Genomic DNA, 57,671 nt, shown 5'->3' with positions numbered 1-57,671 from the left:
ACTGCCGATGAGGTCATGATCACCGAATTCCGGGGTATGATCGAAAAATATATCAAGAGCCTGAAGGGGTTGAACGAGGGGCTCCGATCGACCGTCGTCGAGGTCGACACCATCGTCAGGAATCTGACCGAGGTCAACGACGCGTTCACGGATCAGATCCACACCGACCGGCGTGCCTACAACGAGCAGGTCAAACACAGCCGTGAACTCGAGGACCAGCTCAGGGAACTGATCCCCATCCACGAATCCATGTCCCTGATCGACGATCGCTTTGCCGAGGTCGAAAAGGTGAGGGACCACATTGAAATGGCCCTGAGGGAGAGTCAGGGAATGGAGCTGAAGTACAAAACCAACATCGACATGGGGGTGAAGTATCAGAACGCCTTGAAAAGCTACCGGAAGCTCATCAACGACTTCAAGGAACGGGGCGATCTTCACGTTAACATGGTCGACAAGTTCGCCGCCGGTGCCGAGCATATGAAAGTGGCCGTTGAAAACGTGTCTCAGATATGTTCAGGTGTTGCCCGGGTCACCCAGTCGATGGTCATGATCGTTGACAGTATCGAAGACGGAAACAAGGTTCTGGGCCGATACGCCTCCCTCGTGGGAGACCAGATGACCGCCGGCCCTCAATGGGAAATGGAATACAATGCGTTGAAGGATGCCGAAGACGTCTACCGTCGGAATGACCAACTGAGACTTGAACAAATCAAGGACAACCGCGAAGAAATCGAGAGACTGATCAACAAAAACAGCTGACGAGACTGTTGACGCCGTCATCTCTCCCCCACTCCAGGATACCGAATGGAAGAGGTCACCCTCCAGGACATCGTCGATGCCGTTCAAGGGATCGATGTCAAAAACTTTCTTGCCGAAGTGGATACGTTTGTCGCCGCGCCGGAACATCTGCATTTGCCAATCGGACTTTCGGCGCACCGCCAGGCCGCCTCCTGCGGAAAACAACACGAAACCTTTCAGAACATACTTCGCGAGGCGGCCCGTCTTCAGACCTGTTCGACCCTTGCCGTCAGTCGTATCGCTAATTTCCATTTTTGCGTGAACGGCCGGGCGATGCGGACACCGTCAGTTGCCGACAAGACACCGCTGTACTTCAGAATGCTGAGAAAACATCAGATCGAACTGCTTCTCAGTATCGAAAACGAAATCGGATTGATCCGGGAAAGCCTGAGGCAGTCCCTTAAGATACATCAGGTTTTTCGCGAGAATGTCCCCCCCGTGGTCCAGGCAGGTCGTTTTATGGCCGTCGTCCGGGAGCGGATAGCGGCGCGCCCGACAACCCTGCTCAAATTGAACGGCACAGACAAAAAAATCGAACAGCTCAACGATACCTTTTCAGACATCCACCGGTATGAGGACGCCTGCCACCGGGAAATTCGTCACGATGCAGAATCCAATCCCATCTCCGATGCCGTTGCAATCCTATCCGATCTGACCACGGCCACGATTCACGACATGGAATATCGTAAACATCGCTTGAATGCCGACACCAGGGAGCTTGCCAAAGGTCGAAAGCTCCTGGTCAAACTGGCGACAAAAGGCTATTCCCCTTTCATGAAAAAAAGCCTCGACATCCTGGTCGCAAACCACGGGGAACGCATCCGCAGATTGAACGCCGCCGTGCGCGAATCCCGACAGCAGTATTATATCGAAGTACTGCCGTGAAGCCCCTGTTCTCCAGCGGCAAGTCCGCCAACAAACAGAGCCCTGAAAATCTATCGGTCTGTTCTATTTGATCAAAAGGCGTCCCGCATGATGAAACCCGACAAAAAATATCAAAAAATCAGCGGCGAACTGGCACGCGCCGTCCAGGCCGAACTGAATTACAGAATCGGCAGCACACCGAAATCGATAGATCTCGCGGAACTCGGTGATATATTCGAGCATCGCAATCGACAGATTGTCACCGCCCATCAGAACGACGCCGTCGCCGACATTCTATATCCGATATTTGTCACTTATCTTCAGTCCAGGGAAGGCGGAAAGCTTCATCTTTTTCCCGACAGCGTTTCGCCGGAAATCTTTTCAGAGTACATCAAGAAAAAGGAACGCTTCGAGACCTTATTCACGGCAGCGATCATGGGGCTCAAGGACAGGGAACTGTTAGACATCATCAACGGCGTTCGGGCGATTTTCGAGGAACAGCACCAGAAATTAAAAGGGATCAACCGCCTGGCGGATACGGTGCGGCATATCCGACGGACGGTTGCAGACATTGCCGAAAAACCTTCGGGGAGCGAAAAACATGCCATCGAATTCCTGATGCAGCTCGCCCCCCTCAACGCAGATCTCAGGGCTATTGAATCCGGTTGCGTCGAATTCAGGGAAAGCCCCTGTCTCAAAGCGGCGATCCAACACCTGGAAAACGAACTCCGGAACGCTGACAGGGTCATCGCGGAAAAAGGACGGAAGGCTTCCAAACTTCTCATCGACAATGCCGGCGCGATATTCCATACCTATACCGTGACGCCCGTGAGCTTGTCCAACACCGAATCCTTTATTGCGCAGAAAGCCGCCATAGTGCGATACGCCAAAATCTTTGGCAGTATCGGCGACACGGAGCGACGGGAAACGCTCGAAAAATTCATTTCCGCCATTGACGTCACGCTTCAAAAACTCCGGCAGGAGATCGAAAAACAAAAGGAAGGCGAGGCCCTGCTGGCCGAAAAACACCAGCAGGAAATCAACGATGCCTATGAACGCTTCCTCGAAATCAAGAATCTCTTTGCCGACGGCCGTCTGACATTAGAAAGCCAGCAGAAAAACGCCGCCGAAAAGTTGCGGAAATGCCGCGACATCCTTATTGCCAACGGCCAACGGGTCATGGCGAGGGATATCGATCGATTCATCAATTCGGCGGGCATCGGAAAATCCGCACCGTCGTCAAATCCGGATGCCGGTACGGACGACGCTTTTGATTACAGGAAAGGATTCCTGATTCTGCTGCCCATCTCGGTGATGCTTTTTTTTGCAGTGCTCCTTTTTCTGATCCTTTAAGGCCGGACAGACCCACTGCCGAAGTCCGGATCAGGTACAGACCCCGCACAGACGGCAGGCGTCCGCCATTGGGCACGGCGGGGACGCTTTTCCTTTGAGGGCCAGATGGTATTCATTTTCCAGAAAAGACCTGGAAATGCCGTGATCGATGAAATCCCACGGCAGTATTTCATCTGTTTTTCGCGCCCTGAGAACGAAAAAATCCGCGTTCACGGGAGACGATTTGAGGGTCTTGACCCAGTTCCCTCCGTTTCGGAGCACCCCCATCAAAATCGATGCCACTCGTCGATCACCTCGGGAAAGCAGCGCCTGTATGTAGGCATGTCGCGGGACATCATGATGGAGCCTCATATTGGGAATCCGTTTCAGACCGTCCTTTATCCGCTTGATCTTCCGTTTCAACATCTCCGGATCGTCCATGGGCGCCCATTGAAAGGGGGTCATGGGTTTGGGCACGAACGAGTTGAGGCTGACGGTAATCTCCCCCATCCGCCCCCGGGTGCGACTCGACGCGAGAAAGCGATGTTTGATGCGCTTACAGAGCGTCACCACCGCATCCACATCCGCGGGCGTCTCGGTGGGCAGCCCCACCATGAAATAGAGCTTGAGATTGGGAATCCCTTCGGCCACAAGGGTTTCTGCGGCCGAAAGCACCGCCGCCTCGTCAACACCCTTGTTGATGACCTGTCTCATCCGCTCGGATCCCGCATCAGGGGCAATAGTCGCCGTTTTCACCCGACTCTGCCGGAGGGTTTCCAACAGCTCCGGCGAGAGGGCGTCGGCCCTCAGGGAACTGAATGAGATGCGAATATCGGCGTCACGATAGGCTGCACAAAGGGATGAGATTCCCGGAACATCCGAAACCGCGGCCCCCACGAGCCCAATCTTATCCGTCAACGCCACGCCCGCGGCCATGGCGGCCTTCAGATGCTCCAGGGACTGAAATCGCGGCGGCCTGTAAACATACCCGGCCGCACAGAAACGGCATCCATGGGGGCATCCCCGCCCCACCTCGATAAGATAAGTCCGATCAAAGGTTGTATGGGGCGATAGTATCGCGGTGCAGCTTACCGCACTGGAGAGATCCCGGGCATATCCCCTTTCAATGGCGGCCGGAACCGATTCCACGGGGGTGAAGGACCGGAGCGTGCCGTCCTCATGGTATTGAACCTCATAAAACATGGGGACATAGACGCCCGGAACCTCCCGCGCCAGGACTTTCAACATCTCCCGTCGATCCCTCTCCGGATCGAATCGGTCGAAAAACGGATCGATCAGCGCTTCTCCCTCCCCAATGAAAAAGCAATCGATAAATGCCGCGAGCGGCTCCGGATTCAGCATGCAGGCGACCCCACCGGCCGCCACCAGGGGATCGTCCGCCGACCGTTCACGGGAGGTCAATGGAACAGCGGATGTTTGAAGGATCTCCAGAAGATGGGAATAATCGCTCTCAAAGGAGATCGAGAAAGCGATGATGTCGAAATCCCTGAGGGGACGTCCGGACTCGATCGATCGGGGGAAGACCTGGGTTGCCGATCGATCCGGCAGGAAAACTCTTTCGCAGACCACATTTTCACGCTGGTTGATCAACCGGTATACCGTCTGATAACCCAGATTCGACATGCCCACCGAATAGGTATTGGGATAGACCAATGCCACGCGGAGTCGACCGGTCCAGTTTTTCAGAATCGTGCCGGTTTCGCCGGCAATGATGTCCACAACCGTTTTTCTCGATCTTCTTGTCATAGAATTTCGAATTCAACAAACCTTTGCCGAAACATCGGAACAAAAACGGCATCCTGCCGAGATATTGTTCGCAAGGTCACTGGAAAACATCTCCGTATCGGTACGAACGATTATCCGACAAATAAAAAACCAGGTTTTCCGCGGTAAAAAAAACCTGGTTTTGTCCGTCTCGGCCGCCACTATCGCCGTCAGTCGGCTTTACGTCTCAAAAAGGTCGGAATATCAAGATCGTCGATATCCATCTCCTTATCGTCGAACGCCTCATATCCCGTGTCCCGAACAGAATCTTTGTCGGTTTTCTTTTGGCGCAGAAACGCAGGCTCCTCGTAATCGACGGCATGGGGATAATCCGCATATCCCCGCTCCTTGGGGGCGGAGCGATAAGGTTGCCGTTTGAATTCCTCTTTTTTAGCGGAACGAGAGACGCTTCTGGCACTCTGATAATTCTTGGGGTTGCGCCGACGATTGCTCATCGACGAAGGCTCTTCACCGATGCCGGTGGCAATCACCGTCACCCGCATCTCATCACCCAGAGACTCGTCGACAACGGTTCCCCAGATGATTTCGGCATCCTCTCCAACCTCGCTGTAGATTCTCTCGGACGCCTCGGTCATCTCTTCCATGGTGAGGTCGCTGGTGCTCGTTATGTTCATGAGAACGCCCTTTGCGCCGGAGATGGAAAGATCTTCCAGCAACGGATGGGAAATGGCCCTCTCGGCGGCCTCGATGGCGCGGTTCTCACCCGATGCAACCCCGATGCCCATGATGGCCATGCCGGCTTTCTCCATGGTAGTCTTCACATCGGCAAAATCGAGGTTGACCAATCCCGGCATCAGGATCAGGTCGGTGATGCCCTTGACGGAGTGGAGAAGAACCTCATCAGCTCTTCGAAACATCTCGATCATGGTGGCGTTCTTGGAGGCTAAACCTCTCAGACGGTCGTTGGGAATCGTGATCACCGTATCGGCGACCTCCCGGATGAAATCGAGTCCCTCCTCGGCCTGGTGCAGCCTCTTTCGGCCTTCAAAGGAAAACGGTTTTGAAACCACGGCGACCGTCAGTGCGCCCAATTCCTTGCAGATCTCGGCGATCACCGGCGCAGCACCGGTTCCCGTTCCGCCGCCGAAACCGGCGGTAATAAATACCATATGACTGTCTTTCAAGGCATTTCGGATGGCTTCGGCGTTTTCCAATGCAGCTTCGCGGCCGATCTGAGGGTTGGCGCCGGCGCCCAGGCCTTCCGTCAGTTTATCGCCGATCTGGATTTTAAGCGGCGCTTTGGAAAGATCCAGGGCCTGAAGATCGGTATTGGCCACGATAAAATTGACACCGCGAAGGTCGGAATCGATCATGTTGTTGACCGCGTTACCACCCGCTCCCCCAACACCGATTACCTTGATTTTTGCTGTTTTTTCGTCGTTTTCGACATAATTGAACATCGGCTCCTACCTCCTAAGGTATATGAACTCTTGTTAAATAAACTGCAGCATGGTCTCGTTTGGATCAAATGATGTCTTTAAACCATTTCTTCATCCGCTGCATAACGCGGTTGAAAATGTTGCTGTCCCTGATTCTGAATTTGTTGGCCCCCCGGTTCTTGGCGCCGAAAAGCACCAAACCGACCCCCGTAGCATACATCGGATTGTTGACGACATCGACAAGCCCCCCGATATTTTTGGGCTTTCCAAGGCGAACGGGAAGATCGAACACAGACTCGGCGACCTCGGCCATGCCTTCCAGCATGGAAGACCCTCCGGTCAACACAATACCGGAATTGATGTAATGTTCCGCCCGGGCGCGATAGATCTCCTGGAGTATAAGGTTAAATATTTCCTCCGCCCGAGGCTCCAGAATCTCCGCCAGTATCTGCTTCGAGAGCTTTCGCGGCCTTCGTCCCCCCATGCCCGGCACTTCGATGATGTCATCCCGTCGAATACCCCGGGTAGAGCATGTGCCGAATTTCTTCTTTATTTTCTCCGCTTCGGCAAGCGGAGCCCTGAGCCCGATGGCGATATCATTGGTCAGGTTGTTCCCTCCCAGGGAGAGAACGAAGGTGTGCTTGATGTTTTTACCCTGAAAAATAGCCAGATCCGTTGTCCCACCCCCCATGTCCAGGATGGCGCTGCCCAACTCCTTCTCGTCCTCGGTCAGGACCGCCTCGCTGGACGCCAGGGATTCCAGCACGATGTCGCTGACATCGAGCCCCGCCCGGTTGGCACACTTGACAATGTTGTGCGCGGAGGTGACGGCGCCGGTGACGATATGAATTTTGGCCTCCAGGCGTGCGGCCGACATACCTACCGGATTCATAATACCCGCCTGATCGTCCACGATGAATTCCTGCGGCAGAACGTGAATCACTTCGCGGTCCATAGGAATCGCCACGGCCCGCGCAGCGTCGATCACGCGATCCACATCCTGCTGCGTAATCTCCGTGGAGCCTTTGATGGCGATGATTCCACGACTGTTGAACCCGTTGATGTGCCCTCCCGCAATACCGGCATACACCGAGGATATTTCACAGCCCGCCATCAGTTCGGCATCTTCGACCGCTTTTTTTATGGACTCTACGGTGGATTCGATATTGACGACGACCCCCTTCCGCAAACCGATCGATGGATGATTGCCGATGCCAATGATATTAATATCGTTTCCAGAGACTTCGCCAACCACCGCACAAATTTTCGTTGTTCCGATATCCAACCCGACGACAATCTCTTCCTGGGTCTGCACCTCAAACCTCCTCTTTATCATCCTCGTTCACATCATCTTCGTCCAGGGATTCATCATATTCAGGGGCGATGACAATACGGTCCGGATCGTTAAGGTTCACGGAATGAACCGTTATGCCGTTCCGCTGATTTTCAAAATAGCTCAACAGATTTCGAAGTCGTTCGTACTTACCGGCGTAATCTTCGTAGCCTATGTATATTTCTTTGATATTTAAAAGTTTTTCGCTTGGGTCGATGAAAAGCGTAAGACCAAGCTCCCTGTCTACGACAACCCGTTGAACCCTTTCATTCGGAATGACACAATCGCTTGTTTTTCCGGACAGTAACACATTCATCACCGTATTGAAAGGAATACTGTGTAACGTGCCGGAAATTCCAAGATCTGAAAACTTGAGCCCTTCCACCAGTGGGAGACCACTCGGTTCCGTTCCATCCCACACCTTGAAAATTTTTCCGTGAACATTCACGACGTATTTGCGCTCGATCTCAAATAGCGCCAGCGGTTCCTGTTCCTTGATTTGGATGCTGAGGGTGGAAGGCACTCGCCATTCCACCTGCGCCTCCTCAATCCAGGGGTGTGCCAACAGCCTTTTCCGCACCGCTGACAGATTGAGCGCCACCAGGTTGGTTCCTTTTTCGACGCCGGCCTGGATGAGAACCGCCTCTTCCGAAACCCGTTGATTGCCGATAATCCGTATCCGTTGCGTCTCGAAATAATGCCATTCGGTCAGTTCCTTATAAAATAACAGAAAAAGCACACTCAATACGAGGAGGACGAACAGACGTGGAATGATCCGACGGTTGTCATTGCTGCCGCTCATGAAATGTCGCGTACCTTTCGTAGTAGGATCTTGAATCTGCTGATATCGTCACCATCGCAATGGCGGATTGTCGTGGAACGGGGTGTTTGAAGAAGGGTCGGCGGAAGTCAGATTGCCGTATTCGCCTGAAAAATCAGTATTCCCGATTGGCGCGTCGCAATATCCAGACCGAAACTCAGCTGCCGGACGCACTTCTCAGTCTTTCCAGGATTGTTTCGCCGATTCGCCAGACATCCCCTGCGCCAAGGGTCAACAGCACATCCGCCGGCGCCAGCATCTTCATCAGCTTTGCCAGTGCCGCGCCCGTGTCTTCCCCAAGGAAAACCTCCTTGTGACCGTGCATGCGAATACCTTCGAAAAGCGCTCCGGCATCGACACCTTCGATGGGACGTTCGCCTGCGCTGTATATCGGGAGCACCATCAGCAGATCCGACTGGTAGAAAGCGCGGGTGAACTCGTTGAACAGCGCCTGGGTCCGGGTGTACCGATGAGGTTGAAAGACTACGACGAGTCGCCTGTCCGGCCACGCGTCGCGGGCGGCCTGAAGGGTGGTCTTGATCTCGGTAGGGTGATGGCCGTAATCATCCACCACGGTGACGCCGCAGGCCTCTCCCTTGATCTCCAGTCGACGCTGAACCCCTTCAATGCTCTCCAGAGCCGCTTTGATGACACCGAAGGGAATGTTCAGTTCCATTCCCACGGCTACGCTCGCGGTGGCGTTGAGGACATTGTGACGTCCGGGAAGGTTCAGTTGGATTTCCCCCAACAGCCGACCGAGATGGTGAATGGAAAATCGGCTTTTCATCCCTTCGATCACCACATTCCGAGCCTGAAAATCCGCCTGGATAGTCATACCGTAGGTGGTGTAACGCTTCTTGATTCTTGGAAGCAGGTCCTGCACAAACGCGTTGTCGAGACACAGTACCGCGAGTCCGTAAAACGGAATCCGATCGATAAAATTCGCGAAACTGTCCTTGATATCTTCTATATCTTTATAAAAATCGAGATGTTCTCGATCAATATTGGTCACAACGGCAATAGTCGGCGACATCTTCAGGAAAGAGCCGTCACTCTCGTCCGCCTCGGCGACGATAAAGTCTCCCCGCCCCATCCGAGCGTTGGTGCCGATACTCTTGAGCTTCCCGCCGATAACCACCGTGGGATCAAGACCGCCTCCCGCCAGCACCGAAGAAATGATCGAGGTCGTTGTGGTCTTTCCATGGGCGCCGGCGACGGCCACGCTGTATTTCAAGCGCATCAGTTCCGCGAGCATTTCCGCCCTTGGAATTACCGGAATTGCAGATTTGACGGCAGCCCGAACCTCGGGATTGTCCGCACCTACGGCGGAGGAGATCACAACCACGTCGGCCGCCTCGATCTGATGTTCGGCATGTCCTTCATAGATCGATCCGCCGAGAGCCCTGAGGCGGTCCGTGATATCGGACATCTTCTGATCGGATCCCGAAACGCGATATCCAAGATTCAACAATAGTTCGGCAATGCCGCTCATGCCGATACCGCCGATGCCTACAAAATGAATGTGATATTTTTTTCGATACATATCGTTTTTATGTCCGGTCCCCAATGTTCCGAAGAAACGTCATACCCTTTTTTCCAGAAGTTGATAACAGTCGTCAACAATCTCCGCTGCCGCATCGGGCCGCCCCAGGCACCTGGCCCGTTCGGCCATGTCACGAAGATCATCGGGATGTTCGACCAGGCGTCGAATCCGGTTCACAAGGCTTTCGCCGTCAAGATCCTTTTCTAAAATCAGTTCAGCTGCGCCCGCCGCAACCCGTGTTCTTGCGTTCAATTCCTGATGATTGTCCGCTGCATGAGGAAAGGGGATAAAAATGGAGGCCTTCCCTACGGCGCTGATCTCAGCGACGGTGGTGGCGCCGGCCCGGCAGACGATCAGATCAGCCTTCCGGTACTGCTCGGGCATGTCATTGAAAAAGGCCCTGACATCCGAGGAGATACCGTATTTATCATATGCGGCCCGAACCATTTCCGCGTCCTGAATACCGGTTTGGTGAACAATGCGGAGGGGGCCGATATCTCCCATGCGTCCCGCGGCATCCACCATCGCCTGATTGATGCTGTGAGCACCCTGACTGCCGCCCAGAACAAGAAGCCCGAACGGGGGGCTTGAAGAATCGACGCTGAAAATGCCGGGAACTCTGTCATCGTATGAGATCTCTTTCCTGACGGGGTTCCCTGTCCAGATAGCCGGTGCGTGTCCTTCGGTGAAACGGGTCTCCTGAAACGAAACGTAAATCCGATCCACCCATCGGGACAGAAGACGATTGGTGATACCGGGGAGAATATTCTGCTCCTGGAGAACGCAGGCAATCCCACGCCATCGCGCCGCCAGCACCACCGGACCCGAGGAGTAACCGCCCACGCCCACCACCAGATCGGGCGCAAACCTTCGGAGCACGCCAAAAGCGCTCCAAATGCTTCCGGGAATTTTCATCACTGCTCGAAGCTTCCCGAACAGTCCCATACCTTTCAGGCCGGAAACGTTGATCCGCTGATGGGAGAACCCTTCCCGGGTCAGGATTTCCAGCTCCAGCGGTCTTCCTGTGCTGACAAACAAGACGCGGCTTTCGGGATTTCGGGCCATAAACTCCCGGGCAACGGCGATGCCGGGGAAGAGATGGCCCCCGGTGCCGCCGCCTGCTATAATGATGTTAAGCGGTCGGTACATGTTTTTCCCCGGCACTGATATTCATCAATAACCCAATACCCGCCATATTGACCAAAAGGGATGAACCGCCGTAGCTGAGGAGAGGAAGCGTGAGCCCCTTGGTCGGCAACAGCGCAAGAGCCACTCCCATATTGATGATGACCTGCAGCCCCAGGGAGAAGGTGAGTCCTGCAGCCACCAGGGATACAAATCGCCCTCCGGCGTTACGCGCAATATTCATTCCACGCCAGAGGATCACCCCGTAGCAAGTCATCACCGCAAGCACCCCGATCAGCCCCAGCTCTTCACCAATCACCGAAAAAATGAAATCGGTATGGGGCTCGGGCAGATAAAACAATTTCTGGTATCCGCCCCCCACGCCGACACCCCATATGCCGCCCGTGCCGAAGGCCATGAGTGAGTGAATGGCCTGGTATCCTTCGTTGCTCGCATATTGCCAGGGGTCCCAGAAGCTCATGATCCGTTTCCAACGGTATGCCGAATTGACCAGAACCAGGTAGGCGACAGGCAAAACCGCAAGGATCGACAACATCAGATATCTGAGCCGCACACCGCCCATAAACATCAAGCCCCCCGCAATGACACACAGGATGCCTGCCGATCCGAAGTCCGGTTGCAGCATGATAAGCCCTACAAAAACACCAAGAATTATGACATGCGGAACAAAACCCACTGAAAATGTTTTAATCAAATCGCCTTTTTTTTCCATGGAATAGGCCAGGTAAACCACGAGGGCAAGCCGTGCCAGTTCCGACGGCTGAAACGAAAACGCCCCCAGGTAGAGCCATCGCGTCGCTCCCCCTGCGGTAATCCCCAGCCCGGGAATCTGAACCGCCGCAAGGAGGAGAAGTGTCCCAAAAAGAAGGGGATAGACCCCGGCCCGCAAGATCCTGATGGGCATGTGCCTGAAAAGAATCAGAAGCAAACATCCGCCCACGGAGTAGACGAGTTGACGCTTCAAAAAATAATAGTCGGTTCCGAATTTTTTGAGGGCAAGGGTGGAACTGGCGCTGTAAACCATCACGATGCCGATCCCCACCAGAAAAAGTACCGGAAGTGTCAGCCAGACATCGTAGATAGGCCCTTCCCGCCATCCCCGTTCGGGCCTGTCCTTGTATACCGGCAGGTAAGACTGCATCAATCTTCCTCCGCAAGCTTCGCCACCGCGTTTCGGAAGGCTTCTCCGCGGTGAGCGTAGTTCTCGAACATATCGAAGCTCGAACAGGCCGGCGACAGAAGCACCACGTCTCCGGGGGAAGCCCATTCATGGGCGCGGCGAACCGCCGCCGCCATGGACGACTCCTTCGACACCCTGTCGCAGCAATCTCCCAACTCACCGGCGATGGCCTCCTTGGCATCCCCGATCAGAACGAGTCCCTTGACCTTTCTCTTCACCCCATCCTTCAGGACGCCGTATCCACCGCCTTTGTCCCGTCCGCCCATGATGAGCACAACCGGACTGTCAAAGGCATCGAGTGCGCGCAGTACGGCATCCGTATTGGTAGCCTTGGAATCGTCGATATACCTGACGCCGGCAACGCTCCCCACGGACTCGAGTCGATGGGGGAGTCCCTTGAAATCCCTGAGGGCGCTCTCGATACCTCCGACATTCCCGCCGGCGGCCAGAGCAGCCAGGACGGCGGCGGCGATGTTCTCCAGATTATGAGAGCCGAACAGGGAGATCGACGCTAAATTCACGATCTGCGGTGCCCTTCCCCGTATCCGCACCACCAGGGCGTCGTCCTCTATGAAAGCGCCGTCGTCCTCCGGGCTCCTGGGGTTGAAAAACCATTTCCGGGCAACGATTCGACGGGATATTTGGGCGACGGCAGGGTCGGCGCCGTTGAGCACCGCGACATCCGCTGCGCCCTGGTTTTCAAAAATCCGGCCTTTGCTCCGGGCATAAGCCGAAAAATCATCATATCGGTCCAGATGGTCCGGTGTGATATTCAGAATCACCCCTACCGTCGGTCGAAAGCAGGTAATGGTATCGAGTTGAAAACTGCTGATCTCGGCCACCACCCGATCCCGCCTGAGTCCTTCAGCCACGTATTCAATCAGCGGCGTCCCGATATTGCCGCCGACAAAGGTGCTGAGACCGGATGCCTGGATCATCCGGCCGATCAGGGTCGTGGTCGTGGTCTTCCCGTTGGTACCGGTAACGGCGACAACGGGGTCTTGAATGAAACGGAATGCCAATTCGATCTCCCCCAGAATCGGAACGCCCCGCCGCAAGGCGTCGAGAAGGGGGGGGAGCGTATGAGGAACCCCGGGGCTGAGAACGATCAGATCGGCGTCCTCGAAAAGTCTTGCGGGATTTCGGCCCAGCACCACCGAGATTCCTCGGTTGCGCAATTCCGTCGCCGTGGACGCCAAGGCCTTTTCGTCTGCACTGTCCGTGACGGTGACCCGGCCGCCTCGGCCGCTCAAAAAGCGGGCACACGCGACGCCGGACCGGCCCATCCCGACCACCAGGATACGTTTATTGTCGAATGTCTCCATCTTTGTCGATTGCATTGGTCATCTCAATTTCAGGGTGCTCAGAGAAACCAGCGCCAATGCGACCGATATGATCCAGAATCGGACGATCACCTTTGGCTCGGGCCACCCCTTCAATTCGAAATGGTGATGCAAGGGTGCCATCCGAAAGATCCGGCGGCCCTTGGTCAGTTTGAAGAATCCTACCTGAAAGATGACCGACAAGGCTTCGATGACAAACAATCCGCCCACAAGGATCAGCATGATCTCCTGTTTGGTGATGACGGCCACGGTGCCGATCGCGGCACCCAGGGAGAGCGATCCGACATCCCCCATGAATACCTGGGCGGGATAAGCGTTGAACCACAAAAAGCCCAGCCCCGAACCGGCCAGAATGCCGCAAAAAATAGAGATCTCACCGCTGTTCGGTACATAATTGATCTGGAGGTATTCGGCGATCCGGACATGGCCTGTCACATACGCGAAAATCATATAGGTCACGGAAGCGACGATAACCGGTCCGATGGCCAAACCGTCAAGTCCGTCCGTCAGGTTAACGGCGTTGGACGTTCCCGTAATGACCAGCGCGGCAAATAGAATGTAGCCCCATCCGAGATCCGGGGAAACCTTTTTGAAAAACGGCAGGGTGAGTCGGGTGTCAAACCCCGGATACTGATAAAGCATCCATCCCACCGCCAACGCCACGGCAAATTGCAGCATCAGTTTCTGCCGTGCGCTCAGGCCTTTGCTCCGTTTTTTCACCTGCATCAGATAATCGTCGAGAAAACCGATGGTGCCGTTGCCGACGACGGCCATCAGGATTACCCAGACATAAAAATTGAGCAGGTCCATCCAAATCAGTATGGATGCCACCGTCGCTACGAGAATAAGCGTCCCCCCCATGGTGGGGGTTCCCGCCTTTTTCAGGTGGGTCTGAGGACCGTCGTCCCGAACGTATTGCCCCACTTGCATCTCTCTTAACTTCCGGATCATCCATGGCCCCAGGAAGAAACAGATGAGAAACGCCGTCAGGCTCGCGTAAATGGTGCGAAAAGTAATATAACGGAAAACGTTGAATGCCGCCAGTGTCGTATGGAGGGGGTAGAGAAGATGGTAAAGCATTATCGATAAAGCCTATTTTTTCAGGCATCCGCCCAGGTTCTGATGTCGTTTAAAATCGTTTCCATGGCCATTCCCCTGGACCCCTTGACGAGAACCCAGTCGCCCGGACCGACAGACCGCTTCAAATCCTCAACCACTTGAGATTTGGATCCCGAAAAGGTATCCTTAGCCGTCATGCCTTTTTTCAGCGCCCCGTCCAGATATGCCGAGGCGAAATTACCAATCGCATAAAATCGCGTAACGCCGGATTCGGCGACCCATTCACCGACAGACCGGTGGAGAGCTTCCGCCGCCGCCCCCAGTTCGAACATATCCCCCAAAACAACGATCGCACGCCGTCCGCTCCGAAGGATTGCGAGGGCGTCGACGGCAGCCCGCATGGAATGCGGGTTGGCGTTGTAGGTGTCATCGATGAGGAAAACGCCTTTGCGGGTTTGTATCACTCCCAATCGACCGGCGACAGGCTGAAACCTCTCGAGACCGCGGGCAATCTCTTCAGGCGATACCCCGGCGACCCACCCGGCAGCCGCGGCGGCCAGCGCGTTCATGACCATGAATCGGCCTGGAATCCCAAGGTGAACCGGCACCTCGCGTTCGGGAAATCTGAGGGTGAAGGTGACGCCTTTCGGTGAGATTTTCATGCCGCTTGCGGTGATATCGGCGCCGTGGGTCAATCCGAAATGCACCACCGGAAAAGATCGGTTTTTCCCCAGACGCCGACAGAAAGGATCGTCGGCATTCAGTATGGCCGTAGCGCCGGCCTTCATTTCATCCAAAAGCTCTCCCTTGGCCGCCGCAACCCCGTCCACGGAACCGAGATCTTTCAGGTGAGCAGGTCCGATATTGGTGATAATCCCTATATCCGGACGACAAATCCCGGCCAGCCGCCGAATTTCTCCGACATGATTCATCCCCAGTTCCAATACCGCCCACTCATGGGTGGCTTCTATGTTGAAAAGCGTCAACGGCAGCCCGATTTCATTGTTGAAGTTCCCTGCCGTCGCCAGCGTCCGATATCGTCTGCCGATGACGGCGGCTGTCATGCTGCGGGTTGTGGTCTTCCCGTTTGAACCGGTGACGGCGACGACCTTGATGCCGGCCCGGATACGATTGAAAGCCGCCAGGGCGCCCAAAGCCGTCGTGGTGTCGGGTACCGCAACGCAAAAGACGCCCTTCTCCGCCCATCGACGCCAGGGGAGGTTTTCCGTCTCCCTTTCAGCGATCATGATGCCCAGGATTCCCATCTCAGCGACTTCAGCACAGAACCGGTGACCGTCATGCCGTTCGCCTCGAATGGCCACGAAAAGATCACCTGATCTCACCGTTCGGGAATCAATAGATATCCCGGAAAAAAGACAGGTTCCCGTTCCACTGATACGTCTTCCGTCTACCGCAGTCAGTATCTGCGACTCAGTCCACCCGATTGGGCTCATAAACGCTTCAAAGCCTCCACCACCTCGACCCGATCGTCGAAAGCGAGCGTCTTTTCCCCGATGATCTGATAGGTTTCATGCCCCTTTCCAGCAATCAGAAGGACATCACCGGGCCGGGACGCCGTCAGGGCCATGCGGATGGCTCGCCTACGGTCGGGTTCAATGAGAAAACCCTTGTCGTTCACGCCGGCGGCAAGATCCTCCGGACCGTATTCCCGGCCCGCCGCCTGTTTAATACCCGGAAGCATTTGACGGATGATTGCCATTGGATCTTCGGTTCTCGGATTGTCCGATGTCACCACGGCCAGATCCGCCAGGCGCCCCGCGATCTCACCCATCAGGGGTCTTTTTTTTCGGTCCCGGTCGCCACCGCACCCGAATACACAAATGATCTTCCCCGCCGAAAGCGCCGTTACGGCCATGAGCACGTTCTCAAGGGCGTCGGGTGTGTGGGCGTAATCAACAAATATAAACCGGCCGAAAGCATTGGGGACCGACTCCAGGCGACCGGGAACATTCCGGAGAAGGCCGATTCCCGCCTGAATGGCGGCCGGGGGAACACCCGCGGCCAAAGCGGCGCCCGACGCGCAGAGGATGTTTTCGATATTGTGACGGCCCACCAGGGGGGATCGGAAAAGGAAACTGCCGCCGGGCATCGTCAAGCGGCCGGATATCCCGTCAAGGCGGGATTGATCGTCTGTGACCCATACCGTGTTGTCATCGGTGTACCCCACCGTGATGAGCCCGCTCCTGACCATGCTCGCCAGTTCCCGCCCCTCGGGGCTGTTCCGGTTGACAACGGCGACCGCGTGGTCGGCTTTGGGGCCGTCGGCGAGATGTCGGATAAAGAGCCGCTTCTTGCACGCCCAATAGGCAGCCATATCGCCATGATAGTCCAAATGATCCTGACTCAGGTTGGTAAACACGGCCGCATCCATCCAGCATCCGTCGATGCGGTGGAGGTCAACGGCGTGGGACGAGGCTTCCATGACCACATGGGTGACCCCGGCATCACGCATCTGCCCGAGTATTCGCTGGAGGTCCGGAGATTCGGGCGTGGTGACGGGATTGCGGTAATGTTTTCCGCTGAAATGGTAGTCGATGGTGCCGATAACGCCCACAGAAAAGCCGGCTTGTTTCAGGATACTCTCTGTAATGAGACTGGTGGTGGTTTTGCCGTTGGTTCCGGTGATGCCGATCACCGTCATCCGTCTGCTCGGATCTCCGTAAAACCGTGCAGCAATCGGCCCCATGGCGGCCCGGGTATCCGACACCTCCACCACGGCGACGTTCCGCTCGACGGTTTTCTGAACCATGACGGCTGCGGCGCCCCGGGCAAGCGCATCGTCAATGAATTCGTGGCCGTCCGTCCTGAAGCCCGAAACGGCAATGAAAAGCCCTCCCGGTTCGACATCCTGAGAGCGGTAGTGGATGGATCGGATCTCCGGATCCGGCAGGAGGGTGCCGCGGGCATCCTTCTTTCGTCGGTATTGCCGAACCGGAAAAGCGTCAATCAATTCGGAAAGCTTCATCTATCGATGCCGATCCGCCAAGGAGGCCGTGAGGCGTTTCATATTGTTCTCGGGCGGAATGTCCATGTAATTGAGGCTTTCCCTGACAATTTTCTTGAATGCCGGGGCGGCAACCAAGCCGCCGTAATATTTTTTCTGGGGATCGTCGATGACAACAAGAACCGTCATGATCGGATTTTCAGCCGGAGCGAATCCCACAAATGACGAAATATAAGACCCCCTCTCGTAGCGACCGTCTTTGTTGACCTTCCTCGCCGTACCGGTTTTCCCACAAACCGTATATCCCTCGATGTCGGCTTCGGTCCCGGTGCCACCGGTTTCCACCACCGAGCGCATCATCTCCTTCATGGTTTCAGCAGTCTTCTCGGAGACCGCACGTTTCATGATTTGAGGGTTGAATGCCTCGACAACATTTCCCTTTTGATCGGTAACGGCGCTCACCATATAAGGCCTCATCAAAACCCCCTTGTTGGCAATGGCCGAAACGGCTGCGGCAAGCTGGATGGCGGTGGCGGACATCCCGTGACCAAAGGAAACGACACCGGTATGGACCTGAGACCATTTTTGATATTGGGACAGGGCACCCGGTGCTTCTCCCGGACAGTCGATTCCGGTCGGATCGCCGAACCCGAAGTTTTTCAGGGTCTGATGCAAGGATTGAGCGCCGATCATCTCACTCATTTTCATCGCACCGATATTACTGGAAAACTTGAGGATTTTCCGGAGCGAAAGCCAACCGTATTCGTGGGTGTCATGAATAGTGAACCGCCCAACTTTGTATTTGCCGTTTTCGCAGTAGAAAATCGTGTTGGGCGTACATCCGCCATATTCGATAGCGGCCGCAACGCTGAAGATTTTCATGGTCGAACCGGGTTCGAAGGTGTCCGTGATGGCCCGGTTGCGATAAGCCGACCGGTCGAATTGATCAAAAGCGTTGGGGTTGAAAAACGGATAGTTCGCAATGGCGTAGACCGCCCCCGTCAGCGGATTCATCACCACGGCCATTCCGGATTTCGCCTTATACTCCACAACGGCCTCTTTCAGCGCTCTTTCGGTGATATACTGGATTGTTTTGTCCACCGTCAGAACCAGATTTCTGGCGCTGGACTCGAAGGGTTCCTCGCGCTCTCCTCCGAATTTCTTTCCCAGCGCATCCTTCATCACCTTGAGTTTTCTCTCTTCACCTTTGAGCTGGGCGTCGTAATAAAACTCGATACCCTCGAGCCCTCGCCCATCCACGCCCGTAAAACCGGTGATCTGAGCGGCGAGAGAGCCCTGGGGATAATAGCGGCTGTGCTCGGAGACAAAATCGATACCTTCGATCGAGAGTTCTCTGACGGCGCGAACTTCCCGGGGCGTCACTTTTCGTTTGATCCATTTGAAGCCGTTCCCGGCCGTCAGCTTGGCTTTCAACCGGTCGGCTTTGAGGCCGAGGGCTTTTGAAAGTCTGGCCGCCGCATCACTTTTGTCTTTCATGAATCGGGGAAAGGCCGAAATGGAAACAGCGTCGATGGTCATGGCCAGTTCATGATGGTTCCTATCGTAGATGACGCCCCGCTTCTCACGCACCGTCATGACCTTCTCAATTTCGCTGATCGCCTTTTGCGAAAGCCAGGGGCCCTGATAAATCTGGACGTATATCGCCTTGGCGGCAATGGCGGCGAAGAAAACAGCGAAAAGACATCCAACGAGCGTGATTCGAAGCCGGATGTAATCTTTTTCAGTCGGTTTCGTGAACGGAAAAGGCCTTTTTTTGATCCGGTGAGGGGATAACCAATTCAAGTTTGCTCCTGGCTATTTTCGAAATGCGTTCGGGCGACCGAAGTCTCGCCATTTCAATCTTCAACCGATTTTGTATCTCGATAAGTTTTTGATGATTTTCCATCTCTCTCGAGATCTCATACCCAATACGGATACATTGAACCCGGCTCCACGTGTAAACGAGAAGCTGGCAGATAAACAGAAACAGGATCAGCACCCAAAATATCGCAATTTTGTAAGTCTGCCCTTTGGGTTTTTTGATGGATTCCCCGTTTTCTTTCATCCCCTCGCCGTCTCGGCCGAGCGATGCCCGTCGCCGCGTCATCGTTTTTCCGCCGCCCGCAGGATGGTGCTCCTGGCCATGGGGTTCCGCTCGATCTCCTGGGCCTTCGGCCGGCAGGCCTTGCGCGTCAACACCCTCATGACCTTTTCACCGCCGCAAGTGCAGACGGGAATTTCCGGCGGACAACTGCATTCCCTGTCGAAGGCTTTCATCCAATGCTTGACGATCCGATCTTCCAGAGAATGAAAGGAAAGTACACATAACCGTCCGCCGGGCCGCAACAGCGCGGGTGCCTGAGCCATGAATTCCGATACGCTGTCGAGTTCACGGTTGACGGCGATCCTGAGCGCCATGAACACTCTCGTGGCCGGATGAATACGACGCCTGCCGGACTTCCCGTTGGATCTCTTTTTGGACGCCGGAACCGCTCTGCAAACGATCTCGGCCAGGGAGCGACTGGAACGGATAGGAGTGATCTTCCGCGTTTCGACGATGGCGCGGGCGATACGACCAGACCATCGTTCTTCTCCGTATTCCCGGAAAATTCGTCTCAGTTCATCTTCGCTCAGCGAGTTGACCAGCATATCCGCGGTCACATCCGTCTCGATGTTCATACGCATATCCAGAGGCTCGTCTCTTGAAAAGCTGAAACCTCTGCCGCTGCCCTCAATGTGGTAGAGAGAGATGCCAAGATCGGCCAGAATGCCGTCCACAGCTCCGATACCGATGTCCTCGAGCAAATCGGTAATCCTGGAGAAATTGCCGTGGCGCAATTGGACATTCGCACGCCAGGGCGCCAAAACCTGTTCGGCATGTCCAAGGGCATCCAGATCCTGATCGATGCCGATCAGTCGACCGTTTGGGAGGACACGCTGCAGGATTTCAATCGCGTGTCCGCAGCCTCCAAGCGTACAGTCCACTATCGTTTTACCGGGCCTGCAGTCCAGATATTGGAGAACCTCCGCAGACATTACCGGCACATGTCGGTATGTCACCGCCGTATCGCTTGAAACGATAGTCTCGTTCTTCTTGCCGCCATACCGCATTGGGCTTTTGGTTATCCTCTCGGTTCGCCGCGCTGACAGGAGCCCTGTTTCCAAAGATCGTCCCGATCGCGTACACTGGAAATGGAAAATACATTCTTTTTGTAATAAGTGTCAAGGGAAAACACAGGATTATCGGGACTTCCCGGCGTGCGCATCCATTTCACGGAATCGTCTCTATTCCACGCCAGGGCTTTCACACTACTGAAGGGCCGCTGTGATCCTTTGGGCAACGGACTTGATCTCATCCATATTTCCGGACTTGAGTTCCCATTGGGTGACCGGCAGGGGCGGCGCACCCTTTATTCGGGGAACGAGGTGAAAATGATAGTGCATGACCACCTGGCCGACGGCTTCTCCGTTGAGCTGAAGGCAGGCGATCCCATCCGGATCCAGGGCACGCTTGAGGGCGTGGGCAATGGTTTTGGAAGCGATGTGAAGCGCACTGAGATCCTCCGACGCAATTTCCCATATGTTCCCGGCGTGGGCCTTCGGAATGACAAGCGTATGCCCGGTCGAAATGGGATTGATGTCCATGAAGGCAAAAACACTTTCGTCCTCGTATACCTTTATGCTGGGGATTTCTCCCCGGATGATCCTGCAAAAGATACAGTCTTCCATCAATATTCCCTCCTCTCAAAAACATACCCCGTTTCCGACTCGGGGCTGACCGGCATCGCCGTGACGGCCGGGCGTATCCTTCCCATCCGGCCGTCGCGACGGTCCGTTTATTCAACTGCTTAGATCGATTCCTTCAACTTTTTCCCCGGGGTAAATTTCACGACGTTTCGGGCCGGAATCTTAATCGCTTTTCCGGTCTGAGGATTGCGGCCGGTGCGTGCTTCCCGGTGGGCTTTTGAAAAGGTTCCGAACCCGATCAGGGCGATCTTCCCATCCTTTTCCTTAAGGGCTTCGGTAATGCCTTCAGTCATGGCGGTAATAGCCTTGGCGGCGGCTGTTTTCGAAATGCCGGCGTCTTCTGCAATCTTGTTTATCAAATCGGTTTTTGTCATCTGTTTCTCCTTTTCCCCTTTTGTAGAATATAAGTTGTCATTCCATCGCCCCCAGGGTCGAGACGCCGCACCTCCTCTCTGCGACGTTTCGCATGCCAGAACGCGACGCTCACAATACCTCCTCGAAGGTCGCATCCGCGGGCCGGGGCGATCGACATCAGGATGATCAATGCAGAATTGTCATTTCATTGTCAATGCAAAAATCCTGTTTTGCGCTGTTTCACAGGAATTATAGCGTTTCCCGGCATGAATATGTGTGATGTTGCTCTTTATATCTCAGATTGGCATGAAACCCATGCAAGCGTTGGGCGTTTTCAACCAACCAACGAAACCGGCCCGGTCATCAAGGCAGTCGAAAAGGAGGAGGTGTGAAGCGAACTCGAGAAAAGCGCGAAAAAAATACTCAAGGAAAAAATACTCAAGGAAATCTACAAAGGGCGGACCTGCGTGTCCGCCCTGATACCGCACCCCGCCAAACAATGGACAGCCCCAATGGTTTGCCGCGATGATGGGAAATCCGGAAAAATGACGGCGGGAACAAAATACCGTCCCCGCCGATACCGATTGGACCCTCATCGGTGTGTAATCACACCAATCCCAGGATCTTCCACCAACTGGCGGCGACCAGCACCAGCGTCAGCAACAGAATCGGCATGACCACCAGACCGGCTTTGGTCAGGTCCGAGGATTTGAAATAGCGGTAACTATAGGCGATGGCATTGGGGGGACACCCGATGACCAGCAGGTAGGCGAAAGAGGTCGCCATACCAAGGCAGAGCGCCAGAATGATGGGGTTGATCCCTTCAAGCTGGGCCATGGGGATGGCGATGGGCAGGATCATGGCCGCTGCGGCCACGTTGGCCATTACGTTGGTCACCAGGGCCCCGAACACCCCCATCCCGACGAAGAGAACGATCCACCCCTTACCCTCGATGTGCGGGAAGACCAGGTTGGCAAAGAACTGGGCCGCCCCCGAAGAGTCCATGGCCAGACCCATGGAGATGCCGCCGCCGAAAATGAAGAGGGCCGTCCCCCACTCCAGGTTCTCGCTGATATCCTCCCACTTCATGATCCCGAAGACCACCAGAGCTGCAACCCCCACCATGCCGGTGATGGAGTAGTCGAGGCCATGGAAACCCTTGGTCAACCAGAGCAGGAACATGATGCCGATGATGGTGAGCGTTCGCTTCTCCATGGCGGTCCAGGGTCCGATCTCATCGTCGAACCGGGGCAATTGGTATTTGGGGTCCGGCCGGTAGAGGAAGTAAAGAATCACGACGACAAGGGGGACGGTGATGACGGCGGCGGGCATGGCATACTTGATCCAGTCGAGAAAGGTAATCTCGAACTTACCGCCGGTGAACTCGTAGAGAAAAGCTGCCGATGCCATACAGCGACCGCCGCCGATCAGTGAGCCCATACCGCCGGCGGAACAGGCAAACGGCAGGGACATCATCATGAATTTGGCCGTGTTGGTATGGGGATCGATGCCGGCTGCCCGCATCAGGGGGATCATGGTGATGAGCCCGATGGAGCAGGCGGCGGCATCGTGCATGAAGGATGAACCGATCCCAAGACCGATGCAGATGATAAAGGTGAACCGGGTTACGCTGGTGCCGGCCTTTTTGACAATGTAATACCCCATCCGCCGGGTGAGCCCCGCCTTGTCGAGCGAAACGGCGAAGATGAGGCAGCACATGATAAAGACCACCACGGGATTCATATAGGGAGCCCAGGCGTTCTTCACGTCGGTGATCCCCAAGGCGACCAACAGGACGCCGATCAGGACGGCCGTGATCTCGAGAGGGATCGGCTCCACGACAAAAAGGAAAACAAGCGTCACGAGCATAGCAAGGAATCGGTGGGCCTTTGGCGGGAGCCCGTCAACATAGTGGACCTCGATGGTCGGATCGATACCCCGTGCCGTCTCCTGGAGGTAACGGTAGGATAATTTCGGACTTTTCTCCAGGTCGGTTTTTTTGAGAACATATCCTTTGATCAGGCTCTTGTTGGTGGTGTCGAGGGTGAAATTATCACCTGCGGCCGCCAGCACCGCATGGTCCTCATCACCCGTGATTTTGAACCGTTCTCCCTCAGGTCTTGGCAGGAGCATGACAATCAACCCGAGCACAAATGCCATACAAAGCTGAAACCCTTTTTTTTTCAGAAGCATATGCATCCTTCTCCCGACAGCATGCGAACGCTGTCCTTCAGTGGAACCGTTCTTTCAGGCATATTCAGGGCCGGCCTCAATCTGCACACCGCACCACTCCGGGGAAACACCGTCACGGATTTTGACGGCACGCCTCCCAGTGTCTTGATCGGGCGTTCCTGACAGGTTGTCTCTGGAGATCAGATATCGGAAGGATATCCAAAAATTCAACTTTCCGGTCTCCATCAACAGCAATAAAAATGCCAATGACTCGCCATGCCCGGCGCCTCGGTCTGCATACGGTTAAACGACACCCACACCCGCGATGTTGCATCTGGTTTTCCATCGATTTCAGACACACCGATCCGACTAAGTGTCCGCGACGTAAGAACATTTGCTTCAGGCGTCATTCCGATACGGCAAATACATCGTTATGTGAAAACGGCCTGCTCCCAAAAAGCCGCTGCCTGCTTCACAGGGGAGGCCGCCTTCGCAAAGCGATTCTGTAAAGAAGTTTTCCAATATGTAAATCATTCGATTTGCATAGCGCCGCAGGGGCATTCAAGGGGGTGGGATACAAAGCGGTTTTAGCTGTACAAGCTCAATTTTCGACTTTCATGACGGTGACCGGAAAGCGGTGCCGGGAGGAAAGGGCCAAGCCTCTTCAGCGGTGAGTTTCAGTGCCGATAGAGCGCAGCGGCGGATCAGCGGCCCGCTCTCACAGATCCAGGTAATCGCACCCTGCCGGGCGCGCACACAAAAAAAGGGCTACGGCGTATTTTCCGTAACCCTTTGAATTTGTTTGGCTGAGGGACTAGGATTCGAACCTAGGTTAACGGGGCCAGAACCCGTCGTCCTGCCACTAGACGATCCCTCATCAAAAAGACCCGCTTTGTCTATACAAAAATCTGAAAAAAGTCAAGGCAAAAAAATCATTTTTTTTCCGTGATCGCACTGACTGCGGCCTCAAGCCGCTGGATCACGACAGTTTTTCCCAGAATCCCGATCACCTCGAAGATGCCGGGGCTGGCTGTTCTGCCCGTCAGGGCGAGACGCACCGGCTGGGCAATCTTCCCTAATTTGAGGCCGGTGTTTTCCATGACCTTCAAGAACGCGCCCTCCAACGCTTTTTCAGAAAAGTCGTCAGTCGCTTTCAACTCCCGGATCAGTTGTTGCAGGGGGGCGACGGCCTCCGTCTTGAAGAATTTCTTTGCCGCCGTTTCGTCCCAGGCGATGGTGTCCTGATAATAGAACATGGCCGCGTCGGCCATCTCCACCAATGTTTTGCATCGTGCGTTCAGGGATCGGATAACATCGGCGAGATATCGCGCGTCATCTGCGGCGATCCCTCTTTCCACCATGAAAGGCCGCAGATGGGGTGCCAGTTCCTCAGGCGGCGTGGCTTTGATGTGGTCCGCGTTGAGGGCCGTCAACTTTTCCGGATCAAACACGCCGGCGGATTTACCGATGTTTTCCAGATTGAACTTCTCGAACAGTTCTTTCCGGGTAAAAAATTCCTGATCCCCGAATGACCAACCCAGGCGTACAAGATAGTTGATGAGCGCATCCGGCAAAAATCCCATATTGCGATATTCGGTTACCGACATGGCACCGTGCCGCTTGCTCAGTCGGGTCTTGTCCTTTCCCAACACCATCGGCACATGGGCGAATACCGGCAGCTCGGCACCCAGGGCTTTATACAGGAGAATCTGCTTGGGCGTGTTGCTGACATGGTCATCCCCCCGAATGATGGTATTGATGCCCATGGTGATATCGTCAACGACCACGACAAAATTATAGGTAGGCGTACCATCGCCCCGAGCAATGATAAAATCGTCCAGGTCCGCATTCTGAAAAACGATATTCCCTTTGACCTTGTCTTCGATGATCGTCGTGCCGGTCAAAGGCGTCTTGAATCGAACCACGGTCTTGCCGCCGCCGGTCAGCCCTTTTTCCCGGCAGGTACCGTCGTATTTCGCCTTTCCGCCGGCCGCCAGCCCTCTCTTGCGCATCTCTTCGACCTTCTCCGGCGGACAATCGCAGTAGTAGGCATGCCCTGAGGCAAGAAGCTTCGTCACATATTCCTTATATATGTCAAACCGATCCGACTGGAAATAGGGTCCTTCGTCCCAGTCGATCTGAAGCCATTTCAGCGCCTCGAAAATGGCATCCACCGATGCCTGGGTCGACCGCTGAAGGTCTGTATCTTCGATCCTGAGGATAAAGCGACCTCCGGTTCGACGTGCATAGAGCCAGTTGAAAAGCGCTGTTCGCGCACCCCCCACATGGAGATATCCTGTGGGGCTTGGGGGAAATCGCGTAACAACCTCTTTGTTCATCTTTCACCTCTCGCCTGTCCACCGATGGGGGGGACTGGAATGACTTAATAGACCTGGATTAGTATTAGCTATTAGTAATAAAGGCTCTCTTGGTGCGGCCGGATGGTCTTCCCGATGTCGGATCGACCCGATGTACCGTTTACAACAAAAAAAAGTCCCGATCAGAACGCCGCTTCAGGACCTTCTAAAAACACTCGCACATATTTAACATTCAACTTTCGACTTTCAGACGATGACCGAAAGGAGGTGCTGGGAGGATACGGATCGCGCCCCTTCAGCGGTGAGTTTTAGTGCCGCTTAAGCGCAGCGGAGGATCAGCGGCCCGGACTGTTTGAGCGCAAGCGAGTTTCCGGGCCGCCCGGAGCAAGCTTTAGCGGCACTTGAACGAAATCGCGCGGGGCGTGGGCCGTGTCCTCCCGGCACCGGCTTATGAAAGTCGAAAGTTGAGTTCAACAAATTATCGGGATCGGCTTCAAAACATCTCCGGCACAGTTTTACCGGATCGACTCCATAACATATCGCCGGCATCAGCACAAGAGTCCACCCTAAAAAATATCATGAAAATTCTTGACAATCCCATGTATTTCAATTACTAGAAGCAGGATTCTGATTAGGCGTTGGACAGATAAAATAATAAAATAATTAAAATAAGTTAGGAGATTACTAATGGCTGTACCCAAGCGAAAAACATCCAAGTCAAAACGGGATAAACGAAGAACGCACGACAAGATCAGCGGGCCTGAACTGACGACATGCCCCGAATGCAACGAAGCCAGGCTGCCCCATCATGCCTGTCCCGAATGTGGCGCTTATAAGAGCCTGAACGTACTGGAAAAAGAAGTGGATTAAAAAAAGGGATAAGGGATCTATGTCTTTAGAGAACACCCCGGAGGCCGGCGGTCTGATCGGTTTGGATGAAGAATCCCGCCAGATGATTGTGGAAACCGTTCAGCAGCTGAAGAAACGGCTTCTGACCAAGGAAAAAATACTTGAGTTCGATAAAAAGGAGATCTTCCCCGAGGCGGTAATCCGGGAGATGCTCGGTCCGGATATCGGCCTGCAACTTCTGTTTATTCCCGAGGAATACGGCGGCATGGGCGGCGGCGCCTGGGACTGCCATGTGGTCATCAGCGAAATGTGCAAGATATGCCTGGGCGTCGGCACGGGGTTTTTCGCCATTCAGCTGGGCGCGGACCCGATCCTGGTGGGCGCCACCCCTGAACAGAAGGAAAAATGGCTTGGCGCCATCGCCGCGGGCGACGCCCTGGTGGCTTACGCCGTGACCGAACCCAACGCCGGCAGCAATCTTGCCGCCCTCAAAACCAAGGCCGAGCCGGTAACGGGAGAAAACGGAGAGATCACGGGCTATCGCATCAACGGCAACAAGCAATTCATCTCCACGGGCGGCTATGCTGATTTTATCACCGTTCTGGCCAATACGCCGGAAGGGCCTAGCTTTTTCGTCGTCGAAAAAGGCACCCCAGGATACGCCCCCGGCAAGGGAGAGGAAAAGCACGGAATCCGTGCATCCAACACCTCCCCGCTTTCGTTCACGGACGTTTTCGTACCCGTGGAGAATCTCATCGGCGGTGTTCCCGGCCAGGGATTGAAGCAGGCCAACATGGTTTTCGGATACACACGCCTCATGGTGGCATCCATGGCCATGGGCGCGGCCCAGGCGGCCATGGAAATCGCTATCCCTTACGCCAGGGAGAGGGTTCAATTCGGCTCGCCCCTCGCTGAAAAGCAAGGATACACCCACAAGCTGATCGTTCCCAATGCCGTGCGTCTCGAGGCGGCGGGCGCCTATATCGAGGAGACGGCCTGCCGGCTCGACTCGGGTGAGCAGGATCTCCAGGTGGAGGGCTCCATTGGGAAACTGTTCACCACCGAAGCGGCCAACCGGGCGGCGGACAACTGCATGCAAGCCCTGGGCGGATACGGCTACATCGCCGAGTACGAAGTGGAAAAGATCAGACGGGATGTCCGGATCACCAGCATCTACGAAGGCACGAGCGAGATCCAGCAGAGCATCATCAGCACCTTCCGCTGGAAAACGACCCGAAAGACCAAAGGAGCCTTCTACCAGTCCATCGCATCGGAAATGGCGGCGATCGACGAGAGGGTCAGGGATGTCGGCTGCCGTTTCTACGGCATATCCGCTCAGGTGCTGAACGCATTGATCAACCGTGTTCATGAAAACCGCCTGACCAAGCAACAGACGGTCATGTTCGCCCTGGCGGACATGATGACGCATGTGGAAGTCGGCGCCGCCATGGGGCGAAAAACGGTTCGGCTCGCCGATAACGGCGATTCCCGCGCGGAACACTTCAAGGCCATGTCTCGAATTTTCGCGGCCGAGGTGTCGGAGTTAATCACCCAAAACAGCCTCAGAATTTTGAAGGGTACCGGTGCCTTTACGCCGGAAGCGGTCGAAGATTTCATCGCCGTGACGGACATGAACAAGTTGGCCCAGAGTTACCACAACATCATCGGGGATATGGACCGGGTCGCGGATACCCTGTTTGCGAGGTAAACATGTCGGAACAGCAAGATACGACCATCGTCGTCACCGGCGGTTCCAAGGGCATCGGCCGGGCCGTATGCGAGGCTTTTGCCGGTCCCGGAACGCGGGTCTATTTTAACTATGCCGCGGATACGGCCGGCGCCGAAGAGACGGAACGCCGTATCACCGAAGCCGGAGGCAGAGGCAAGGGCGTCCGGGTGGATGTATCGTCCGAGAGCGACGTCAAAGCATTTCTGGACGGCGTGATCAAAGAAACCGGCCGACTCGACGTTCTCGTCAATAACGCGGGCATTACCCGTGACGGCTTGATCGTCCGCATGAAAACAGCCGACTGGGACGCCGTCATGGACGTCAATCTCAAGGGAGCGTTTCACGCTTCCAAAATCGCGGCCAAAACCATGCTCAAACAACGAAGCGGCAGAATTATCAATATTTCCTCCGTCGTCGGCGCATCGGGAAACCCGGGTCAAGCCAACTATGTCGCTGCTAAGGCAGGCCTCATCGGTCTGACCAAAGCCCTGGCAAAGGAGCTGGCATCTCGAGGCATCACCGTAAACGCGGTGGCGCCCGGCTATGTCGAAACCGACATGACCGCTGCGATGACGGACGCGCAACGAGAGGCCATGGTGGCCCAGATCCCTCTCGGCCGACCCGGCACGGCTCGTGAAATTGCGGCGGCCGTCCAGTTTCTGGCATCCGATGAAGCAGCCTATATCACGGGACACGTGCTCCACGTGAACGGCGGAATGTATATGTAAGCAAACAATAACAGGAGTTATAGTTATGACCGATATCGATAAGATTCAAGAAAAAGTAAAAAAGATTATTGCGGAAAAACTGAGCGTAGACATCGACGAAGTGATTCCCGAGGCTGCCTTTGTGGACGATCTCGGTGCCGACTCTCTGGACCTGGTGGAGTTGATCATGTCCATGGAGGAAGAGTTCGACATTGAAATCTCGGACGAAGATTCCGAAAAAATGGTGAAGGTTCAGGACGCATTCGACTACATCGCCAAGAATTCCTGATCATATTTCAGTATCGCCCATAAACGGTCGATTCGTTCGGGTTTCAAGCGTCGGAAAGACACCGGTGTTTGAAGCCTGAACCTTTGCCGCTGTTTTTGGAAAGGGAGGGTCTTTTGAACAGGCGGGTCGTTATTACAGGACTAGGGTTGGTGACACCGATAGGCATCGGTGTGGAAGCATCGTGGGCGGCGCTCTGCGCCGGGAAATCGGGCATCGGTGAAATAACGCGATTCGATGCGTCCGATTATACCACCAGAATTGCTGCTGAAGTTAAGGGCTTCAACCCTGAAGACTTTGTCCCCAAGAAGGACGCCAGACGCAACCAACTCTTCATTTCTTATGCCCTGGCCGCATCTCGCATGGCCATGGAGGACTCCGGGCTGTCCATCGATGCGAAAAACGGACCCCGGATCGGCGTGATTACCGGTTGTGGTCTTGGCGGATTGGCGACGCTGGAAGAGCACACGATGATCATCAACACACGGGGTCCCAAGCGGGTCAGCCCTTTTTTCATCCCCATGATGATCGGCAACATGGCGGCCGGAATGATTTCCATCCAGTTCGGCGCCAAGGGGCCCAATCTGTCCATCGCCACGGCATGTGCGGCAGGTACCCATGCCGTGGGAGAGGCCTACAAGAATATTCAACGGGGATTTTCGGATGCGGTGATCACCGGTGGCATGGAATCCGTGATCACACCGACCTGCATCGCCGGTTTTGGAGCTATGAAGGCCCTGTCCACGAGGAATGACGATCCCGAGCGGGCATCCCGCCCCTTTGACAAGGACCGGGACGGATTTGTGGTCGGGGAAGGCGCCGGAATTCTCATTATCGAGGCTCTTGAACACGCTCTGGAAAGAGGGGCCAGGATTTACGGCGAGGTCATCGGATACGGTATGAGCGGCGACGGTTACCACATGACGTCTCCCCCCCCAGACGCCGAAGGCGCTGTTCGCTGCATGGAAGCCGCCATCGCCGATGCCGGTATCTCCTGCGACCAGATCGACTACATCAATGCCCACGGCACCTCAACCCCATTGAACGACCTGTATGAAACCCGGGCCATCAAAACGGTTTTCAAAGAGCATGCCAAGTCAGTACCCGTCAGCTCGACGAAATCCATGACCGGCCATCTTCTGGGTGCCGCAGGCGGCATCGAAACCGTGTTTTCCACGTTGGCCGCCTATCACGACATCATTCCCCCGACCATCAATTTCGAAAGCGGGGATGAGGAGTGCGATCTCGATTATGTGCCCAATATCGCTCGGAAGACCCCCATCGACATCGTGATGAGCAACTCCTTCGGCTTCGGGGGCACCAACGCCGCGATCATCGTGAGGAAGTACCGCCCTTAGCGACAACCGTCGCCTTGCTTCAATCCGACCCAGAGCGAGCATCCCCTTTCTCAAGGATGCTCGTTCGCTTTCCGGCCCTCAGGACTACAGACTTAAAAAATATCGGTGAAACACCGCTGTCTGCGTCAACTCCGGATGAAACGTCGTTGCCATGATCCGGCCCTGCTGTACGAAGACCGGATCTCCCATGGACCTCGCGTGAATCGTCACTCCGGGCCCGGACGCCGTAATCCGGGGCGATCGGATGAAGATTCCCGGGAAGGCGTTCACACCGTCGGAGATATCCGGAATCGAGATGTCGATGTCACGGATCGTGCTGGCCAACTGACGACCGTAGGCATTTCGCTCCACAGACACCGCCAGGACGTCCAGCCGACCGGGACTACCGTCAACCGTTTCGGCCAGGAGAACAACCCCCGCACAGATGCCCCAGACCGGCATTCCGTCCAGAATCCGTTCCCTCATGGGAGCGATCATCTCAAATTCATGCAGAAATTTCCCCATGACCGTGCTCTCCCCCCCCGGAATGATGAGTCGGTCAATTTCTCTGAGCCCTTCCGCATCCCGGACGATATGACATTGGATACCCAGGGAATTCAGGTGATGGATGTGATCGAGAAAAGCCCCCTGGAGCCCCAGCAACCCCACCATCATGAATCACGTTCCCCGACCGGCCATGCGGGTTTCGAGACCGGCCATCTCCAGTCCCACCATGGCGGCCCCCAGGTTTTTGGAGATCTCCGCGAGTTTGCCGGGGTCCTCCCAATGAATGACCGCTCGAACGATGGCGGACGCTGTCCTGGAAGGATTCTCTGATTTAAAAATGCCCGATCCCACAAAAATGCCGTCTACACCCAACGCCATCATCAGGGCGGCATCCGCGGGGGTGGCGATGCCGCCTGCAGCAAAGTTGACCACCGGAAATCGGCCCCGCTCCATCGTCTCCCGCACCAAGGCAACGGGCACCCGGCAACGGGAGGCTGTTTCCTCCAAAGCCAGGTCGTCCATACCCTTCAGGGCATCGATCTCGGCCGTTATGGTCCGGATATGTCGGACGGCCTCCACGATATTCCCCGTGCCCGCCTCCCCTTTTGTGCGCAGCATGGCCGCCCCTTCGTGGATGCGCCGGAGCCCTTCGCCCATGTTTCTGGCGCCACAGACGAATGGGACGGCAAATGTCTGCTTGTCCACGTGGCGGCTCTCGTCGGCCGGGGTCAGCACCTCACTCTCATCGATGAAATCGACCCCCAGAGCCTCGAGAATGCGGGACTCCATGAAGTGACCGATCCGGATTTTGGCCATGACCGGTATGGACACCGCCGCCATGATGGATTCGATCATGGCAGGGTCGCTCATGCGCGCCACCTGGCCTTGAGTGCGGATATCCGCGGGCACGCGCTCAAGTGCCATGACCGCACACGCTCCGGCATCCTCGGCAATGCGCGCCTGCTCCGGCGTCGTGACATCCATGATCACCCCGTTTTTGAACATCTCGGCAAAGCCTTTGTTGACTTTCTCTCGACTCACCTTTATTCCTTTCCACATATTGGGTTCATTGAACGAATTCGATAGCGGCATCCGGCGACACATCAGACGGGCCGGCTCTCGTCATGAGGCCCCCATTTCTGCAAGTTGTTATCGCCCAGTTGATTTTTAGACTAGTACACTTGATATATTGTACTAATATTGTCAAGCAGAAAATAGGAGAACATGGCGCTATACAGAGACATTGCAGCGGAACTGGCGCGACGTATCCGGGAGGGACGCTACAGACCGGGAGAGCGGATCCCGTCCATTCGTCAGGTAGCCGAGGAATTCGGCTGTAACAAATTAACGGTTCAAAAGGCCTTCGATGCCCTCAAGCGCGACGGGATGATTGAAAACGTCGTGGGCAGCGGCTCATTCGTTCGCTATCCGGAAAAGATTGCCATGAGCGGTGAGGTGTTCGACTTCAGAACGTCCTACATCTCTGAAGCCTTCTTTCCCTTGAAAACCGCAAAAGCCATTTTTTCGGACCTTTTCGATCAGGAACGAACCCAGGCCTTCTCTCCCCCGCCGGTTGAGGGGGACCCGGAACTGATCGAGGCTCTGGGCGCCTTTTATCGACTTCCGACCCAGCGCATGTTGATTGTCTCCGGCGCACAGCAGGGATTGGACCTTACCGCCAAGGTTTTTTCGACTAATATCTCAGATTCAATTCTGTTCGAGGATCCCACGTATCCCGGGGCCATCTCCCTTTTCAAAGCTCGGCATTTCGTCCCCCTCGAGACCGACGGCCCAGACCTGGAGGAATTCGACCGTAAACTCACTCCCGCCATCAAGCTATTCTATGCCATGCCCGCGGTCCATAATCCCACCGGCATCTCCTACAGCCTCGAAAAAAAAAAGGCGCTGGTCAGGCGCGCCGAACGATTCCCTTTTTATCTCATCGAAGATGATTATCTATCGGAATTCAACCCCCGTCCAGATCCGCGATTCATAGACATCCTTCCTGAAAAGACCCTTTATATCAAGTCTCTGTCTCAAACCACCGTCTCGGGTGTCCGCCTCGGTGCCATGATTGTTCCCGAATCGCTCTTCGACAAATTCATCTACGCAAAGTTCATGTCGGACATCGCCTCGACGGGTCTCCTTCAGAAATTCGCCACACGGTTCATCCGTGAGGGGGCCTATGCAAGATATATTACCGAAACTCATGTGCGGATACAGGAGAGAAAGCGCCGCCTGACAGGGTTGATCGCCGAACATCCTTTCTTGTCGATACCTCACGATGCCCCGGGCTACAACCTTTGGGTCAAATCGGATCGATCGCTTTCCCTCCCCAGGGTGCCGTGGACCCCGGGGGAGGAATTTTCCTTTTCGCCGATCTTCAGGAATTTTTTCCGAATCTCCTTTATGCACATGGACGATGACACATTTGATCGAGCCGTCACCTATCTGAGAAACCTTCTGCCCCATGCTTTTCACCATGAAAATTGAGAAATCGGTCAGCACCGAGCATTTCGTCGACCTCGGAAGCAACGGATCCGCTCGATCGGCGGGTCGACGGATGGGTCACGGCAGTGGTTTGGTGGTGTAGGCGATGTCGGCCTCCTCAGCGCTGCGAAGTGGCAGCGTCTTACCCGTGCGCAGGTCATCCACCCAATCGGGATTGAGCAAAGCGGTTTTCCCGGAAAGAACGATATCGGCGTCCTTCAGGGCTTCCTCCGCGCTGCGGCGGTCGTAAATTTTCCCGCAGATGAAGATCGGCAGCGTTGTGGCCTCTCGGGTGAGACGGGCCATGGTTTTGCCCGATCCGAAAGCCTCGTCGCCGTATGCATAGGTGGAAACCGAAACGGCATCGATGGGTTCCTGGGAAAGGCGGCGAATAATGTCTTGATACTCTGCCTGATCCGAGAACAGTGAAATCTCTTTGTCCACCACGCCCCAGTTGGAAATGCGGAAGAAAAGAAGACGGTCCGAAGGCACAACCGGTCTGACCGCCTGGATCACCTCGTGAACGAAACGGTATCGCTTTTCCATTGATCCCCCATAGCCGTCGGTCCGCTGGTTGGTATAGCCGGAGAGGAATTGGCTGATGAGGTAGCCGTGAGCGCCATGGATTTCAATACCGTCAAAACCCGCGGCTACCGCGCCTTTGGCGGTCTCGACGAACCCATTGAGGACATGATCGATATCAAATCGGCTCATGACATCCGGCGTGGGGTAAGGCTCTCCAGTCAGGGGATTATCCTGACGGGGGCAAATCGCGCTGGGAGCGATCACCCGTCCGGCCGGATTGACTCCCGACCACGCCACCCTCCCGCAATGAAACATCTGTAGAATCGAAAGGGCGCCATGACGGTGGATGTTCTCAACGACCCGGGACCAGACGTCGATTTGTCGCTGGGACGTGAGGCGTGCCTGGCCGGGATATCCCTGGGCGCTTTCGTAATCCGTCACGATGGCTTCGGTATAGACGATCCCGGCACCGTTTTTGGCTCGCGTGACCAGAAAATCAAGGACATCGCGGCGGGGAATGCTGTCCTTCACCGACGACATCCGGGTCATGGGCGCCACACCCAATCGGTTTTTAACGTTAAAACGCTTCAGCTGAAACGGAGAAAACAAGATATCCTCTGCCATTTTTCCTCCTCGTCATCGATCCCGTCTGCGGCCGATGCCGTTAACGCTGCGGCGCTGGTCGCCTTGCGGAAAATCGGGTTATGAATGCGAATGCCGTTATTTCAGCATTAAGAGCCCCTCCGAAAGCACGTGCCCCAGAACCGCAACGGACTCCATATCCAGGTAGGCCTCCGTCTGCCTTTCGAACAATACGGAGCAGTGGGAAGAGAATTCCTCATCCCGGTCATTGAAGAGCAGCAGCATCGACAGTCGGGGAAGCGGATCGAACTGAATCGAAAGGTCATGGGAAAACAGGGTATCCGGCATTCTTCCCCCCATTTTCTTCGCGGCGGAGGCAAGGCCGTTCACATCTCCCTCAAACCCTTCGGTGATCAGTGCCTCTACCGCTTTCGCGAAATAGACGAGCAAGGGGCCGGCATCCTTGAAATCCCTGAACGAAGTCCACGGCCCCCGCGCTTTAACCGTGTCGGGACACATCAGAAGATATTTGAAGAGTATGATGCACGTACTGTAACAAGGTCGCAGACCGTCGGGCCCGATGACGCCGTCACCCGATATCCGGTGAGGTCTGCCGAAAAAAGAAACGATCAGGCCGTCTGCATCGGCTTCAGCACCCAGAAGCTTTGCACGTGACGGAAGATCGAGGGCTCCGATCATTTCCAGGTAATACCGATAATTTCTTTCGAATACAGGCGATTTTTTTTTCATGAGCGGCATCCTTCCCCGCCGACACCGCATATTGCCGACGGCCGAGGCCCAAGGGATGAAAAGCGAAGCAGCGTCGAACACCGATTACAGCATCACAGCGGCATCCACGGCTACGGGACGCCCCTCTACGACAATGAAAGGGTTGATATCCACCTCGCGAACAGCAGGATAGGCGACACCCAGAGCTCCCAGCCGGACGAGGACATCGGCCAGGGCATCCCGATCGAGGGCGGTTGCCCCGCGAAACCCGTCAAGGAGCTGCTGAGATTTCAGTCGGCCGATGAGGGCCAGGGCATCCCCGTGGCTAAGGGGCGCAACGGCGAATGCGCGATCGTTGAGTGCCTCGGTCAATATGCCGCCCAGACCGCACATCACGCACGGCCCGAATTGGGGATCCCGGATCAGGCCGACAATCAGCTCCAACCCGGCCGGTAGTTGGGGCTGAAGAAGCATCCCCCCCCGCTGACCCACCCGAAGCGCCATCCCTTCGAATTCTCGATGGAGCGTCTCCCGCCCATGGATATTCATCACGACGAGCCCGGCCTCGGTCTTGTGCACCGCACCCGGCACCACCCCTTTCAGAACCACGGGCCATCCGAATCGATCCGCCGCTTTATCGGCCTCTGCCGGAGACATGACCCGAATCTCCTCCACGACCGGAATCCCAGCCCGCTTCAAAATCGATTTTGACGCCCGTTCGTCGAGAACACGGGGGCCGCCGCTTAAACGATCCAAGGGAACGGTCTGTATTTGAATATCCTGGATCCGGTCGTCGACGGGCTGATGCCTTCGCCGGTGATACGCCAGGAGTTTTCCAAGGCAATCAACCGCCCGTTTGACCTCCCTGAAGGCCGGAATCTTGAGATCGAGAGCCTGTCGCTGGAATCGACTCACCGCATTTCGCTCTCCGGATATCCAACAGAAGAGCGGTTTCCGGGCACTATGGGATAGACCGGCCATGATATCGAGCTGCGGTTCCAGATCAAATCCGCCGACAAAACAGTGGGCGAAGACGGCGTCGACCCCGGGGTCGGCCATCAGAACCGCCAGCGTTTCGTTATAAGCCTTGTGGGTTCCGTTGAGAAGGATACCGGGCCAGAGATCCACCGGATTTCCCGGCGCCATCCACGACGGGAAGACATCTTCAAGCCGCGTCAGGGACTCCCGGGAGAGGGTCGCCATAGCGAGCTGCGAATCCACCAGAAAATCGGCCGACACGATCCCGGCACCGCCGCTGTAGGTCATGATCGCCACCCGATTTCCCAGCCCAGAGGGCAAATCGTCGAACGCCTCCAGAACCCGGCAATAATCCATCATCTGGTAGAAATCATCGGCCTCCACCACCCCGGCCTGGCGGAAGGCGCCGCTGACCACGGCGCCGTCACCCGCCATGCTGGCGGTGTGACTCACAGCCGCCGCCGCCCCTTCATCAGACTTTCCCCCCTTCAGGACGACGATCGGTTTGTTTGCCGCTTTGCAGAGGGATATGAATCTGGGCCCGTCGACGATGGATTCGAGATAGAGGCCGATCACCCCGGTATCCGGATCCGCAAGGAGATACTCAAGGAGGTCGCATTCCGCGACATCCATCTTGTTTCCGATGGAGCAGGCCTTACCCATGCCCATGACGCCGTGAGACATGACGTCGATGAGGAAGGCACCGGCCAGCATGCCGCTTTGGACAATGAGGGCGACCTTCCCGGGGATCATCCCCTGCTCCCAGATGGAGGACGTCACTGTTGAGAACACCCGCCGGTTTTTCACGTCCACCAGTCCCATGCAGTTGGGCCCCCAAAGCCGGACACCGCCCTCCCCCGCGATCCGCGCGGTTTCCTGCTGTAGTGCGACGCCTTCGGCGCCGATTTCGGCAAATCCCGCGGATTCAATCATGGCGCCGGGAATGCCGCGTACAGCGCAGTCCCGGATCACCTGAGGAACCATCTCCGCGCCGACGAAGACTACCGCCAGATCCACCGGATCCGGCACCGCCCGCAGCGAAGGATAACATGTCAGGCCTTCAATGGTATCGTACCGCGGGTTGACCGGATAGATCCTTCCCGTGTACCCCTTGAGCAGGTTGGCAATGATGATGTTGCCGCCCTTTTTCGGATTGGCCGTCGCACCGACGACCGCCAATCCCTTTGGGTTGAAAAAATAATCCATCTTCCCCCCTTGAACATACTGTTGGTCATCATGTGTCCCAACTTTCGGTATTCATGGGGCGTACCCTCCCGACACCTCTTCCCGGTCACCGTCATGGAAGTCGAAAGTTAGGTTATTGTCTAAATGCAGATTCTTTCTTAACCGGATCGTTTTCAAAAATCCAGCGTTATGGGTGCGCAGCGGATGTTGAGAGGCGATAAAACGGAAGGATTACAGTATGGAATGATGAGAACGTCAGCGGATATCGGGCAAGACGCGATGCCGCTTTGAAGCGGCGGCCGCGGCGACCATGGCTTCCGCCCATGCGGGCATCCCCAAGGCATGGATATGCGTGTAGGTGGCGAGAACATTTTTATATCGGATGCCGTCCCGTCCACGGATGAATCCCTTTCCTCTCCGCATGCCAAAAACCAGGTCCCGGTCATCCCCTCGCCATTCAAGAACCCGGGAATATCGAAATTCATGGCCCCGGATCTCCGTGCCCACGGCGAAATAAGGATTTTCCGATTCCACCCGAACCACGGTATATCCCAACCCCTGGGGACGGTCCGAAAGCCCGAATACAATGGGCAGAACCCCGGACATGGGGTGCCGTCGTCCGTCTACGACCAGGGCTTCTCCCAGGTACATGAGTCCCCCGCATTCGGCATAGATGGGCATCCCCCCACGGGCTCTGGCTTTCAATCCTGCCATGAATCCGGCATTGCCCGCAAGCCTTTCTGCATGAGTTTCGGGAAAACCGCCCCCAATATAAAGACCGTCCACCTGCGGGAAGGATCCGGCGTCAAATGCACTTATGAAGTTCACCTGGGCTCCGGCCCGCCGAAGGGCATCGATGTTGTCCGGATAATAAAACTGAAAGGCCGAATCCCGCAGGACGCCGATCACCGGCTTGGAATTTTCAGCGAACGCGTCGGTATCCCGCCCTGAAACCAGATACGCCACGGGGACCCGATCCGAAGCGGCAGCCATTGCGATCTGCTCGAGCCTGTCCATATCGAGGTAGCGCCGGGCAATTTCCGCCGCCGCCGCCACCGAATCGACGGCCCAGCCATGCTCCGGCGTCGGTACCAGGCCCATATGACGCTCCGGGAAATTTTCCGCATCCAGCTTCGGAACCGCTCCCACCACCGGAACACCACAATAATGCTCAATGTTTCTTCTGAGGTTCTGTTCGTGACGACTGCCCGCAATTCGATTCAGAATGACCCCTTTGATCCCGAGATCCGGATCGAACCCCAGACAACCCGCCACGACGGCCGCCATGGTACGCGTCGTCTTCGTGCAGTCCAGACTGATCACCACGGGGGCATTCAGCAGTTTGGCCACCTCGGCGGAACTGGTCGTCCCCTCGGTGTCAATGCCGTCATATAACCCCCTGTTGCCTTCGATAACAGCGATGTCGTGTGGGTGGGCGTGGGAAAGAAAGGATCGGAGAACGTCTTGAGGGTGAACCAGAAAGGTATCGAGATTGTAGCAGGGCCGACCAGCCGACAGGGCCAGCCAGCCCGCATCAATATAGTCAGGACCTTTTTTAAAAGGAGCAATGGATTTGCCCAGCCGCCGCCATGCGGCAATAATGCCGATGGACAATATGGTCTTTCCCGCGCCGCCGCGCAAACCGGCGATAAAAATTCTGGGAAAGTCAATATATCTGTGGTGCATAAACGGAACCTGAGGCAAACTCAAAGAGCGTATGAGCGGATTGCTCTGACAAACGAGTCGCGGCTTATTCGTCTTCGTGCTCAGCCGCAGCCTGTTTCCCGGTTCCGGGCATTCCGTACATGGTCGTGCTTCCGCTGGACCAATATTCAAGAACGCCGTCCTCAACAAGCTTGTTCACGATTTTTTTGGCTTCCCTGGGTTTCAGGTCCAGGATCTTGGACAGATCGTTGAAGTAGAACTTGCTTTTGGACTTGAGCTTTTTGGTCAACTCTTCGACGATCAATTTTTTTGCATCCTCGTATTCCATAAATAAACCCCTCAATCCGGAAGCGGGGGATGCATGACTGCATCCCCCGCAGTTTATTGTACAGCGAATTTAGAACTTGAACTGGGTGGACTGGCGCCAGGTATAATACGCCGGATCACGGAAATCGTCGATGAGATGATGGGTGAAAGGCAACTCGCATTTCTCGAAGAATCTTTCCCATCCGATACGCTCGGCCCATTCGCCCAGTCGTTCGTATTTTTTCGCGTCGGCGGCATAGGCTTCGATCATCTTTTTGATGGTGTCGGTCATCTGAGGCCAGCGCGGCACCTCGTTGGGCAGGAAGGCGACAACGACCTTCGAGAACTTGGGCTCGCTGATGCGGTTGGAAACCTTTCCACCGGCCATGAGAACGATACCGTCGCCGTCCTTGTCCGCCAGCGGCAGTGAGGGACACATGGTGTAGCAGTTGCCGCAGAACATGCATCGCTCGTTGTTGACTGCGACGCTCTTCACGGTCTCACCGCTGGGCAGGTCCACCTTGGTCGGCTTGATGGCGCCGGTGGGACAGGCGGCGATGGCCAGGGGGATTTCACACAGTTTGTCCAGGTATTCATGATCCAGCATCGGCGGTTTGCGGTGATACCCCAGGATGGCGATGTCGGAGCAATGCACGGCGCCGCACATGTTGAGGCAACAGGCCATGGAGATTCTGAGCGGAGCGGGAAGCCTCATGTTCTGGAAATCGCTGAAAACCTCGTCCATGGTCGCCTTGACCGTACCGGAGGCGTCGGTGGCGGGGGTATGGCAATGGATCCAGCCCTGCGTGTGAACAATATTGGTGATGCCGGCACCGGTGCCGCCGATGGGAAACTTGAAACTGCCGCCGGCAAACTTGCGACCGGCCAGGTCTTTTTTCAGAGCGTCCACCTTGGACTTGTCATCGACCATGAACTCGATATTGTTCCGGGTGGTGAACCGGAGGTATCCGTCGCAGTGTTTTTCGGCGATCTCGCAGATCTCCCGGATCAGGGAGGTGGTCATGATACGGGCGCCGCCGCAACGGACCGTGTAGACCTCGTCGCCGCCTTCAGCCACGTGCACCAGGATACCCGGCTCGAGAATTTCGTGATACAGCCATTTGCCTTTGTTTTTCGCGATGACCGGAGGATAAAATTCATCAAACTTTTTCGGACCGATGTCGGTGATTCTGTTTTTCATCGGTTCTTTCGGATCATAACCTGAAGAAATAAATGCCATGGTATCTTCTCCTCCTTATCTCAGATGATGTTTTCTGAATTCGTTGATGTCGCGATCCCAGCCGCCCTCGACCTCTTCTTCTTTCCAGAAAATGTAGGGGTTGGAACGGGGTTCGGAAACCATTCGCGGATCGGGATCAATCTCGGTCATCTCGAGCAACTTCTGGAAGCCCTGGCGTTTGATCAACTCACCGAGACGTTCGCGGTTTTTGCCTTCTTCCATCCACCAGTCCCAGACCTTCTCGATCACTTCCTTGATCTCGTCGTAGGGTTCTTCGCATTTGATGAACGGCACCAGCAGGGAGCCCATCTGAGCGCCGTCGAGAATGGGCGCCTTGGCGCCGACCAGGATGGAAAGGCCCTTATCGTCACCGATCTTCAGGGCTCTCGGCATGACGTTGATGCAGTGCATGCAGCGGACGCACTCGCGGTTGTTGATCTCGAGCTTGCCGCCCTCATACTTCATGCAATTGGTGGGGCAAAGGTCGACGACCTCTTTCTGGATGTCGAAAGCGCCCCAGTCGCGACCGGCATGGGCACCGGCGTTGGAGGGGAATTCACCGCCGACGTAAGCGGCGACCGCTTCCTGATCGATCTTGATGTCGTCTTTCCACGTACCGATGAAAGACATGTCTGCGCGGGCGATGGAGGCAACACAACCGTTGGGGCAGCCGTCGAACTTGAATTTGAACTTATAGGGGAAAGCCGGACGGTGAAGTTCGTCCTGGTATTCCATGGTAAGATCGTAGCAGAGGGCCTGGGTGTCGTAGCAGGCGTATTCACAGCGGGCCTGACCGATGCAGTCGGCCGGGGTTCTCAGGTTGGAGCCGGAGCCGCCGAGATCCTGACCCATCCTGTGGGTCAGTTCAAAGAAGACTTCCTCCAGCTGCGGAGTGGTGGTTCCCAGGAAGATGATGTCGCCGGTGGAACCGTGCATATTGGTGATGCCGCTGCCGCGAAGATCCCACAGATCGCAAAGATCCTTCAAGTATTTCGTCGTGTAGAATTTTCCGCCGGGCTGGGCGACGCGCATGGTATGAAAATGGGCAACCCCGGGAAAGGCGTTTGGTTGGTCGCAGTAACGACCGATAACGCCGCCGCCGTATCCGAAAACACCGACGATGCCGCCGTGTTTCCAGTGGGTCGTTCCGTCTTTGAAAGAGAGTTCGAGGACACCAAGGAGGTCTTCAACAACATCGCTTGGGATCTGGAATTCGATATTCTCTTCGTTCTTGGCCCTTTTTTCAGCCTCTGCCTTTAGGTCGGACACGAAACTCGGCCACGGTCCGGACTCAAGCTGATCTAACAAAGGGGTCTCATGCTTCATCATCTTACCTCCATAAGTAGTTTATAGATTAACCATCCTGACTATAGGAAAAACTCATCCCTCCACCAGGGCTTCGGACTCACCTTTAAGGTTCAAAGGCACGGCCACCCCATCAAAACACCGCAATGCTTAAGTGCGGACTTATAAAATCAATCCGCCTGGATGTCAATAGAAAAGCACGGTTGAGAGGAGCCGGATCGGGATCGTCCCGTCAGGAACGATGTTTTTCGATCTCCTCCAGAATCCGGGGCGCCACCTCGTATCCCAATTTCATCGCCTTGTCACAATGCTCCACCGCCTTACCGTAATCCTTCTTTTCAAGGTAAGCGATGGCCAGATTGTTGTGGGCGACCGCAAAATCCGGAGCGAGGGCCAGGGCCTTGAGGCTGTTTTGGATGCTCTCCTCGATCTCACCTTTCATGAGATAGGCGCTGCCAAGGGAGGCAAACGCCTGAACGAACCGAAAATTGAAGTAGGTCGCCCGCTGAAGCGACTGGATGGCTTCGTCCACCTCGCCCCGCTGAAGATGAACGAATCCGATATTGCCGTGCCCCTCGGAAAATCCCGGTTTGACTTTGACCGCCCGCCGATTGTACTCCAAACAACCGTCAAGATCTCCCTTTCGAAGTGCCAGTCCACCGAGCTGAACATAGGCCTCTGCCAGCCCGGGACTGCATTCCAGTGCATTGAAGAGCTCCTTTTCAGCCTCTTCGTATTTTTGAAGTCCAATCAGGGCAACGGCGAGGTTATAGTAACTCGTGCCGCATTCCGGATTGGCGGCGATCATTTGTCGTTGCTGGGCGATATATTCTTCCGCATTCTTGGCTTTTTCCATGGTACTGCCACTTCCTTTGCATATACATGTTTTTTTAGCGTGAAAGAAATGTAAGTACGCAGACGGCCTCTCATTGTCAAGGGAAAAACATTTTGAAAAATAACACACTTGACATGTCCTGCTGCAGTCCAATATAAAAGAAATTTTCGAATTGTTTTTCGATAAGCCGAATCCATTTCCTTATATTCGTCGAGAACGAGGATCGTCCGGTCAGGAGTTCTAACCGTCTGAAGGTTCGATCAGACCAGGGAATCAAGAAAAGGGAGAATCGTTATGATGGCAGGTACCTACACCGCTCTCGTCACGCCTTTTACGGGTGACGAAATCGATGAGGACGGGATCGAAAGATTGACGGAGTTCCAGATCGCAAACGGGGTGTCGGGCGTTCTGGCCGTCGGGACCACCGGGGAAAGCCCGGTCCTGAACTGGCGGGAACACAACGCCGTTATCGAGAAAATCGCGAAGCTCTGTCGAGATCGATGCAAATGTATCGCAGGAACCGGCAGCAACAACACCCTCGAAGCCTTGGAGGCTACGGAACACGCGGCGACAGCCGGTGTCGATGCCGTCCTGCTGGTCGATCCATACTACAACGGGCCAAGTTCCCTTGAAATCCGGCGGGAATACGTTGCCCCCATCGCTGCACGATTTCCGGAAATTGACGTGATCCCTTATGTCATCCCCGGCAGAACCGGCGCGCAACTGCTGCCGGAAGATCTGGCGCTCCTCAACCAACAATATCCCAATGTTTCAACCGTGAAGGAAGCCACGGGCAATATCGAGAATATGCGCAGGGTCCGATCTTGCTGCGGCCCGGCATTCACGATTCTTTCCGGCGATGACGCTCTCACGCTTCGGATGATGAAGGATCCTGCCATCAAAGCGGGCGGAGTGATATCCGTGGCGTCCAACATCGCGCCAAAGGCCGTCTCCGAAATGGTTCGGTTGCTGGAGGCCGGGGAAACAGAAGCCGCTGATCACCTCGAAGCCGGCCTCGCACCCCTTTTCAGGCTCGTGACCATCACCACCACCGAGAAAACCCCTTACGGGGATGTCGCCTGTCGGGCCAGGAATCCGCTGGGAATCAAAACCCTGATGCATATCCTGGGAATGCCGTCCGGCGTCTGCAGAAGGCCCCTGGGCAAAATGACCGCCAACGGCATCCAGGTCGTGCTGGAGGCTGCCCGGGAAGTTCAGGCCCGGACCCCTGAAATTCTTGCCCCCATCTCGGACTTTTTCGGCATTGACATTGAAAACCGCCTCAATAGTCCCGACAGATGGGAACATCTGTTCTATAAGGAATACTAACCCCGTCCTCCAAAGAAAACTCCTGCCACGCCGCGTTCGGGCGGCAGGAGAAGCATCTTTTCTCTATTTCGGAGATTCCCGGCGTTTTCCACTCCTTACGGATATGCTCTGGGCCGCTTCATTGACCTCAAAATTCTTGTAGTTGAAGAGAAGATCCTTGAGCCACTTCAGGCCAAACTTCAAAAGGGCGACGTCGTCATTTTTGAAGGTCGCCACCGTATCCTTGTCCACATCATAACGTTCCAGAAAGGAGCTTTCGAAGACAAATCGTCGGAACTGATCGATATTGTAGCTTGTCATGAAGAAAAGTTGCTTGCTCTTGTCGGTCAGTTTGATATTGCCCGGAAACGAACGTTTTCTGACCATCAGGTCCGCCCATTCGGCATTGATCTCGTCACGGACATCCACCCCCTGATCCGTCCGCCATTCCCTTACCGTCCAAACGGTCTTTTCTTCGAAACCAAGGCAGTGAGGTTCATTGACGAAGAAAAAAAACCCCTCGTCGTCCGCCCCTTCCTTATGCGCCAGAGAGGCCACACCAAGGGGGTAATAGCGACATGCGCTGGGCCGGTCCGCATAAACCAGGCAGCCGTCATCCCTTACAAATGGACAGGATTGTTGCTCATCGTCCAGAAGTTTGAGGTTGACCACCGGCAGGTCGGTCTTTTCCAGCACCTGGGGTTGGGTGTATAGGGTCAGGAATTCATCCGACGACAATTGAAGCCTTCGCTTCAAAACAATGATATCGTAAGGGGTGAGAATGATGTTGATACCACGACAGCATTTGGTGAAACACTTCACGCCGCTGTGGCATTTGAATTGAAATTTGCTGTCCAGACTGTACTTGACAGGGCTGATGCGCGCCATGGGATCGGGTTTCTCCATCTTCCTGTTCTATATCCTTTCTTGAGTGATCGGGTTCCGGCCGTAACCGGACGATGTCGATACTGAAAATCAGAAAAGTTAGATAATAACAGATTCTCAAGGATTTTAACAGAGGTTAATCCAGGCCCCGGCACCGAAAAGGTCACCTCGCCGCGCGGGGCAGGCGTACCTCGAAGACACTGCCTTCGCCGGCGCTGCTTTTGACCGCGATCTCTCCTTTGTGCTGCCGGATAATATTGTAACAGGTAGACAGCCCGATGCCGATGCCTTTTCCAACCGGCTTGGTCGTGAAAAAAGGCTCGAAAAGTTTGTCCTGGTCCTGGGGTAGGATGCCGCAGCCCGTATCCTCGACACTGAGGGCAATCCATTCATCCCCCTTCTGGAATGTCCGGATCAGAATCGTCCCTTTTTCCTGCACCGCGTCCAGAGCGTTAAGGATCAGGTTGAGGACCACCTGCTTCAACTCCGCACCGACGCCGCAAACCGGCGGAAGCGTCGGGGACAGATCCAGGCAGATGGCTCGCGGAAGGGTCTTTTTCAGCTGATGCTCCAGGATTTTAATGATATCCACCGTAAGTTCGTTAAGGTCCACGGCCGTGTAGGAAACGCGACTCCGGGGGCTGAAAGTGAGAAGATTCTGAACGATATCACGGCAACGGTTGCACTCCGTCATGATGGTCTCGATATACTCTTCGAAATCTTTTTTGAGGCACCGGTCCGTGGGATGCTCTCCCAACCGCTTTTCAAGGATGGGCAGACGGCGCTTCAGTCCTTCGGCAAAACCGGAAACAGCCGCCAGAGGGTTGTTGATTTCATGCGCCACACCAGCGGCCAGGAGGCCGATGGTCGCCATTTTTTCTGTGTGATAATATTTGGCCTGGTAAGCCTTTTCAACAGTGACATCCCGTTTCAACAAAAGAATATGCCGCACATTCCCTATGTTGTCTCGAAGCAGGGACGCCGTGATTTCAAACTGTCGGTTTTCGCCGTTGAGGTTGTAGATATACATGCGTCGACAGGTATCGTTCTGTTTGACCGCCTCGATCATCGGGCAATCGTCGCATGGGCGCTCCCGCCCCCGAAAAACGCGAAAGCAGGTTTCCCCCCTCGGCGCCGGGTGTGAAAAAGTTGAGTAAAACACATGGTTGACCGAGTGGATCCGAAAATCGGGCGCGACTACCGCCATCACGTCGGTAATCCCGTCGATAATTGCCTGCACCTGCTGCCGCTTCTGCTCAAGCTTTATGTTGGTTTCCTGAAGCTCGCGGATCTTGATCTGAACTTCTTTGAAAAAGCCCAGCTTGGTATGGCCCAGACCTATCAGATCCTCCATTGTGGTTTCTCTCGTCATCACCAGGCATCCTCGCAGATCCGTAACATATCCTCCCAGGTCGCAGGACGGGGATTGGTCAACAGGCAGGAATCGTTGACCGCCATCCTGCAGAGCCGGGGCAGTTCCGATCGATCCGGAACGATATCCCGCAGCCGGGTGGAAACATTCAGTGCCTCACAGTATTCCGCCAACTTTTCAATACCGCCATGAGCGGTCTCATCGATATTTTTCAGACGGCGCCCCAGGACGATCTCGCCGATTTTCGCGATCTTCTCGCGACAGGCCGGGAGATTGTATCGCATGACATGGGGAAGAAGCACCGGATGAATCAGTCCATGAACCGCATCCAACATCCCGCCAAGGGAATGGGCCAAGGCATGATCCATGCCAAGACTCGCATTACTGAAGGCCATTCCCGCAGAAGTACTGGCGATGCACAGATTTTCCAGGGCATCGATGGATCCGGTTTCCACCGCACGGGGAAGATGCTTGAAAATCAGTTCGATCGCCTTGAGGGAATGGATCTCGGTGAACGGGGAAGCCAGCAGGGAAACATAGGATTCTACCGCATGGGCCATGGCGTCGATGGCTGCGGCAATAACGAGAGGACGACTCTTGGTGGTCAGGAGAAAGGGATCGATGATCGATATGTTGGGCACCAGCGTGCGGCTGATAATCGACATTTTGACCCGTCTTCGGACATCGTTCACGATGGTGAACTGCGAAACATCCGAGCCGCTGCCCCCCGTAGAGGGGATGAAGACCATCGGCGGCAGCGGTCGCTGAATACGGTTGGCGCCTTCATATTCGTGCACCGTTCCACCGTTGCTTGCCACCAGCGCGATGCCCTTGGCCGCATCCATGGGGCTTCCGCCCCCGATAGCCATCACCACGTCGCATCCTTCTTCTATATAGAGGCGCGCACCTTCCTGAACCTGAAAATCCCTCGGGTTGGCGACAACGTCTGAGAAATAGAAACATTTCAGATGCTCATCCTCGATGAGCTCAAAAACCCGATCGACCCAACCCGATTTCTCCAACCCCTCGTCACTGACCAGAAAAATTTTTTCGGCACCGAGACGCTTGGCACACAATCCAGCGTATTTCAGGCTTCCCCGCCCGAAAAAAATCTCGGGGACGGAAAATTTTCGGACCGTTAACGTCATACCTTCTCACCCCTTGTCCATCCGGATTCCAAAGATCGATCCGAAAGCTTCCCGACGTTTTCATGCCGCATACAGACACACCTGCTCCCAAATTCTCCTTGAAACGATCACGGAGAGTTCTCATTCCGACTTCCGCCGATAGGCCGCGATCAACTCCCTGACCTTGTCTTTTTTGTAACCCACCACGACGTCGCCCTCGACCACCAACGTCGGGAAGGAGCAGCTGGGATTGATGGCCTTGAGCGCTTTCATGGCCCGGCTGCGTTCTTCGCCGACCAGCATATCGACATAGGTCCAATCAAACGCCACGCCGCTATCGATCAGAAAGTTTCTCAAGCTCTTGCAATGGGCGCATGAAGACAATCCATACAGTTTTATCGCTTTCTCCATGAGCGTCTCCTCCCATTCGTCGTCTCCGGAACCTGACGCCGGCCGGCAATACGTCGTCGCCTCAAGTCCTGGGCGCCGATCCGAATTTCCCTATCTTGTTAAATTTACCATCAGATCGATATCCGTCAACGGCGGCATTCAGCAACCCTCGCATCGGTTTTTACGCCGGCGTCTCTGCCCGCCGCCTGTTTCCTAATGACCGGAACATGTTCTCAGGACATGTCATTATGACCCAAAACTCCGGCTCAGCATTTCGTCGAAAAAGCGTAAAAGCGTTCCGATCATTTTTTTATGTTATTATTTCAAATAGGTTATTTCATGTATGCATCAATTTATTTTCACCGGAACAGAGATGGCCCTTTTCTTGCTGAATATAAGCTGTAAGAATTTGAGGCCTGTCTTTATTAAGGCGGAAATGAATTTCACATTTCTGTCCAGATTCTAAATTTCATTCATCACAAGGAGGATATCCCCATGGCCGTCCAAGAACAAGTATTTGGTTTTTTTATTCCCACCGTTACGTTGATGGGCATCGGCGCCCATAAGGAGCTCGGAGCACAAATTCGAACGCTGGGTGCTGAGAAGCCCCTTATTGTCACCGACAAAGGCATCACCGGTGCAGGCATTACCGAAAAAATCGTCAATATGGTAAAGGAAGATATCGGCGTAACATGTGCGGTTTTCGATGAAACCATTCCGAATCCCACGGACAAAAACGTTCACGCCGGACTGGAGATTTTCAAGAGCAATGGATGCGATTCCATTATATCTCTGGGCGGCGGAAGCCCCCACGACTGCGGAAAAGGCATCGGCATCGTCGCCACCAACGGCGGGAAAATCAATGATTACGAAGGCGTGAACAAATCCGGCAAAAGCATGCCGCCGTTCATCGCCGTCAACACAACGGCCGGCACCGCCAGTGAGATGACCCGATTCTGTATCATCACGGATACCGGTCGCAAGGTGAAAATGGCCATCGTCGACTGGCGCGTCACCCCGACCGTTGCCATTAACGACCCCCTGCTCATGGCCGGCATGCCGCCATCATTGACGGCCGCCACGGGCATGGACGCCTTAACCCATGCGGTCGAGGCCTATGTATCCACTATTGCCACCCCGGTCACCGATGCCTGCGCACTCCAGGCCATCAGATTGGTCGCCGAAAACCTCAGAGCCGCCGTGGCCAACGGCGCCGATATGATCGCGAGGGATCAGATGGCCTACGCGGAATATCTCGCAGGCATGGCTTTCAACAACGCCAGCCTCGGACACGTTCATGCCATGGCCCATCAGCTTGGTGGATTCTATGACCTTCCCCATGGCGTCTGCAACGCCATTCTGCTGCCTCATGTCTCGAAATTCAACCTGATCGCCAAGATGGATCGCTTTGGAGACATCGCCAGGGCCATGGGTGAAAACACGGAAGGGATGTCCAAGCGTGCGGCGGCCGATGTGGCCCTCGAGGCCATCAAAACCCTTTCCGCCGATGTCGGTATCCCCAGCGGTCTGACCGAATTGGGCGTTAAGGAAGCGGATCTCAAGATCATGGCGGAAAACGCTCAGAAGGACGCCTGCGGCCTGACCAACCCCCGGTGCCCAACCCTGGATGACGTCATCCAGATCTACAAGAACGCACTGTAAACGCCTACGACATGTTGTCCGCTCGCCCCTGATACCTGACACCCGGCCGGCTGCCCGTCGGTCGGGGCTTCTTTTCAGTCCGGATCTTACCACCGACGAAGCCCCCCAAAAATTCTACGCGCCGATCTTCGACAGAGACTGTAATGAATTGAGCCTCATTTTTTCAGTCACCTGTCAAGTCCGGCCTTTCTCAAAAACCGTCCTGCCGGCATTATTAACAACCTTCTAAAAGAATAATATAAAATCAAACCGCTTTTGGATCTTTCCGCCTTGGCATGAATTTTCTTGACAGCGCCTACCTGGCCTTGATAATGAATGAACATTCATTCATAATCATAACCCTACGTTTCAAGGAGGTATCCTATCAACACGAAAGCCAAAACAGGTGATAAATACCCACGCATCCTTGAAGCCGCCGTCAAAGTCTTTGCCGAAAAAGGATTTCATCTGTCGACCATTTCCCAGATCGCAAGGGAAGCCGGAGTTGCCGACGGGACGATATACCTCTATTTCAAAAACAAGGATGACATTCTGGTTCAATTTTTTCAATACAAAACCAAACAGGTCTTCAACGGTTTCAGGGAGGAGGTCAAAAAGGCCGACACCGCCGTCGGGAAACTGCGGAATCTGGTATATCGACATCTGACCGAATTTCAAAGCGACCGCAACATGGCCGTGGTTTATCAGTCCTTTGCCCACCATCGAAACGCGCTCGTCGAGGGGAATATTCGGGAAATGTCCAAGATGTACCTCGACATCGTCTCGGAGATCCTGGAACTCGGACAACAGGAAGGATCCATGCGAAAGGATATGTACGTTGGACTGGTCAAGCGTTTTATCCTGGGCGCCGTAGAATCGACAATCAACAACTGGCTCCTCTCGAGAAAAGAATATGATCTCGCCTCAATGGCCGAACCGTTGATCGATCTGTTCATTCGAGGCATCGGCGTGCCGGGAACGCCGCCACAAAACAAGGTGTGAGTTAAAAATTACCATAGATCAAGGAGCACAAAAAATGGCACAGGTTATCGCAGATCGAAGAGACGTGGATTTCGTCCTTCATGAACAGCTGGAAGTCGGCGAATTCAGCAAGACCGAAAAATTTGCCGAGTTCACCCGGAAAACGGTAGATCTGATTATTAACGAGGCTCGCAATCTCGCCGTCAAGGAGATTCTGCCGACCCAGAAGATCGGCGATGAAAAAGGCTGCGCCTTCGATGGTGGAAAGGTCACCGTTCCGGAGGAATTCCACCGGATCTACAAGCTGTTCCGCGAGGGGGAATGGCTGGCCATGAACGAAGATCCCCAGTGGGGCGGCCAGGGCATGCCCCGAACCGTTGCGCTGGCCGCCAACGATTTTTTCAACGGGGCCAATTACGCCTTTATCATGTATCCCGGGTTGACCCACGGTGCCGCGAAACTGGTGGAGGTTTTCGGCTCGGATGAACAAAAGCGGATCTTCCTGAAAAAGATGTATTCCGGAGAATGGACCGGCACCATGCTGCTGACCGAACCCGAAGCCGGTACCGATGTCGGTGCACTCCAGACGACCGCGGTGAAGAATGAGGACGGCACCTACGCCATTACCGGCAACAAAATTTTTATCTCCTCCGGGGAGCACGATCTCACCGAAAACATCATTCATCCGGTTCTGGCACGCATTGAAGGCGCACCTGAGGGTACCAGAGGGATTTCTCTCTTCCTCGTTCCCAAATATCGTGTAAACCCGGACGGCAGCCTGGGCGAATTCAACGATGTGGTCTGCACCGGTATCGAACACAAAATGGGCATTCACGGCAACGCCACCTGCTCTCTGACCCTGGGCGGAAAGGGCAACTGTATCGGGACGCTTCTCGGAGAAGAGAACAAGGGGATGAAAGCCATGTTCCTGATGATGAACGAAGCTCGGGCGCTGGTGGGAATGCAGGGGTTTTGCTGTGCCTCGGCGGCTTATTTGAACGCCGTGAATTACGCCCGGGAACGCATCCAGGGAAAGCACCTGCTTCAGATGATGGATGCCAACGCCCCGGCGGTGCCGATTATACAGCACCCCGACATCCGTCGCATGCTGCTGAAAATGAAATCACTGGTGGAGGGCATGAGAAGCCTGCTCTATTATCACGGATACCTCGACGATCTGAAACACCTCTCGGACGATCCCGAGGAAATCGCCAAATTACAGGGAATGATCGAATTGCTGACCCCCATCGTCAAGGGCTATATCACCGACCGGGCCTTCGAGGTCTGCAGTGAAGGTGTTCAGGTTTTCGGCGGTTACGGCTTCATCAGCGACTATCCCCAGGAGCAACTCCTTCGTGACTGTCGCATTACACAAATCTATGAAGGCACCAACGGCATCCAGGCCATGGATCTTCTGGGCAGAAAACTGGGCATGAACCAGGGCAAGCCTGTGATGGACCTTTTGGCCGAGATGAACAGAACCATCGCTGCAGCCGGGGAAATCCCCGCACTTGAAGATTTCGTGGCCGACTTCAAAGCGGCCGTCAAGAAACTGGGCGAGGTCGGCATGCACATGGGAATGACGGCCATGTCTCCAAAGGTGCTCAACGCCTTTGCTTTCGCCCATCCCTTCATGGAAGTCACCGGTGACGTGGCCGTCGCATGGATGCTGCTCTGGCGGGCGAGCATTGCCGGCCGAAAGATGGACGGCGCGGGAAAGAAAGACAAGGTTTTTTATGAAGGACAGATCAGAAGTGCCGAGTATTTTATCAAATCCGTCCTGCCGATCACCCTGGGAAAGATGAACGCCATCCTCACCAACAATGGTGCGGCGATAGAGATCTCGGAAGACGCCTTCGGCGGCAGATAGACATTGGACACGGAACCGAATCGTCAGCGCGATCCGGTTCCGTGTCATCAAAGAGAACACCCTATAAAAGGCGCTCTGTTATCCAATTCGGCACTTATCAAACAACCATCCATCCTACTGTTTTCCGGCCGCCGCCTCAAGGCGCAAATTCTTTTTGAGTATTTTCCCCACATTCGTTTTAGGCAGGCTCTCCCGAATTTCAATCTCAATGGGCCATTTATATTTGGCCAGTTTGTCCCGGCAATATGACAGAAGTTTCGCTTCGGTCGCCGTTTCACCGGCCTTGAGGACAACATAGACCTTTACGGCCTCACCGCGGGTTTCATGGGGAATCCCCACGGCACAAGCTTCCTGAACCTTGGGATGCCCGTAATAAACCTCCTCGATATCCCTGGGATAGACATTGTATCCCCCCGAGATGATCATGTCCTTTTTACGGTCCACAATGTAGAAATAGCCGTCTTCATCCATTCTGGCGATGTCTCCGGTATGGAGCCACCCGTCCGCCGTCAGGACCGCCTCGGTCTCTTCCTGCATGTTCAGATACCCTTTCATCACCTGGGGGCCTTTGATGAGCAGTTCACCGGACTTCCCGACGGGAACGTCGTCCTCGCCGTTTTCGAGATCGACTATCCGGCAAAGGGTGTCGGAAATCGGAAGACCGATACTGCCGATCTTCCGTTTGTCTCTGTTATATGGATTGACGTGAGTGACAGGTGTCGTCTCCGTGAGGCCGTACCCTTCAACGATCACCGAGCCGGTTTTTTCCTCAAAGGCCCGGATGATCTCGACCGGCAAAGGCGCACTGCCGGAAAAACAGCCCTTGATGGAGGTCAGGTCCGCCTTATCGATATCGGGATGGTTGAGAAGACCGATAAACATGGTCGGCACCAACGGCACGAAAGAGGGCTTGAACCGGGCGATGGCTTTCAAAAGCGGATCCGGCTGGGGTTTGGGCACCAGAATGTCGGTCCAACCCATATAAACGGCAAAATTCATGGCGGTGGAGAGCCCGAAAACGTGAAAAAAGGGCAGCGCCCCCAACATGATCTCCTCTCCTTTCCGAAAACCGGGAAACCACCCGGCAATCTGTTGAACCTGACGGCTCAGGTTTGCATGGGTCAGCATCACGCCCTTGGAGACGCCGGTGGTGCCGCCGGTGTACTGGTACATGGCCGTATCCTCGAAATCGACATCCACCTCAGGTGGGTTGGGCGCATATCGGGACAGGAGTTTCTTCCATCGATAGACATCCGATGCCGGCTTGACGTCGGCCGCCAGTTTTTTTCGCTTGCCGATCAGCGGAAAAAGAAGGTTCTTGGGAAAGGGCAGATAATCTCCGATGGAGGTAATGACAATATGGTGAAGACGGGTCCGGGGCCTGAGATCGATCATTCGATTTCCCAAAAGATCCAATGTGATCAGAATCTTTGCACCGGAATCCACGAACTGATGTTCCAGTTCCCGGTCCGAGTAGAGAGGATTGTTCATGACCGTTATGGCGCCGATTTTCATGGCGGCGTAATAACTGATGACGCACGGAAGGGTGTTGGGCAGCAATATGGCGACACGATCCCCTTTACGAACATCCATATCATGAAGGCAGGCGGCAAAACGATTCACCATTTCATTCAGCGTATTGAAATCCATGGTATACCCCTCGAAGATCAGCGCCGTCCTGTTCGGAAAATCTCTGGCGGATGCTTCCAGAAACCGGGGCAGCAGCGTGGCCTCGTAATCCAGACGCTGCTTGACATGAGGTCCATAACTTTTTTGCCACGGCCGATCCTGATAATGGATTTCCCTGTTCATTTTTGGCGTCTCCCTTTTCCTTTTCTTTTGTTGCTCCGCAAAACGATCGTTATCGCCTCAACCCCTCGCTTTCCAAATACTTCCCGGCATATAGCGCCCCGGCTCAACCCCCCCTTAAAGTCTTGACATCTTAAGGTTGATATGATAGGGCTTGATTGAGCGCTCGGTCGAATAATCTTTTTTGAATGATACCAAGCCTTCGCTTGGTCGAAAAAATACATAGGCATATTTTATTTCGGGCGACTCCTGGATTGAACAATCCATTATATTGTTGCAACAACAAAACCAATATGCCATAGTTTGTAAATTTTCTCAGATGTAGCGGCCGTTGAGAATTTTCGCAGGCAAAACTACGAGCGACAAAAATGAATGATTCTTCATTGGTAACACCCCGACCGCCATCCTCAGACTCGGGTATGTCAGGTCAACAAGCTTTTTCATAAAGCATATCCAATGCAGGACACCACGCAAACCGGCTCGCTTCTTTTTGCTTGACACGCTGAAAATGGGTCTGCTACAAAATGAATGAATGTTCATTCATTCTGTTCCAAACTTATACTATCATTGAAAGGAGAATGAAAGCAAAAAATGGAACCCGCGTTGATCCCCCCGGCCAATTTTTCAGTTATGGGCATTCCGACGGTAATTTTTTCCGTCCTGATTCCCGTTGCCGGAGTGGCGCTGTTCGCCTATATCATGGCAAAACGGGCCGCCCCCCTTGTTTTTTCCAACCCCGATTTTCGCTTCGACCGCATTCCGGAACGCATCAAAGGTGTTCTCAAACTCTGGCTGGCCCAGTGGAAACAACCCAGGTACATGATGGCGGGCGTGATTCATATCATGCTGTTTGCCGGATTCATTATTTTATCCATCCGGTCGTCTTCCCTCGTCATCATCGGCATACATGACGGTTTCGTCTTCCCGGGTCTGAAAGGTGCGTTGGGCCATGTTTACAATTTCCTCAAGGACTACGCAGCAACCATGGTGCTGATAGCGGCGCTGATGGCGGCTTACCGAAGAGCCGTCGTCAAACCCAAACGTTACGATGTGCCGGAAAAATATGGTAAGCCCCACACCGGGGAGGCACTTTTCGTTCTGGCCATGATTGCGGGATTGATGATCACCGAAAGCCTTTTCGAAGGCACGATGGCCGCCGCCGCCGTGAAAAAGGGACTCGAACCTGAATTTATCGCGCCGTTGACGCTGGCATGGCTTTTCAAGGTTTCCATGACCGCCCTGCCCGCCGGGGCACTCCAGGCAACCCATGTCATCGCCTATTATCTTCACGACATCATTTTCTTCTCGTTTCTCTGTTTCCTGCCCATGGGAAAACATTTCCATGTCATCACCTCCCTTTTCAACGTTTATTTCATGAAATTGGACAAGGGCACGGTGAAGCCCGTGAAATGGGGCGTGGCCGATAACAAACTCGACGAACTCGAATCCTTCGGCGTCAAAAATTTCGAAGATTTCACATGGAAGCATATGCTCGACTTCTACTCCTGCGCCGATTGCGGCCGCTGCTCGGACCAGTGTCCGGCCAATGCCGTCGGGCGTCCGCTATCCCCGCGCTTCATCAGCATCAAGGCCCGGGATTATGCCTTCAGCCACTACCCTCTGAGAGGGCCGCTGAAAGCCAGTGAACCCCTCATCGGCGGTATCTTCGAAGAGGACGAGATCTGGTCGTGCACCACCTGCGGAGCCTGCGAGGAGGAATGCCCCCTCATGATCGAGTACATCGACAAGATGGTGGACCTCAGACGGGGTATGGTCGACGACGGGAATGTGCCCCAATCCCTTCAGAAGCCCCTGAGCGCCATGGAAAAACGTGGCAATCCATGGGGCAAAATGGAAAAGAAGCGAGCCGAATGGGCCGTCAAGGACAAGGAGTTCAAAGCCGCATGTCCGGTAAAAGTTCTCGAGAACGGCGGCAGCGCCGAGACCCTCTTTTTTGTCGACTCCATCTCGTCTTATGACGACCGGATCATACAGATCACGCAATCGGCGGCCCGTCTGCTCAATGCGGCCGCCGTCGACTTCGGCGTCCTGGGCAAACTCGAAAAGGACGCAGGCCACGAAGCCAGACGTTTCGGCGAAGAGATGCTCTTTCAGTCGCTCAAGGAGGAGAACACCGAGGCGATTCTGGCCTCTGGTGCACAGCGCATCGTCACGGCCGATCCCCATACCTACAACGCCTTGAAGAAAGACTACAAGGGGCTTCCACCGGTCTATCACATCAGCGAATTCATTGCCGAGGCGATCCGATCCGGCAAGATCCGACTGAACGGCAACGGGGACCCCGGGAAGGTCTATACCTACCATGACCCCTGCTATCTGGGGCGTCATAACCACATGTACGATATTCCCCGGGACGTCCTGGATGCCATCCCCGGTATCCGACGGGTTGAGATGGAAAAATCCAGAGATCGCTCGTTCTGCTGCGGCGGCGGCGGGTTGATGCTCTTCTACGAACCCATCGAGGAGCAGCGGATGGGACAACTTCGGGTCGAAATGGCCAAGGCGGCCGGCGCCAACGTCATCGTCACCGCCTGTCCGTTCTGCATGGTCAATATGGAAGACGCCATTAAAACCAGCGGCCTGGAAGGCGAGATGGAAGCCATCGATCTGGTGGAACTGATCGACCGGCATCGGGCAGTCTGAGGCAGGACGAAAAGGGGTTTTTTGCAGAAAAATCAATCGACATTAATCAACAACCCATCCAGGAGGACAATATGGAGATTCTGGTATGTGTGAAGAGGGTTCCCGACACCTCTGAGAACGAGATTCAAGTGAACGGCAAGGGTACCGACATCGAGCGGGATGATCTGGTTTACTCGGTCAACGAGTGGGACAACTACGCGGTGGAAGAGG

46 protein-coding genes and 1 tRNA gene (1 of these 47 running past the window's edge) are annotated in these 57,671 nt (G+C 54.9%); 14 read left to right on the top strand and 33 right to left on the bottom strand.

Features of this window, described 5'->3' with window-relative positions:
• The 3 genes from AB7S84_RS02390 to AB7S84_RS02380 all read left to right on the top strand — a co-directional run.
• Positions 1–759, top strand: the 3' portion of a protein-coding gene (locus AB7S84_RS02390; protein ID WP_040416622.1) for a hypothetical protein. The gene continues 423 nt to the left of window position 1, outside the view; 759 of the gene's 1,182 nt are visible here — the last part of the coding sequence; its start codon lies off the left edge, out of view; the stop codon is at positions 757–759.
• Positions 760–804: 45 nt separating this feature from the next.
• Entirely contained in the window at positions 805–1,683 is an 879-nt protein-coding gene (locus AB7S84_RS02385) for a hypothetical protein (protein WP_020878532.1), read from the top strand.
• Between the two features lie 87 nt (positions 1,684–1,770).
• Positions 1,771–3,015, top strand: a complete 1,245-nt coding sequence (locus AB7S84_RS02380; RefSeq protein WP_428152826.1) for a hypothetical protein — start codon at positions 1,771–1,773, stop codon at positions 3,013–3,015.
• A 30-nt stretch (positions 3,016–3,045) separates the two neighbouring features.
• Here the strand turns inward: AB7S84_RS02380 and AB7S84_RS02375 are convergent, their stop codons facing one another.
• The 18 genes from AB7S84_RS02375 to gltX all read right to left on the bottom strand — a co-directional run bounded on the left by AB7S84_RS02375 (position 3,046) and on the right by gltX (position 26,180).
• Positions 3,046–4,734 carry a TIGR03960 family B12-binding radical SAM protein gene (locus AB7S84_RS02375; RefSeq protein WP_020878534.1) on the bottom strand — a complete coding sequence of 563 codons (1,689 nt, stop codon included), beginning with the start codon at positions 4,732–4,734 and terminating at the stop codon, positions 3,046–3,048.
• Positions 4,735–4,949: 215 nt separating this feature from the next.
• Positions 4,950–6,200 carry a cell division protein FtsZ gene (gene ftsZ / locus AB7S84_RS02370; protein ID WP_020878535.1) on the bottom strand — a complete coding sequence of 417 codons (1,251 nt, stop codon included), beginning with the start codon at positions 6,198–6,200 and terminating at the stop codon, positions 4,950–4,952.
• A 64-nt stretch (positions 6,201–6,264) separates the two neighbouring features.
• Positions 6,265–7,494 carry a cell division protein FtsA gene (gene ftsA / locus AB7S84_RS02365; protein WP_020878536.1) on the bottom strand — a complete coding sequence of 410 codons (1,230 nt, stop codon included), beginning with the start codon at positions 7,492–7,494 and terminating at the stop codon, positions 6,265–6,267.
• 1 nt (position 7,495) lies between these two features.
• Positions 7,496–8,314: a cell division protein FtsQ/DivIB gene (locus AB7S84_RS02360; RefSeq protein ID WP_020878537.1), complete on the bottom strand. Its 819-nt coding sequence runs from the start codon at positions 8,312–8,314 to the stop codon at positions 7,496–7,498.
• Positions 8,315–8,489: 175 nt separating this feature from the next.
• On the bottom strand, positions 8,490–9,875 hold the full coding sequence (gene murC / locus AB7S84_RS02355; protein WP_020878538.1) for a UDP-N-acetylmuramate--L-alanine ligase: 1,386 nt from the start codon (positions 9,873–9,875) through the stop codon (positions 8,490–8,492).
• Between the two features lie 39 nt (positions 9,876–9,914).
• The gene (gene murG / locus AB7S84_RS02350) at positions 9,915–11,024 is read right to left on the bottom strand and encodes an undecaprenyldiphospho-muramoylpentapeptide beta-N-acetylglucosaminyltransferase (protein ID WP_020878539.1); all 1,110 of its coding nucleotides are present in this window, start codon (positions 11,022–11,024) and stop codon (positions 9,915–9,917) included.
• Complete coding sequence (gene ftsW, locus AB7S84_RS02345; protein ID WP_020878540.1) at positions 11,008–12,162, bottom strand: putative lipid II flippase FtsW; 1,155 nt, start codon at positions 12,160–12,162, stop codon at positions 11,008–11,010. The genes murG and ftsW overlap by 17 nt, the downstream gene beginning before the upstream one ends.
• Positions 12,162–13,541 (bottom strand): UDP-N-acetylmuramoyl-L-alanine--D-glutamate ligase, encoded by a 1,380-nt coding sequence (murD, locus tag AB7S84_RS02340; RefSeq protein WP_020878541.1) that lies wholly within the window; start codon positions 13,539–13,541, stop codon positions 12,162–12,164. Before murD ends, ftsW begins: the two co-directional genes overlap by 1 nt.
• Before the next feature lie 3 nt (positions 13,542–13,544).
• The gene (gene mraY / locus AB7S84_RS02335; RefSeq protein WP_020878542.1) at positions 13,545–14,624 is read right to left on the bottom strand and encodes a phospho-N-acetylmuramoyl-pentapeptide-transferase; all 1,080 of its coding nucleotides are present in this window, start codon (positions 14,622–14,624) and stop codon (positions 13,545–13,547) included.
• Positions 14,625–14,644: 20 nt separating this feature from the next.
• The gene (locus AB7S84_RS02330; protein WP_428152825.1) at positions 14,645–16,057 is read right to left on the bottom strand and encodes a UDP-N-acetylmuramoyl-tripeptide--D-alanyl-D-alanine ligase; all 1,413 of its coding nucleotides are present in this window, start codon (positions 16,055–16,057) and stop codon (positions 14,645–14,647) included.
• Positions 16,054–17,589, bottom strand: coding sequence for a UDP-N-acetylmuramoyl-L-alanyl-D-glutamate--2,6-diaminopimelate ligase (locus AB7S84_RS02325; protein ID WP_020878544.1), 1,536 nt, complete (start codon positions 17,587–17,589; stop codon positions 16,054–16,056). The genes AB7S84_RS02330 and AB7S84_RS02325 overlap by 4 nt, the downstream gene beginning before the upstream one ends.
• A complete protein-coding gene (locus AB7S84_RS02320; protein ID WP_020878545.1) occupies positions 17,590–19,371 on the bottom strand; it encodes a peptidoglycan D,D-transpeptidase FtsI family protein in 1,782 nt (593 codons plus the stop codon). It abuts the gene before it with no gap.
• Between the two features lie 300 nt (positions 19,372–19,671).
• Positions 19,672–20,679, bottom strand: coding sequence for a 16S rRNA (cytosine(1402)-N(4))-methyltransferase RsmH (rsmH, locus tag AB7S84_RS02315; protein ID WP_020878547.1), 1,008 nt, complete (start codon positions 20,677–20,679; stop codon positions 19,672–19,674).
• 198 nt (positions 20,680–20,877) lie between these two features.
• The gene (locus AB7S84_RS02310; RefSeq protein WP_020878548.1) at positions 20,878–21,297 is read right to left on the bottom strand and encodes an HIT family protein; all 420 of its coding nucleotides are present in this window, start codon (positions 21,295–21,297) and stop codon (positions 20,878–20,880) included.
• Positions 21,298–21,416: 119 nt separating this feature from the next.
• Positions 21,417–21,689, bottom strand: a complete 273-nt coding sequence (locus tag AB7S84_RS02305; RefSeq protein ID WP_020878549.1) for an HU family DNA-binding protein — start codon at positions 21,687–21,689, stop codon at positions 21,417–21,419.
• Between the two features lie 586 nt (positions 21,690–22,275).
• Positions 22,276–23,862, bottom strand: a complete 1,587-nt coding sequence (locus tag AB7S84_RS02300) for an SLC13 family permease (RefSeq protein WP_428152824.1) — start codon at positions 23,860–23,862, stop codon at positions 22,276–22,278.
• Positions 23,863–24,644: 782 nt separating this feature from the next.
• A tRNA-Gln gene (locus tag AB7S84_RS02295) sits at positions 24,645–24,718 on the bottom strand.
• Positions 24,719–24,773: 55 nt separating this feature from the next.
• Positions 24,774–26,180, bottom strand: a complete 1,407-nt coding sequence (gene gltX, locus AB7S84_RS02290) for a glutamate--tRNA ligase (RefSeq protein WP_020875512.1) — start codon at positions 26,178–26,180, stop codon at positions 24,774–24,776.
• 666 nt (positions 26,181–26,846) lie between these two features.
• Between gltX and rpmF the strand changes: the two genes are divergently transcribed.
• The 5 genes from rpmF to fabF all read left to right on the top strand — a co-directional run bounded on the left by rpmF (position 26,847) and on the right by fabF (position 31,088).
• The gene (gene rpmF, locus AB7S84_RS02285; RefSeq protein WP_020876650.1) at positions 26,847–27,029 is read left to right on the top strand and encodes a 50S ribosomal protein L32; all 183 of its coding nucleotides are present in this window, start codon (positions 26,847–26,849) and stop codon (positions 27,027–27,029) included.
• A gap of 19 nt (positions 27,030–27,048) precedes the next feature.
• On the top strand, positions 27,049–28,716 hold the full coding sequence (locus AB7S84_RS02280; protein ID WP_020876649.1) for an acyl-CoA dehydrogenase family protein: 1,668 nt from the start codon (positions 27,049–27,051) through the stop codon (positions 28,714–28,716).
• Positions 28,717–28,718: 2 nt separating this feature from the next.
• Positions 28,719–29,465, top strand: a complete 747-nt coding sequence (gene fabG / locus AB7S84_RS02275; RefSeq protein WP_020876648.1) for a 3-oxoacyl-[acyl-carrier-protein] reductase — start codon at positions 28,719–28,721, stop codon at positions 29,463–29,465.
• A gap of 25 nt (positions 29,466–29,490) precedes the next feature.
• Positions 29,491–29,733: an acyl carrier protein gene (gene acpP, locus AB7S84_RS02270; RefSeq protein WP_020876647.1), complete on the top strand. Its 243-nt coding sequence runs from the start codon at positions 29,491–29,493 to the stop codon at positions 29,731–29,733.
• A gap of 68 nt (positions 29,734–29,801) precedes the next feature.
• Positions 29,802–31,088: a beta-ketoacyl-ACP synthase II gene (fabF, locus tag AB7S84_RS02265; RefSeq protein ID WP_327078323.1), complete on the top strand. Its 1,287-nt coding sequence runs from the start codon at positions 29,802–29,804 to the stop codon at positions 31,086–31,088.
• 84 nt (positions 31,089–31,172) lie between these two features.
• Here fabF and pdxT read toward each other — a convergent pair whose 3' ends face one another.
• Both pdxT and pdxS read right to left on the bottom strand, forming a co-directional pair.
• A complete protein-coding gene (gene pdxT / locus AB7S84_RS02260) occupies positions 31,173–31,742 on the bottom strand; it encodes a pyridoxal 5'-phosphate synthase glutaminase subunit PdxT (RefSeq protein ID WP_020876645.1) in 570 nt (189 codons plus the stop codon).
• A 3-nt stretch (positions 31,743–31,745) separates the two neighbouring features.
• Positions 31,746–32,615 carry a pyridoxal 5'-phosphate synthase lyase subunit PdxS gene (pdxS, locus tag AB7S84_RS02255; protein ID WP_020876644.1) on the bottom strand — a complete coding sequence of 290 codons (870 nt, stop codon included), beginning with the start codon at positions 32,613–32,615 and terminating at the stop codon, positions 31,746–31,748.
• A 183-nt stretch (positions 32,616–32,798) separates the two neighbouring features.
• Between pdxS and AB7S84_RS02250 the strand changes: the two genes are divergently transcribed.
• Positions 32,799–34,067: a PLP-dependent aminotransferase family protein gene (locus AB7S84_RS02250; RefSeq protein ID WP_020876643.1), complete on the top strand. Its 1,269-nt coding sequence runs from the start codon at positions 32,799–32,801 to the stop codon at positions 34,065–34,067.
• A 75-nt stretch (positions 34,068–34,142) separates the two neighbouring features.
• Here AB7S84_RS02250 and AB7S84_RS02245 read toward each other — a convergent pair whose 3' ends face one another.
• From AB7S84_RS02245 to AB7S84_RS02210, 8 genes are all read right to left on the bottom strand, one after another.
• Positions 34,143–35,213: an NADH-dependent flavin oxidoreductase gene (locus AB7S84_RS02245; RefSeq protein ID WP_428152823.1), complete on the bottom strand. Its 1,071-nt coding sequence runs from the start codon at positions 35,211–35,213 to the stop codon at positions 34,143–34,145.
• Between the two features lie 96 nt (positions 35,214–35,309).
• Complete coding sequence (locus tag AB7S84_RS02240; protein ID WP_020876641.1) at positions 35,310–35,921, bottom strand: DUF3786 domain-containing protein; 612 nt, start codon at positions 35,919–35,921, stop codon at positions 35,310–35,312.
• A gap of 84 nt (positions 35,922–36,005) precedes the next feature.
• Positions 36,006–38,084 (bottom strand): acetate--CoA ligase family protein, encoded by a 2,079-nt coding sequence (locus AB7S84_RS02235; RefSeq protein ID WP_020876640.1) that lies wholly within the window; start codon positions 38,082–38,084, stop codon positions 36,006–36,008.
• 234 nt (positions 38,085–38,318) lie between these two features.
• Complete coding sequence (locus tag AB7S84_RS02230) at positions 38,319–39,749, bottom strand: cobyrinate a,c-diamide synthase (RefSeq protein ID WP_020876639.1); 1,431 nt, start codon at positions 39,747–39,749, stop codon at positions 38,319–38,321.
• A 64-nt stretch (positions 39,750–39,813) separates the two neighbouring features.
• Entirely contained in the window at positions 39,814–40,056 is a 243-nt protein-coding gene (locus AB7S84_RS02225) for a dissimilatory sulfite reductase D family protein (protein ID WP_020876638.1), read from the bottom strand.
• Positions 40,057–40,125: 69 nt separating this feature from the next.
• Complete coding sequence (gene dsrB / locus AB7S84_RS02220) at positions 40,126–41,274, bottom strand: dissimilatory-type sulfite reductase subunit beta (RefSeq protein WP_020876637.1); 1,149 nt, start codon at positions 41,272–41,274, stop codon at positions 40,126–40,128.
• A 15-nt stretch (positions 41,275–41,289) separates the two neighbouring features.
• Positions 41,290–42,603, bottom strand: coding sequence for a dissimilatory-type sulfite reductase subunit alpha (gene dsrA, locus AB7S84_RS02215; protein WP_020876636.1), 1,314 nt, complete (start codon positions 42,601–42,603; stop codon positions 41,290–41,292).
• 208 nt (positions 42,604–42,811) lie between these two features.
• Positions 42,812–43,435 (bottom strand): tetratricopeptide repeat protein, encoded by a 624-nt coding sequence (locus tag AB7S84_RS02210; RefSeq protein WP_020876635.1) that lies wholly within the window; start codon positions 43,433–43,435, stop codon positions 42,812–42,814.
• Between the two features lie 273 nt (positions 43,436–43,708).
• On the opposite strand from AB7S84_RS02210, the gene dapA reads away from it, so the two are divergent.
• Positions 43,709–44,743, top strand: coding sequence for a 4-hydroxy-tetrahydrodipicolinate synthase (gene dapA, locus AB7S84_RS02205; RefSeq protein ID WP_020876634.1), 1,035 nt, complete (start codon positions 43,709–43,711; stop codon positions 44,741–44,743).
• A gap of 63 nt (positions 44,744–44,806) precedes the next feature.
• Here the strand turns inward: dapA and AB7S84_RS02200 are convergent, their stop codons facing one another.
• The 4 genes from AB7S84_RS02200 to AB7S84_RS02185 all read right to left on the bottom strand — a co-directional run bounded on the left by AB7S84_RS02200 (position 44,807) and on the right by AB7S84_RS02185 (position 48,517).
• The gene (locus tag AB7S84_RS02200; RefSeq protein WP_020876633.1) at positions 44,807–45,628 is read right to left on the bottom strand and encodes a YkgJ family cysteine cluster protein; all 822 of its coding nucleotides are present in this window, start codon (positions 45,626–45,628) and stop codon (positions 44,807–44,809) included.
• 142 nt (positions 45,629–45,770) lie between these two features.
• The gene (locus tag AB7S84_RS02195) at positions 45,771–46,979 is read right to left on the bottom strand and encodes a two-component system sensor histidine kinase NtrB (protein ID WP_020876632.1); all 1,209 of its coding nucleotides are present in this window, start codon (positions 46,977–46,979) and stop codon (positions 45,771–45,773) included.
• Positions 46,979–48,127, bottom strand: a complete 1,149-nt coding sequence (locus AB7S84_RS02190; protein ID WP_020876631.1) for an iron-containing alcohol dehydrogenase — start codon at positions 48,125–48,127, stop codon at positions 46,979–46,981. Before AB7S84_RS02190 ends, AB7S84_RS02195 begins: the two co-directional genes overlap by 1 nt.
• Before the next feature lie 120 nt (positions 48,128–48,247).
• Positions 48,248–48,517, bottom strand: a complete 270-nt coding sequence (locus AB7S84_RS02185) for a glutaredoxin family protein (protein ID WP_020876630.1) — start codon at positions 48,515–48,517, stop codon at positions 48,248–48,250.
• 474 nt (positions 48,518–48,991) lie between these two features.
• On the opposite strand from AB7S84_RS02185, the gene AB7S84_RS02180 reads away from it, so the two are divergent.
• The 3 genes from AB7S84_RS02180 to AB7S84_RS02170 all read left to right on the top strand — a co-directional run bounded on the left by AB7S84_RS02180 (position 48,992) and on the right by AB7S84_RS02170 (position 52,988).
• Positions 48,992–50,158 carry an iron-containing alcohol dehydrogenase gene (locus AB7S84_RS02180; RefSeq protein WP_020876629.1) on the top strand — a complete coding sequence of 389 codons (1,167 nt, stop codon included), beginning with the start codon at positions 48,992–48,994 and terminating at the stop codon, positions 50,156–50,158.
• 363 nt (positions 50,159–50,521) lie between these two features.
• Positions 50,522–51,139 (top strand): TetR/AcrR family transcriptional regulator, encoded by a 618-nt coding sequence (locus AB7S84_RS02175; protein ID WP_040414994.1) that lies wholly within the window; start codon positions 50,522–50,524, stop codon positions 51,137–51,139.
• Between the two features lie 34 nt (positions 51,140–51,173).
• Positions 51,174–52,988, top strand: coding sequence for an acyl-CoA dehydrogenase (locus tag AB7S84_RS02170; RefSeq protein ID WP_020876627.1), 1,815 nt, complete (start codon positions 51,174–51,176; stop codon positions 52,986–52,988).
• A gap of 114 nt (positions 52,989–53,102) precedes the next feature.
• Here the strand turns inward: AB7S84_RS02170 and AB7S84_RS02165 are convergent, their stop codons facing one another.
• Entirely contained in the window at positions 53,103–54,800 is a 1,698-nt protein-coding gene (locus tag AB7S84_RS02165; RefSeq protein WP_020876626.1) for a long-chain-fatty-acid--CoA ligase, read from the bottom strand.
• A gap of 588 nt (positions 54,801–55,388) precedes the next feature.
• Between AB7S84_RS02165 and AB7S84_RS02160 the strand changes: the two genes are divergently transcribed.
• The gene (locus AB7S84_RS02160) at positions 55,389–57,461 is read left to right on the top strand and encodes a (Fe-S)-binding protein (RefSeq protein WP_020876625.1); all 2,073 of its coding nucleotides are present in this window, start codon (positions 55,389–55,391) and stop codon (positions 57,459–57,461) included.
• Positions 57,462–57,671: the final 210 nt, after the last annotated feature.

The organism is Desulfococcus sp. (assembly GCF_050178255.1).
Classification (GTDB): Bacteria; Desulfobacterota; Desulfobacteria; order Desulfobacterales; family Desulfococcaceae; genus Desulfococcus; species Desulfococcus multivorans.
The sequence above is the reverse complement of the archived record's forward strand: the minus strand, read 5'-3'. Positions and strand labels throughout refer to the sequence as shown.

Coding starts and splice junctions, on each gene's coding strand:
- AB7S84_RS02385 (WP_020878532.1), top strand. CDS start 805: ATGGAAGAGGTCACCCTCCAGGACATCGTCGATGCCGTTCAAGGGATC.
- AB7S84_RS02380 (WP_428152826.1), top strand. CDS start 1,771: ATGATGAAACCCGACAAAAAATATCAAAAAATCAGCGGCGAACTGGCA.
- ftsZ (WP_020878535.1), bottom strand. CDS start 6,200: ATGTTCAATTATGTCGAAAACGACGAAAAAACAGCAAAAATCAAGGTA.
- AB7S84_RS02360 (WP_020878537.1), bottom strand. CDS start 8,314: ATGAGCGGCAGCAATGACAACCGTCGGATCATTCCACGTCTGTTCGTC.
- murC (WP_020878538.1), bottom strand. CDS start 9,875: ATGTATCGAAAAAAATATCACATTCATTTTGTAGGCATCGGCGGTATC.
- murG (WP_020878539.1), bottom strand. CDS start 11,024: ATGTACCGACCGCTTAACATCATTATAGCAGGCGGCGGCACCGGGGGC.
- ftsW (WP_020878540.1), bottom strand. CDS start 12,162: ATGCAGTCTTACCTGCCGGTATACAAGGACAGGCCCGAACGGGGATGG.
- murD (WP_020878541.1), bottom strand. CDS start 13,541: ATGCAATCGACAAAGATGGAGACATTCGACAATAAACGTATCCTGGTG.
- mraY (WP_020878542.1), bottom strand. CDS start 14,624: ATGCTTTACCATCTTCTCTACCCCCTCCATACGACACTGGCGGCATTC.
- AB7S84_RS02330 (WP_428152825.1), bottom strand. CDS start 16,057: ATGAGCCCAATCGGGTGGACTGAGTCGCAGATACTGACTGCGGTAGAC.
- AB7S84_RS02325 (WP_020878544.1), bottom strand. CDS start 17,589: ATGAAGCTTTCCGAATTGATTGACGCTTTTCCGGTTCGGCAATACCGA.
- rsmH (WP_020878547.1), bottom strand. CDS start 20,679: ATGCGGTATGGCGGCAAGAAGAACGAGACTATCGTTTCAAGCGATACG.
- AB7S84_RS02310 (WP_020878548.1), bottom strand. CDS start 21,297: ATGGAAGACTGTATCTTTTGCAGGATCATCCGGGGAGAAATCCCCAGC.
- AB7S84_RS02305 (WP_020878549.1), bottom strand. CDS start 21,689: ATGACAAAAACCGATTTGATAAACAAGATTGCAGAAGACGCCGGCATT.
- AB7S84_RS02300 (WP_428152824.1), bottom strand. CDS start 23,862: ATGCTTCTGAAAAAAAAAGGGTTTCAGCTTTGTATGGCATTTGTGCTC.
- gltX (WP_020875512.1), bottom strand. CDS start 26,180: ATGAACAAAGAGGTTGTTACGCGATTTCCCCCAAGCCCCACAGGATAT.
- rpmF (WP_020876650.1), top strand. CDS start 26,847: ATGGCTGTACCCAAGCGAAAAACATCCAAGTCAAAACGGGATAAACGA.
- AB7S84_RS02280 (WP_020876649.1), top strand. CDS start 27,049: ATGTCTTTAGAGAACACCCCGGAGGCCGGCGGTCTGATCGGTTTGGAT.
- fabG (WP_020876648.1), top strand. CDS start 28,719: ATGTCGGAACAGCAAGATACGACCATCGTCGTCACCGGCGGTTCCAAG.
- acpP (WP_020876647.1), top strand. CDS start 29,491: ATGACCGATATCGATAAGATTCAAGAAAAAGTAAAAAAGATTATTGCG.
- pdxT (WP_020876645.1), bottom strand. CDS start 31,742: ATGATGGTGGGGTTGCTGGGGCTCCAGGGGGCTTTTCTCGATCACATC.
- AB7S84_RS02250 (WP_020876643.1), top strand. CDS start 32,799: ATGGCGCTATACAGAGACATTGCAGCGGAACTGGCGCGACGTATCCGG.
- AB7S84_RS02245 (WP_428152823.1), bottom strand. CDS start 35,213: ATGGCAGAGGATATCTTGTTTTCTCCGTTTCAGCTGAAGCGTTTTAAC.
- AB7S84_RS02240 (WP_020876641.1), bottom strand. CDS start 35,921: ATGAAAAAAAAATCGCCTGTATTCGAAAGAAATTATCGGTATTACCTG.
- AB7S84_RS02235 (WP_020876640.1), bottom strand. CDS start 38,084: ATGGATTATTTTTTCAACCCAAAGGGATTGGCGGTCGTCGGTGCGACG.
- AB7S84_RS02230 (WP_020876639.1), bottom strand. CDS start 39,749: ATGCACCACAGATATATTGACTTTCCCAGAATTTTTATCGCCGGTTTG.
- AB7S84_RS02225 (WP_020876638.1), bottom strand. CDS start 40,056: ATGGAATACGAGGATGCAAAAAAATTGATCGTCGAAGAGTTGACCAAA.
- dsrB (WP_020876637.1), bottom strand. CDS start 41,274: ATGGCATTTATTTCTTCAGGTTATGATCCGAAAGAACCGATGAAAAAC.
- dsrA (WP_020876636.1), bottom strand. CDS start 42,603: ATGATGAAGCATGAGACCCCTTTGTTAGATCAGCTTGAGTCCGGACCG.
- AB7S84_RS02210 (WP_020876635.1), bottom strand. CDS start 43,435: ATGGAAAAAGCCAAGAATGCGGAAGAATATATCGCCCAGCAACGACAA.
- dapA (WP_020876634.1), top strand. CDS start 43,709: ATGATGGCAGGTACCTACACCGCTCTCGTCACGCCTTTTACGGGTGAC.
- AB7S84_RS02200 (WP_020876633.1), bottom strand. CDS start 45,628: ATGGAGAAACCCGATCCCATGGCGCGCATCAGCCCTGTCAAGTACAGT.
- AB7S84_RS02195 (WP_020876632.1), bottom strand. CDS start 46,979: ATGACGAGAGAAACCACAATGGAGGATCTGATAGGTCTGGGCCATACC.
- AB7S84_RS02190 (WP_020876631.1), bottom strand. CDS start 48,127: ATGACGTTAACGGTCCGAAAATTTTCCGTCCCCGAGATTTTTTTCGGG.
- AB7S84_RS02185 (WP_020876630.1), bottom strand. CDS start 48,517: ATGGAGAAAGCGATAAAACTGTATGGATTGTCTTCATGCGCCCATTGC.
- AB7S84_RS02180 (WP_020876629.1), top strand. CDS start 48,992: ATGGCCGTCCAAGAACAAGTATTTGGTTTTTTTATTCCCACCGTTACG.
- AB7S84_RS02170 (WP_020876627.1), top strand. CDS start 51,174: ATGGCACAGGTTATCGCAGATCGAAGAGACGTGGATTTCGTCCTTCAT.
- AB7S84_RS02165 (WP_020876626.1), bottom strand. CDS start 54,800: ATGAACAGGGAAATCCATTATCAGGATCGGCCGTGGCAAAAAAGTTAT.
- AB7S84_RS02160 (WP_020876625.1), top strand. CDS start 55,389: ATGGAACCCGCGTTGATCCCCCCGGCCAATTTTTCAGTTATGGGCATT.